This window comes from Xanthocytophaga flava (assembly GCF_030068545.1).
Taxonomy (GTDB): domain Bacteria; phylum Bacteroidota; class Bacteroidia; order Cytophagales; family 172606-1; genus Xanthocytophaga; species Xanthocytophaga flava.
The window spans coordinates 57,672-115,342 of sequence record NZ_JASJOR010000005.1; the positions used below are offsets into that span (position 1 = coordinate 57,672).

General features: G+C 38.7%; 49 protein-coding genes (2 of these 49 cut by a window edge). 25 read left to right on the forward strand and 24 right to left on the reverse strand.

The window, feature by feature from the left end:
- The 5 genes from QNI15_RS09320 to QNI15_RS09340 form a co-directional block, all read right to left on the reverse strand.
- On the reverse strand, positions 1 to 895 hold the 5' portion of the coding sequence (locus QNI15_RS09320; RefSeq protein WP_314031503.1) for a saccharopine dehydrogenase C-terminal domain-containing protein. It extends 164 nt beyond the left edge of the window; the window shows 895 of its 1,059 coding nt (coding positions 1-895); its start codon is at positions 893 to 895; the stop codon falls past the left edge of the window.
- 345 nt (positions 896 to 1,240) lie between these two features.
- A complete protein-coding gene (locus QNI15_RS09325; protein ID WP_314031504.1) occupies positions 1,241 to 3,007 on the reverse strand; it encodes a hypothetical protein in 1,767 nt (588 codons plus the stop codon).
- A gap of 87 nt (positions 3,008 to 3,094) precedes the next feature.
- The gene (locus QNI15_RS09330; RefSeq protein ID WP_314031505.1) at positions 3,095 to 5,320 is read right to left on the reverse strand and encodes a LysM peptidoglycan-binding domain-containing protein; all 2,226 of its coding nucleotides are present in this window, start codon (positions 5,318 to 5,320) and stop codon (positions 3,095 to 3,097) included.
- 180 nt (positions 5,321 to 5,500) lie between these two features.
- Positions 5,501 to 6,142 carry an O-methyltransferase gene (locus QNI15_RS09335; protein WP_314000360.1) on the reverse strand — a complete coding sequence of 214 codons (642 nt, stop codon included), beginning with the start codon at positions 6,140 to 6,142 and terminating at the stop codon, positions 5,501 to 5,503.
- A gap of 11 nt (positions 6,143 to 6,153) precedes the next feature.
- Positions 6,154 to 7,392: a M16 family metallopeptidase gene (locus tag QNI15_RS09340; RefSeq protein WP_314000363.1), complete on the reverse strand. Its 1,239-nt coding sequence runs from the start codon at positions 7,390 to 7,392 to the stop codon at positions 6,154 to 6,156.
- Between the two features lie 146 nt (positions 7,393 to 7,538).
- Here QNI15_RS09340 and QNI15_RS09345 point away from each other — a divergent pair, with 146 nt between their 5' ends.
- A complete protein-coding gene (locus tag QNI15_RS09345) occupies positions 7,539 to 8,543 on the forward strand; it encodes a glycosyltransferase family 9 protein (protein ID WP_314031507.1) in 1,005 nt (334 codons plus the stop codon).
- Between the two features lies 1 nt (position 8,544).
- Here the strand turns inward: QNI15_RS09345 and rnc are convergent, their stop codons facing one another.
- From rnc to QNI15_RS09360, 3 genes are all read right to left on the reverse strand, one after another.
- Positions 8,545 to 9,291 (reverse strand): ribonuclease III, encoded by a 747-nt coding sequence (rnc, locus tag QNI15_RS09350; RefSeq protein WP_314000367.1) that lies wholly within the window; start codon positions 9,289 to 9,291, stop codon positions 8,545 to 8,547.
- A 174-nt stretch (positions 9,292 to 9,465) separates the two neighbouring features.
- Complete coding sequence (gene fabF, locus QNI15_RS09355) at positions 9,466 to 10,713, reverse strand: beta-ketoacyl-ACP synthase II (RefSeq protein WP_314031508.1); 1,248 nt, start codon at positions 10,711 to 10,713, stop codon at positions 9,466 to 9,468.
- Positions 10,714 to 10,763: 50 nt separating this feature from the next.
- Positions 10,764 to 11,000, reverse strand: coding sequence for an acyl carrier protein (locus QNI15_RS09360; protein ID WP_313978668.1), 237 nt, complete (start codon positions 10,998 to 11,000; stop codon positions 10,764 to 10,766).
- Between the two features lie 445 nt (positions 11,001 to 11,445).
- Here QNI15_RS09360 and pyk point away from each other — a divergent pair, with 445 nt between their 5' ends.
- Complete coding sequence (pyk, locus tag QNI15_RS09365; protein WP_314000371.1) at positions 11,446 to 12,888, forward strand: pyruvate kinase; 1,443 nt, start codon at positions 11,446 to 11,448, stop codon at positions 12,886 to 12,888.
- A gap of 324 nt (positions 12,889 to 13,212) precedes the next feature.
- On the forward strand, positions 13,213 to 14,103 hold the full coding sequence (locus QNI15_RS09370) for a TIM barrel protein (RefSeq protein WP_314000373.1): 891 nt from the start codon (positions 13,213 to 13,215) through the stop codon (positions 14,101 to 14,103).
- Positions 14,104 to 14,142: 39 nt separating this feature from the next.
- Here the strand turns inward: QNI15_RS09370 and QNI15_RS09375 are convergent, their stop codons facing one another.
- Positions 14,143 to 14,667: a DUF5606 family protein gene (locus QNI15_RS09375; protein WP_314000375.1), complete on the reverse strand. Its 525-nt coding sequence runs from the start codon at positions 14,665 to 14,667 to the stop codon at positions 14,143 to 14,145.
- A gap of 471 nt (positions 14,668 to 15,138) precedes the next feature.
- Here QNI15_RS09375 and QNI15_RS09380 point away from each other — a divergent pair, with 471 nt between their 5' ends.
- Both QNI15_RS09380 and QNI15_RS09385 read left to right on the forward strand, forming a co-directional pair.
- On the forward strand, positions 15,139 to 15,711 hold the full coding sequence (locus QNI15_RS09380) for a DinB family protein (RefSeq protein ID WP_314000377.1): 573 nt from the start codon (positions 15,139 to 15,141) through the stop codon (positions 15,709 to 15,711).
- 60 nt (positions 15,712 to 15,771) lie between these two features.
- Positions 15,772 to 16,512: a YebC/PmpR family DNA-binding transcriptional regulator gene (locus QNI15_RS09385; RefSeq protein WP_314031510.1), complete on the forward strand. Its 741-nt coding sequence runs from the start codon at positions 15,772 to 15,774 to the stop codon at positions 16,510 to 16,512.
- Positions 16,513 to 16,564: 52 nt separating this feature from the next.
- Here QNI15_RS09385 and QNI15_RS09390 read toward each other — a convergent pair whose 3' ends face one another.
- Together QNI15_RS09390 and QNI15_RS09395 are read right to left on the reverse strand one after the other, a co-directional pair.
- Positions 16,565 to 17,287, reverse strand: coding sequence for a C40 family peptidase (locus tag QNI15_RS09390; protein WP_314000381.1), 723 nt, complete (start codon positions 17,285 to 17,287; stop codon positions 16,565 to 16,567).
- Between the two features lie 139 nt (positions 17,288 to 17,426).
- Entirely contained in the window at positions 17,427 to 17,999 is a 573-nt protein-coding gene (locus QNI15_RS09395; RefSeq protein WP_314000383.1) for an HD domain-containing protein, read from the reverse strand.
- Positions 18,000 to 18,127: 128 nt separating this feature from the next.
- Between QNI15_RS09395 and QNI15_RS09400 the strand changes: the two genes are divergently transcribed.
- Together QNI15_RS09400 and QNI15_RS09405 are read left to right on the forward strand one after the other, a co-directional pair.
- A complete protein-coding gene (locus tag QNI15_RS09400; RefSeq protein WP_314031511.1) occupies positions 18,128 to 19,108 on the forward strand; it encodes a Gfo/Idh/MocA family protein in 981 nt (326 codons plus the stop codon).
- Positions 19,109 to 19,141: 33 nt separating this feature from the next.
- Positions 19,142 to 20,119 (forward strand): ADP-ribosylglycohydrolase family protein, encoded by a 978-nt coding sequence (locus QNI15_RS09405; RefSeq protein ID WP_314031512.1) that lies wholly within the window; start codon positions 19,142 to 19,144, stop codon positions 20,117 to 20,119.
- 215 nt (positions 20,120 to 20,334) lie between these two features.
- On the opposite strand, the gene QNI15_RS09410 is transcribed toward QNI15_RS09405, so the two are convergent.
- Positions 20,335 to 21,561: an acyltransferase family protein gene (locus QNI15_RS09410; protein ID WP_314031513.1), complete on the reverse strand. Its 1,227-nt coding sequence runs from the start codon at positions 21,559 to 21,561 to the stop codon at positions 20,335 to 20,337.
- Positions 21,562 to 22,262: 701 nt separating this feature from the next.
- On the opposite strand from QNI15_RS09410, the gene QNI15_RS09415 reads away from it, so the two are divergent.
- The 3 genes from QNI15_RS09415 to QNI15_RS09425 all read left to right on the forward strand — a co-directional run bounded on the left by QNI15_RS09415 (position 22,263) and on the right by QNI15_RS09425 (position 23,622).
- Positions 22,263 to 22,682 (forward strand): VOC family protein, encoded by a 420-nt coding sequence (locus tag QNI15_RS09415; RefSeq protein ID WP_314000390.1) that lies wholly within the window; start codon positions 22,263 to 22,265, stop codon positions 22,680 to 22,682.
- 69 nt (positions 22,683 to 22,751) lie between these two features.
- Positions 22,752 to 23,171, forward strand: coding sequence for an SRPBCC family protein (locus QNI15_RS09420; RefSeq protein WP_314000392.1), 420 nt, complete (start codon positions 22,752 to 22,754; stop codon positions 23,169 to 23,171).
- A 1-nt stretch (position 23,172) separates the two neighbouring features.
- A complete protein-coding gene (locus tag QNI15_RS09425) occupies positions 23,173 to 23,622 on the forward strand; it encodes an EVE domain-containing protein (RefSeq protein WP_314031514.1) in 450 nt (149 codons plus the stop codon).
- A 182-nt stretch (positions 23,623 to 23,804) separates the two neighbouring features.
- Here QNI15_RS09425 and QNI15_RS09430 read toward each other — a convergent pair whose 3' ends face one another.
- Entirely contained in the window at positions 23,805 to 24,494 is a 690-nt protein-coding gene (locus QNI15_RS09430) for a hypothetical protein (RefSeq protein WP_314031515.1), read from the reverse strand.
- Positions 24,495 to 24,750: 256 nt separating this feature from the next.
- Positions 24,751 to 25,773 (reverse strand): methylmalonyl Co-A mutase-associated GTPase MeaB, encoded by a 1,023-nt coding sequence (meaB, locus tag QNI15_RS09435; protein WP_314031516.1) that lies wholly within the window; start codon positions 25,771 to 25,773, stop codon positions 24,751 to 24,753.
- Positions 25,774 to 26,655: 882 nt separating this feature from the next.
- Here meaB and QNI15_RS09440 point away from each other — a divergent pair.
- Both QNI15_RS09440 and QNI15_RS09445 read left to right on the forward strand, forming a co-directional pair.
- On the forward strand, positions 26,656 to 28,383 hold the full coding sequence (locus QNI15_RS09440; RefSeq protein ID WP_314031517.1) for an AAA family ATPase: 1,728 nt from the start codon (positions 26,656 to 26,658) through the stop codon (positions 28,381 to 28,383).
- A 202-nt stretch (positions 28,384 to 28,585) separates the two neighbouring features.
- On the forward strand, positions 28,586 to 29,860 hold the full coding sequence (locus tag QNI15_RS09445) for a sensor histidine kinase (RefSeq protein ID WP_314031518.1): 1,275 nt from the start codon (positions 28,586 to 28,588) through the stop codon (positions 29,858 to 29,860).
- Between the two features lie 81 nt (positions 29,861 to 29,941).
- Here QNI15_RS09445 and QNI15_RS09450 read toward each other — a convergent pair whose 3' ends face one another.
- A complete protein-coding gene (locus QNI15_RS09450) occupies positions 29,942 to 31,849 on the reverse strand; it encodes a CocE/NonD family hydrolase (RefSeq protein ID WP_314031520.1) in 1,908 nt (635 codons plus the stop codon).
- A 220-nt stretch (positions 31,850 to 32,069) separates the two neighbouring features.
- On the opposite strand from QNI15_RS09450, the gene tpiA reads away from it, so the two are divergent.
- On the forward strand, positions 32,070 to 32,831 hold the full coding sequence (tpiA, locus tag QNI15_RS09455) for a triose-phosphate isomerase (RefSeq protein ID WP_314031522.1): 762 nt from the start codon (positions 32,070 to 32,072) through the stop codon (positions 32,829 to 32,831).
- 91 nt (positions 32,832 to 32,922) lie between these two features.
- Here tpiA and QNI15_RS09460 read toward each other — a convergent pair whose 3' ends face one another.
- Positions 32,923 to 33,171 carry a YtxH domain-containing protein gene (locus QNI15_RS09460; protein ID WP_313978628.1) on the reverse strand — a complete coding sequence of 83 codons (249 nt, stop codon included), beginning with the start codon at positions 33,169 to 33,171 and terminating at the stop codon, positions 32,923 to 32,925.
- A 288-nt stretch (positions 33,172 to 33,459) separates the two neighbouring features.
- Between QNI15_RS09460 and QNI15_RS09465 the strand changes: the two genes are divergently transcribed.
- A complete protein-coding gene (locus QNI15_RS09465) occupies positions 33,460 to 34,542 on the forward strand; it encodes a phosphotransferase enzyme family protein (protein ID WP_314031523.1) in 1,083 nt (360 codons plus the stop codon).
- A gap of 458 nt (positions 34,543 to 35,000) precedes the next feature.
- Here QNI15_RS09465 and QNI15_RS09470 read toward each other — a convergent pair whose 3' ends face one another.
- Positions 35,001 to 37,085, reverse strand: a complete 2,085-nt coding sequence (locus tag QNI15_RS09470) for an OmpA family protein (RefSeq protein ID WP_314031524.1) — start codon at positions 37,083 to 37,085, stop codon at positions 35,001 to 35,003.
- A gap of 106 nt (positions 37,086 to 37,191) precedes the next feature.
- Positions 37,192 to 39,186, reverse strand: a complete 1,995-nt coding sequence (locus QNI15_RS09475) for an OmpA family protein (RefSeq protein ID WP_314031526.1) — start codon at positions 39,184 to 39,186, stop codon at positions 37,192 to 37,194.
- Positions 39,187 to 39,501: 315 nt separating this feature from the next.
- Here QNI15_RS09475 and yihA point away from each other — a divergent pair, with 315 nt between their 5' ends.
- The 4 genes from yihA (at position 39,502) to QNI15_RS09495 (ending at position 42,446) form a co-directional block, all read left to right on the forward strand.
- Positions 39,502 to 40,116, forward strand: coding sequence for a ribosome biogenesis GTP-binding protein YihA/YsxC (gene yihA, locus QNI15_RS09480; RefSeq protein WP_313978622.1), 615 nt, complete (start codon positions 39,502 to 39,504; stop codon positions 40,114 to 40,116).
- A gap of 292 nt (positions 40,117 to 40,408) precedes the next feature.
- On the forward strand, positions 40,409 to 40,777 hold the full coding sequence (locus QNI15_RS09485; RefSeq protein ID WP_313978621.1) for a TonB family protein: 369 nt from the start codon (positions 40,409 to 40,411) through the stop codon (positions 40,775 to 40,777).
- A 284-nt stretch (positions 40,778 to 41,061) separates the two neighbouring features.
- Positions 41,062 to 41,925 carry a helix-turn-helix domain-containing protein gene (locus tag QNI15_RS09490; protein ID WP_314031528.1) on the forward strand — a complete coding sequence of 288 codons (864 nt, stop codon included), beginning with the start codon at positions 41,062 to 41,064 and terminating at the stop codon, positions 41,923 to 41,925.
- Positions 41,926 to 41,993: 68 nt separating this feature from the next.
- Positions 41,994 to 42,446, forward strand: a complete 453-nt coding sequence (locus QNI15_RS09495; RefSeq protein ID WP_314000417.1) for an SRPBCC domain-containing protein — start codon at positions 41,994 to 41,996, stop codon at positions 42,444 to 42,446.
- 85 nt (positions 42,447 to 42,531) lie between these two features.
- Here the strand turns inward: QNI15_RS09495 and QNI15_RS09500 are convergent, their stop codons facing one another.
- The gene (locus QNI15_RS09500) at positions 42,532 to 43,944 is read right to left on the reverse strand and encodes a radical SAM protein (RefSeq protein WP_314000419.1); all 1,413 of its coding nucleotides are present in this window, start codon (positions 43,942 to 43,944) and stop codon (positions 42,532 to 42,534) included.
- Between the two features lie 252 nt (positions 43,945 to 44,196).
- Between QNI15_RS09500 and QNI15_RS09505 the strand changes: the two genes are divergently transcribed.
- Positions 44,197 to 45,027 (forward strand): hypothetical protein, encoded by an 831-nt coding sequence (locus QNI15_RS09505; RefSeq protein ID WP_314031530.1) that lies wholly within the window; start codon positions 44,197 to 44,199, stop codon positions 45,025 to 45,027.
- 63 nt (positions 45,028 to 45,090) lie between these two features.
- Here QNI15_RS09505 and QNI15_RS09510 read toward each other — a convergent pair whose 3' ends face one another.
- Complete coding sequence (locus tag QNI15_RS09510; protein ID WP_314031531.1) at positions 45,091 to 45,861, reverse strand: prolipoprotein diacylglyceryl transferase; 771 nt, start codon at positions 45,859 to 45,861, stop codon at positions 45,091 to 45,093.
- Between the two features lie 140 nt (positions 45,862 to 46,001).
- Here QNI15_RS09510 and QNI15_RS09515 point away from each other — a divergent pair, with 140 nt between their 5' ends.
- A complete protein-coding gene (locus QNI15_RS09515; RefSeq protein ID WP_314031532.1) occupies positions 46,002 to 47,255 on the forward strand; it encodes a M20/M25/M40 family metallo-hydrolase in 1,254 nt (417 codons plus the stop codon).
- 59 nt (positions 47,256 to 47,314) lie between these two features.
- Here the strand turns inward: QNI15_RS09515 and QNI15_RS09520 are convergent, their stop codons facing one another.
- The 3 genes from QNI15_RS09520 to QNI15_RS09530 all read right to left on the reverse strand — a co-directional run bounded on the left by QNI15_RS09520 (position 47,315) and on the right by QNI15_RS09530 (position 51,554).
- A complete protein-coding gene (locus tag QNI15_RS09520; RefSeq protein WP_314000426.1) occupies positions 47,315 to 48,493 on the reverse strand; it encodes an acetyl-CoA C-acyltransferase in 1,179 nt (392 codons plus the stop codon).
- 69 nt (positions 48,494 to 48,562) lie between these two features.
- Positions 48,563 to 51,016, reverse strand: coding sequence for a 3-hydroxyacyl-CoA dehydrogenase/enoyl-CoA hydratase family protein (locus QNI15_RS09525; RefSeq protein ID WP_314031534.1), 2,454 nt, complete (start codon positions 51,014 to 51,016; stop codon positions 48,563 to 48,565).
- 67 nt (positions 51,017 to 51,083) lie between these two features.
- Positions 51,084 to 51,554 carry a MarR family winged helix-turn-helix transcriptional regulator gene (locus tag QNI15_RS09530; RefSeq protein ID WP_314000430.1) on the reverse strand — a complete coding sequence of 157 codons (471 nt, stop codon included), beginning with the start codon at positions 51,552 to 51,554 and terminating at the stop codon, positions 51,084 to 51,086.
- Positions 51,555 to 51,890: 336 nt separating this feature from the next.
- Here QNI15_RS09530 and QNI15_RS09535 point away from each other — a divergent pair, with 336 nt between their 5' ends.
- A complete protein-coding gene (locus tag QNI15_RS09535; RefSeq protein ID WP_313978598.1) occupies positions 51,891 to 52,343 on the forward strand; it encodes a DUF2721 domain-containing protein in 453 nt (150 codons plus the stop codon).
- Positions 52,344 to 52,403: 60 nt separating this feature from the next.
- Here the strand turns inward: QNI15_RS09535 and QNI15_RS09540 are convergent, their stop codons facing one another.
- The gene (locus QNI15_RS09540; protein WP_314000432.1) at positions 52,404 to 53,381 is read right to left on the reverse strand and encodes a helix-turn-helix transcriptional regulator; all 978 of its coding nucleotides are present in this window, start codon (positions 53,379 to 53,381) and stop codon (positions 52,404 to 52,406) included.
- A gap of 258 nt (positions 53,382 to 53,639) precedes the next feature.
- Between QNI15_RS09540 and QNI15_RS09545 the strand changes: the two genes are divergently transcribed.
- The 4 genes from QNI15_RS09545 to QNI15_RS09560 form a co-directional block, all read left to right on the forward strand.
- The gene (locus QNI15_RS09545) at positions 53,640 to 54,020 is read left to right on the forward strand and encodes a PadR family transcriptional regulator (protein ID WP_313978594.1); all 381 of its coding nucleotides are present in this window, start codon (positions 53,640 to 53,642) and stop codon (positions 54,018 to 54,020) included.
- A 104-nt stretch (positions 54,021 to 54,124) separates the two neighbouring features.
- Entirely contained in the window at positions 54,125 to 56,563 is a 2,439-nt protein-coding gene (locus tag QNI15_RS09550; RefSeq protein ID WP_314031536.1) for a PspC domain-containing protein, read from the forward strand.
- A gap of 73 nt (positions 56,564 to 56,636) precedes the next feature.
- A complete protein-coding gene (locus QNI15_RS09555; protein ID WP_314031538.1) occupies positions 56,637 to 57,308 on the forward strand; it encodes a protein-L-isoaspartate(D-aspartate) O-methyltransferase in 672 nt (223 codons plus the stop codon).
- A gap of 63 nt (positions 57,309 to 57,371) precedes the next feature.
- Positions 57,372 to 57,671, forward strand: partial view of a DUF6089 family protein gene (locus tag QNI15_RS09560; protein WP_314000441.1) — the 5' portion only. It continues 654 nt past the right edge of the window; the window shows 300 of its 954 coding nt (coding positions 1-300); the start codon lies at positions 57,372 to 57,374; its stop codon lies off the right edge, out of view.

The following is a 57,671-nucleotide window of genomic DNA, read 5'->3' on the forward strand; positions in this document are numbered from 1 at the left end:
CTATTTGTTTTGGATAATAGGCTTGGTAGAACTCTTCACGCTCAATTTTATCCTCTTTCCATCCCTCTACTACTGTATACACATAGACCACATCTTCCTGTACAGGAGGCTTAGCATTGGTTAAAATGTTTTCGATCAGTTGCCGGTCGTCTTTCATAATCAGTTCATATAACATAAACTTCATGAGTTTAGCATGACCTGGATAGCGAATCGTTTTATAGTTTAGTGTATCGACTCTTCCTGCATAGGTTTCACACATGGTACCTAATCCTCCTGAAGTACTGAATGCTTCAAATTCCTGTCCCTCTATATTAATAACTTCTATGCCATCCAGAGAAGGAACCATTTTGCGAACACCGTTGTGTATCACTTCAGAATCATTAATATACTCGTTTATCACACCTGCCGGAGACCATGTAAATGAATAACCTAATAGGCCGTTAGGATAACGTGGCAGTGCCCCCACACGTAGTTCCATATCGCGAAGTTTGGTAAAGCGTTTTGCCAGATCTGCTCCAACTATTCCGATTAATCCAGGTGCCAACCCACATTGTGGAGCCATAATAGATTTAGATGTCTTTGCCATCTCCCGAATGCTATTTGTAGTAGGAACATCTTCGGTAAGATCAAAATAATGTATACTTAACTGGTGAGCAGTTTGTGCTATCGGCAGATTGAGATTATAGGGGAGACAGGATACAACTGCATCAAATCCTTTAAGGGTCTTCTGCAGAAATGTATGATCTGCAACATCACCTTGTAAGATATCAAAAGGGAGAGGATACGAATAATGAGGTTTATTTTTATCAAGGCCTGTAACACTGAATCGTTTACTCAAAAGTACACCGACTAGTGAGCCTACTTTGCCCATGCCGATTACCAGAACGTTTTTCATGGTTTTTGGGGATGTTAATTAGTAATTGAATAAATGATATAAAGCAATAATATACATATCAGCCCACTCAGAACAGAAATGGATATAGTATCTGTATAGTATGTTAGGTGTGCCCGAAAAGTGGATACGATTATCTAACCATGATTGATTTCATGGTAATTAGATATAATAAACTTTCAGCCTTTTATGGGAATAAAAGAACTAGCACTACGAAGATAGGACAAACGTGCCAGGTCAGACTGTAGTTCAGGATTCAAAAGGTTCGTAGATTTATTTCAGAGCAAATATAGCAAAGAAGAGAAATCTCGCAACTATTCTGAATGTCAATGTGCAAAATCAAGTATACTATTCCTTCTGCTGAGGAATCCGTTCGTATATCTTTGAACCTTCAAACTCTGTAATTAATCGATAAGATTGTAGAGAGAATGTATCTGGTAATTTATGCGATACCATATCTGGAGAAAATATGACAAAGTCATATACGATTTCCTTCCTTGGTAGATACATATCTATGTAGGGAGTTTCTAAGTGTCTCTTAATTTGTTGATTGTGTAAGTAAAACTGAAACCAGTGTTCATTGACAAATATTTTCTGAGGATTTTTTTGAAAGATGTAATCTACGGTCCTTTGTAATGACGTATAAAACTTCTGGGAAAAAGGTCCGTTCTGTGAGGTTAGATTCTGTTGATATGAATGGATACTTTGCAGACTAACACTGATTATCAGACATAAACTTAGCACTATAAATACATACTGCTTCTTTATCCAGACAGATAGCAAATAAAGTACTACCGATAAAGTTATCGGGTACCAGAATGTTAAATATGTCCATACCCGTAAAGGCGGTAATCGACGCAAAATCAACAGGATCAGAATAATTCCTACTACCTGAAAAAAAGTAAAAGCAACAAGTTGTCTGATAAAAACCAGATGGATAAACTTACGGAAAACAAAACCTATGAATAGCCCCAGAAAAAAGATGAGAATATATACCTTATGCCATACATCTGTGAGAAGACTTAATCCTTCAAGAAGTTGAACAAAAAACATCTTCAAAAAATAGGTTTGATTGCTTGCTATCCAACGGTTATCTATTAATGCCTTCCAGCCAGAGAAGGCAAGAATTGGAGAATATAGGAGCAATACAATACTTAGAATTAAGACATTTGTCCATAGGGCTGTTTTGATAAATTCAAGGTTCTGTGTTTTTATTATATAGAACATTTCCCATAGAAAGAGTCCCGTAAAACAATATAGAAAAGTACTGTGTGTATAAAATCCTGCAATACTGCTGGCTATATAACTCAATAGATAAATCTTCCGAGAGCTTCGTTTCCATTCTATAAAAGAGAGAATTGCTAATATAGCCCACATACTCATAAGCATGTATCCTCTGCCCTGAGTTGCATAGATACTGGTAGGAAAACTGATAATACAACAGATTGTGGCAACCAGCGCCACTCTGAAGTTTACCCTTACCAAAAGATAAATAAATATAATAGTAAGAAGACACAGATTTGCTAGTAGAGAAGGCAGACGCATTGTCCAACAACCATCATGTATAAACAAATCAAAGACCGATGCGAACAGGTTAAAAAGAATATGGTTATTAGGCTCAGGGTAATAAAATAATGGTACAAGAGGAGATTGATGGACAAAATAGTTGTAGGCAAAAACTTCATCAACATTGAAAGGAATTTCTATACAATAATAAATGTGATGTACCAGTGCTCCACTATATAGTGCCAGAATAGCTATCTTTTGATAAGTTGTCAGGACGTGATATTGTTTTCGCAGATTTTCACAAAGAAGTATACTCTCACTCTTGACTACTGATAAATATAGAACTACTTGAGTGTATTTATGCCAGAGACACAACACTACTATCCAATACAATAATGTGATAAGGGTCGCCCACTGCCAAAACAGGGTATATTGGAATTGGGTAAAATAATCCTGATCTATGCTGGCAATATTATAAGCTGTATCGAAATGTTCTTTAATCCATGCAATTGTATTAGCATAGGGATAGCTGTAACAAAGGAATAAATAATATAGTAAAAGTATTCCTGTTCCGGCTACTAAAAGAAAGAAAACAGATTTGCGATACATCCTATAAATAGAATAATGGGTAAAGAATGAAATTGATACATCCTTTACCCATTATGTTAGATATCTTCAAAATCAATTGACAAAATCTTATTTTTTAATTTTCAGCTTCTCTCCAATTGAAACGCTAGGAGTTGTTTTGTTATTCCATTCCAACAATTTTTCTACAGTTACACCATGGGCTTTGGCAATCTTGTAAAGTGTATCACCAGGCTTAACCTCATATTCTATAACAGATACACCGGATGTTGGTTGAGTTTTGGTTGTATCTACAGTAGTTTTAGTGGTTGACTGTGACCGAATAGATAATGTTTGACCAATTTGTACGCCATCTGTGTCTGCCAGATTATTCCATTGACGAATCTCAGCAACAGAAACACCATAACGACGACTGATAGAATACAACGTTTCTCCTGCCTGCACAGTATGTGTGGTAGTAGTTGAGGCTGCTGGCTTGGAAACCGTTGCTGGTTTGTTTACTACAGGAGCCGATGTATTGGTTGTGATAGGTGTTTCATCTCCTACGATAAGCCGTTGTCCAATAGATAGACTAGCTGTTTCAGTAAGGTTGTTCCATTGACGTAGCTGTGCTACACTTACTTTATACTGACGTGCAATAGAATACAGTGTTTCCCCAGGCTGCACATTGTGTGAGTTCACCAGAACCACTTCTTCAGTTTTAGGCTGTGTTACAACAATTGGCTCTTGTCTTACAGGTTCCGTTTTTACAGGTTCCGTTTTGGGAGGAGTTACTACTACAGGTGCAGAAGTCTCTTGTTTAGGTGGTGTCGGTTTAGTAACAACAGGTTGAGTCACTACAGGAGTTGTATTCTGTGGCTCAGTCTGAGGACGAGTAGCAACTGGCTGCTTTTCTTCTGGTGTGTTAACTGGTGTTGTTGGAGTTACAGCAGGTTGTTTCACTACCGGAGTGGTTGTCTTAGCCGGTTCTTTAACAACAGGAGTAGTTGATACTTTAGGAGTAGGTCTTGGTATATTACGAACCTCCACTGGCTTACTGGACGGTCTGCGGAAACGTAACCAGAGAATACGACCATGTTCCAGCTTTTCGTTGTCTCCCAAACGGTTCTTGGTCTTCAGGGACTTTTCACGAATACCATATTTTTGAGAGATCTCCCATAGCGTTTCTCCCTCAATTACAGTGTGAAAATGTAATTTGGCCTTATTACGTTTTTTCTTCAGGTAATACACTTTTCCTGCTACTATGGCATCATTAGATTTTAAATCATTATAGGTCATGAATTTTTCAATAGAAAGATGCCCTTTTTCTGCCAGAGTCATGATATTATCATTGTTAGCTGCCATAATACCTGATCTCCCATTGATTTCATAAAATATAGTTTCTTTCTTTTTTAACACAGGAAACTTAGAGCTTTGACGAAAATCAGCTTCTACTTCATGACTATACTCATAATTAAAGATAGACGTTTTAGTTGTTGTAGGACTAGTAGCTGGAGCAGGTTTATTGGTAGATGCAATAACATCTGCCTGGCTGGCAGGTACAGGAACAAGAATGGTATAAGGTTTATCTTCGGGTACTCTGCGTGAGCTTAACCATTTATTATAAAGAGCCAGTTCTTCTTCCTGTACATTAAATGTACTGGCAATATCTGATAGCTTTTGCCCACCTGTACAAGGGTATTCTGCTAATACCAGAGACGATGAGCTTATAGCGGCTGATTTTTCAAATGCGATCTGATGTGCCAGAAATTTGAGGATATACCAATGGGTATCTTTGTCTATTTCCATACGGGTAGCTCCTTTATCTCCTTCTCCTACAAGATTTTTTGCCCCTGTCAATCCTGTATTATAAGCCATAAGAGCATACAACCAGTTGTCAAAGAAGAAGTTATTGCGTTTTAGATAACGTGCCGCTGCCCGGGTAGATGCCACAATATGTTTGCGTTCATCTACATCATTGTTCACTGCTAAACCCATTTCAAGAGCGGTTTCGCGTTTAAACTGCCAGAACCCTACTGCATTGGATGTTGAGACAGCATCTGCTATGAGATCACTTTCCTGAATAACAAGGTATTTGAAATTATTGGGAAGTCCTTCCTCTGCTAATACTTTTTCAATCAAAGGAAAATACATCCGGATACGTTCCAGTTTAGCTTCTGCATGTTTACCGGGCTTGGTAAGGCGATCCACATCTGTACTGATCTTGTCACGAATGTTATCCTTTATTTTCAACCGTATACCTGCAAAGTCAAGTTGTTCAGGTATGTCCGCTGCATGAAGATTGATGAATAAAGAGGAAAGAAAGGAAAGAAGAACTAATGGAAAGTATTTATTCATGTTGAAATGTGGTTGCATTGTCATGAAGTGGAATGTTTTGCTCGAATTAAGCTCAGAACTATAAACACCTGTATTGAGCAGGTCTTGATTAGTTAACGGCAAAGATACGGTCATTCTGATAAAAATATACCACAACTTTTGGGTTGTGGTATATTTCAATAATTATTTATTCCCGGATAATTAACGTTTTCTGGCAACAGACAATCCGTCTCTGATCGGGAAAAGAACATTTTCGACCCGAGGGTCATTTTGAATCATTGTATTAAAAGCAAGCATATTTTCCAGGTCTTTGTCCTTCTTGGCTGTGGGGTCTGCTACTTTACCACTCCATAACACATTGTCAGAGATAATAAAACCACCTTGCCTCACTTTTGGCAAAACCAGTTCGTAATACGTATGGTAATTCAGTTTATCGGCATCAATGAATACCAGATCCCAGGTTTCTGTCAGTGTGGGAATAATATCCACTGCATTACCAATCTGATAGTTGATTTTATTTTCAAGCCCTGCTGCTAAGAAATACCCACGTACTCTGGTTTCAAGTTCCTCGTTGATATCCAGTGTATATAATAAACCATCTTCTGTAAGTCCTTCCGCCAGACAGATTGCAGAATAACCGGTATAGGTACCAATTTCCAGGATACGCTTAGGCCGAATCATATGTGAGAACATAGACAATACGCGGCCTTGCAGATGTCCTGATAGCATGCGTGGCATGAGTACACGAGCATGTGTCTCACGATTGATGCGTTGTAATAATTCTGATTCAGGTGCACTGTGTGCCTCAACGTATTCGGAAATGGCTTCAGGTAAAAAGTCCATAAAAGTAATGATTAATCTTCTTCTGGTAAATACAATAACTTACTCCATTCATTTTCATTTAGCATTTCATTTGCCAAATCCTGAAGCTGTTCTGCAGAAATAGTACGTATTTGTGAAAAAATTTCTGGTAGAGAATCAATGCGTTCTGTATCCAGCAAACTTTTCGCCATCATGAGCATAAAGTTTAGATTGCTTTCCTCAGACATAGCTAACTGCCCCATCAATTGTTCCTTAGCAGTATGAAATTGTAGTGTTCCCATCTTTTTGTCCCGCAACAGCTTTAGCTCCTTACTAATCAATGATAAGCTTTTCTGTAATTGCTTGGGTTCTGTACCAAAGTAAATAGCCATCAAGCCTGTTTCCAGAAAAGGAGAGTAGCTGGCTTCAACAGAATAGACAAACCCATGCTTTTCGCGTAATGCCAGATTCAGACGTGAATTCATGCCAGGTCCGCCCAATATGTTTACCAGCATATAAAATGGCAAACGGTTGGAATGATTTATTGGATAGGAAGTCCTTCCAAGAGCACATTGCGCCTGAGTAACTGCCCGTGTTTTGGTAATTTGCTGAGGTGTAAAGTGTAGAAATGGCTCGCGTTGACGCTGAGATGTATAGGTTGGAATAGGTGCCAGATACTTGTCGGCCAGTTTTTTTATTTTACTAAATGGAATATTACCAATAGAAGAAAATATAACTCTGGATGTATTTAAGTTTTCTGCAATAAATTTCTTGAAGTCGTCCCGATGAAAGGAGCGTACGCTTTCAGTAGTGCCAAGAATATTAAATCCCAGTGAGTGATTTTCAAAAACAATAGCATCAAATTCATCCTGAATAGAATCCTCAGGAGAATCGTAGTACATCGCCATTTCTTCCAGAATCACATTTCGTTCCCGTTCTATCTGCTTTTCTGGAAAGATGGAGTCAAAGGTTATATCTGTCAGTAGCTCAAATGCTTTCTCATAATGATTATCCAGTACAGATGCGTGAAAAGAGATCTTTTCCTTCGTAGTAAAAGCATTTAATTCGCCTCCTACTGCTTCTAGTCTGTTAAGTATGTGAAAGGATTTTCGCTTTTTGGTCCCTTTGAAGGCCATATGTTCCCAGAAGTGGGCAATCCCTTGTTGATGGGGTTTTTCATCACGACTACCAATGTCCAGTGTAAAACCACAGTGGGCTATCTTGGTATGTGTGACTTGTTTGTGTACTACCCTAATGCCATTAGGCAGGGTATAAATATCATATTCTTCCATGTATTGCTACTCTCTTTGCAAAGATAAGACTTTCTGTGTCTTATTGATCTTCTTTTCAAGAACGTAATCACTAAAGGAAAAGTTTTCTCCGAAAATAGTACCTTTGAATACTTATATGGTATTATACAGGACACGAATATAGTTTCATGGCGGCTTCATTTCTTATTATTCAAACGGCATTTATTGGAGATGTTATTCTGGCGACAGGTGTAATAGAAAAACTAAAAAAACACTATCCGGATGCTCAGATTGACTTCATGGTTCGCAAGGGAAACGAAGGCATTGTCAAAGATCATCCTTACCTGAATACTATATATATATGGGATAAGAAAGGGGGTAAGTATAAGAACTTGTGGAAGATTCTGAAACAAGTGCGCCATCAAAAATATAGTTATGTAATTAACCTGCAACGATATGCGACCACAGGTTGGTTTACACTACTCTCAGGTGCAAATACTACAATAGGCTTTGATAAGAATCCTCTTTCCCGTTTTTTTGATAAAGTAGTTCCTCATGTGTTTGATGGCAAGCATGAGATAGAACGCAATCATACCCTAATACGGGATTTGACAGATACTATCCCTGGACAGCCTCGGTTATATCCATCCGCAGCCGACTTTGAAATTGTAGTTCCCTATAAAAAGCAGCCCTATATCTGTATTGCACCAACCTCCGTATGGTTTACCAAGCAATTTCCTGCAGATAAGTGGATAGAATTGATCCATCAGCTCTCCAATATATATTCTGTATATTTAGTGGGTGCTCCCACTGACTGGGATATCTGCGAAAACATTCGGGTTAGTAGTCAGCAGGGAAATGTCTATAATCTGGCAGGAAAGTTATCTTTGCTGGTGTCGGCAGCACTGATGCAGGATGCTGTTATGAATTATGTAAATGATTCTGCTCCTATGCATTTATCATCAGCGATGAACGCCCCTGTTTGTGCTGTGTATTGTTCCACAATACCAGCGTTTGGTTATGGACCGCTATCAGATCAGTCATTTGTTGTAGAGGTAGAAGAAAAGTTGGCTTGCCGACCTTGTGGGTTACATGGACACAAAGCTTGTCCGGAGGGACATTTTAAGTGTGCCAGAAATATTGGGGTTAGCCAGTTGAAAGTAGGAAAGGTAGAGATGACTGTACTGAATTGAATTACTTTAATTCCAGTAGTTCACAGGACTTTTCTGCGGCAGCTTGTTCTGCTTTCTTTTTGCTGTAGCCGCTTCCGGTCGCAAATGGTTCACCATCTACAACCACTTGAGCTATAAATTCCTTGTTGTGAACAGCTCCGCGTTCTTCTACTATTTCAAAATGAACTTTCTTATTGGCGCGCTGTGCCCATTCGATCATGATACTCTTATAGTTGTGATTATTCTGAACTATATTTTCCAGATCAAAGTGAGGTTTGATTAAACGTTTGATGATAAATTTGCGGGAGAACTCAAACCCTTTATCAAGATAAATTGCACCCACCAACGCTTCCAATGCATCTCCATACATGGATTTATGAGTCAGGGCAGTACGTTTGTGACCATCAAATACAATCAGCTTATTGAGTCCGATCTTTTTGGCTACATTATTAAGTGATTCCCGATTTACAATACGGGAGCGTATTTCTGTAAGGAAGCCTTCTTCTTTAAAGGGAAATTTTTTGAACAGGAAATCTGCAATAACAGCTCCCAGAATAGCATCTCCCAGGTATTCCAGGCGTTCGTTGGACTCTCTGAATCCGTCGGAGTTTATTTCTTTTGCAGCAGAAGTATGTTGAAGTGCGAGTTTGTATAGATACAGATTTTTCGGGCTGCTACCAGTAATCTGTTTGATAGCCTTTACAAGTTGTTTGTCTTTAAGAGAGGAAAATTTGAATAACTCAGAAACAAAACCTAAAACGGAAGGCACAGGCTACGCTTTATTAAGTACGAATAATCACGAAACTATGCTCATGTATATATTCATGCATAAGCACTCAGACAAAGATAAATAAGTTTATGAAAAAAAATAATATAAATGCAGCAATAATGTTATTGCTGCGCCTGGAGAATATGAAATTTTATTTGGTACTCGGTAACTAACTCAGATTTTTTTGAAAATGATAGAGCAGTTATGGCCTCCAAAACCAAATGTATTGCTTAATACAATATCAATCTTCCGTTGTTGCGCTTTATTAAATGTGAAGTTTAATCCAGAATCCAGACCTTCATCATCTGTAAAGTGATTGATCGTTGGAGGGACAGTCTGATGCTGAATTGCCAGTACTGAAGCTACTGCTTCCACTGCTCCTGCAGCTCCCAGCAAATGTCCTGTCATCGATTTAGTAGAACTGATATTAATTTTATACGCATGCTCTCCAAACATTTTCTGAATAGCAAGTATTTCCTGAGGATCTCCTAATGGAGTAGATGTACCATGTGTATTGATGTAGTCTATATCTTCTGGTTTAAGACCTGCATCACTTAGAGCATTACGCATCACATTGTGTGCGCCTAGTCCTTCCGGATGGGGAGCTGTAATATGATAGGCATCTGAACTCATTCCACCACCTACCAGCTCGGCATAAATCTTTGCTCCACGTGCCTTGGCATGTTCATATTCTTCCAGAATCAGACATCCTGCACCTTCTCCCAATACAAAGCCATCTCTGTCTTTGTCATAAGGGCGTGAAGCTGTTTCGGGAGAGTCATTACGTTCTGAAAGAGCTTTCATGGCATTGAATCCTCCGATACCTGCTTCTGTTACAGCTGCTTCCGAACCCCCGGTGATGGCGATGTCCATTTTCCCCATGCGGATGTAGTTAAACGAATCTACAATGGCATTGGTAGCTGAAGCACAAGCCGATACCGTAACATAACTCGGACCACGGAAACCATAGCGGATAGAAATATATCCTGCACTAAGGTCCGCAATCATTTTGGTAATAAAGAATGGACTGAAACGAGGGGTTCCGTCACCTACGGCAAATCCGGAGACTTCATCCTGAAACGAGCGAAGTCCGCCGATACCAGATCCCCAGATGACACCAGCTCTATCAACATCGATAGTGGCAAGATCCATACCTGAATCCTGTATAGCTTCTTCGGCTACCACCATAGCATATTGGGTGAAGGGGTCCATCCTGCGGGCTTCTTTGCGGTCTAGGAACTGCTCCGGATCGAAGTTTTTCACTTCACAGGCAAACTTTGTGCGGAATTTTGTCGCATCGAACTTGGTAATAGGTGCAGCACCACTTACTCCGTTAGCTAATCCGTTCCAGAATTCGGAAACAGTATTACCAATCGGAGTAAGTGCACCTAAACCCGTAATGACTACTCGTCTCAATTGCATAGAGTTGGTAAATCCGCAAAAGCGAATCGGGATTCAATAGAGGGGTAAAATTATTTTACGTTGGCTTCCAGGTACGTTACCGCCTGGCCAACAGTGGAAATGTTTTCGGCTTGGTCGTCAGGAATGGAAATACCAAATTCTTTTTCGAATTCCATGATCAGTTCGACTGTGTCCAGAGAGTCAGCGCCAAGGTCGTTTGTAAAACTGGCATCAGTTGTCACTTCAGACTCTTCCACACCCAACTTCTCAATGATGATTTTTTTTACTTTTTCTGCTATTTCTGACATTTTTTTGAATTTTAATAGTGAAAACTTGCTGCAAAGAAATGCATTTCAAACTATATTGTCAAACAATTTTTTATTGGTCAGACAATCTTATGACAATAAAAATAGCTTAACCTATGGGTTTTTCAGGGTTTTGCTCTTTATTACCATCCTATCAGTTTGTTCATTATTGGCTACAAAAGTACAAGAGCGAAGTATTTTTTATGTTTTTCCTGCTTTTTTCAAAAAAACTGAGCAGTTTTGCAGGCCCACTGAAAAAGCCCTAAGTTATTTGGTAATCAGATGTAATTTGCCAAATAATCATACATGACTTAGGTTTTTGAACGCAAAAAGATATTATTTTGCTGGTCATTTGCTTTTCTATCGGGCTTGGGATTTCCATATAAAAAACATTACTCAAAAAAATCCTGTACTACATACTAAATAAATAACGACTAATTGATAAATCATGAACATTCCATTTAACAAAACAAAAGTTATTGCCACTGTTGGCCCGGCATCCAATACCAAAGAAAAATTATTGCAGTTGATTCAGGCTGGTGTTGATGTGTTCCGGCTTAACTTTTCGCATGGAAGCCACGAAGATCATTTGAAGGTGGTTCAGTTTGTTAGAGAATTGAATCAGGAGCACAAACTAAATATAGGATTGCTACAGGATTTGCAAGGTCCTAAAATTCGTACCCGTGAAGTTGAGAACAATGGAGTAGAACTGCGGGCAGGCAACAAACTGGTTATTACTACTGAAAAAATCATAGGAACCAGTGAACGCATCAGTACTACCTATGTGGAAATGGCAGATGATGTAAATATTGGAGAGAGAATTTTGTTGGATGATGGAAAGCTGGAATTACGTGTAACAGATATTAATAAGAGTGGCGAGTATAAGGAGGTTATTACAGAGGTAGTATACGGTGGTATCCTGAAGTCTAAGAAAGGTATTAACCTACCAAACACCAATGTATCTATTCCTGCACTAACAGAGAAAGATCGTGAAGATCTTATATTTGGATTGGAGCATAACCTGGACTGGATCGCTTTATCTTTTGTACGTACTGCCGAAGAAGTACTGGAGATGAAAGAAATCATCAAGTCAAAAGGAAGAACAAGTCGTGTTGTATCTAAAATTGAAAAGCCGGAAGCCATTGTAAATATCGATGCAATCATTGCTGCCAGTGATGCTATCATGATTGCACGTGGTGACCTGGGTGTAGAGGTTCCTGCGGAGGAAGTTCCTATGATCCAGAAAATGATTGCGGACAAGTGTAATAAATCTGCTAAACCGGTAATTGTTGCAACACAGATGCTGGAAAGTATGATTACTAGTCCTCGTCCAACCCGTGCAGAGACCAGTGACATTGCCAATGCGGTTATTGATGGTGCGGATACCGTTATGCTAAGTGCGGAAACTGCTTCAGGTATGTATCCTGTAGAAGCGGTACGCTCTATGACCGAAACTATCCGTCAGGTAGAGGAAAGAGCTAATATCTATTATAAAAACCATGCGTATGCACAACAGGTACATGACCAGAACTTTTACAGCAATAATGTAGTGGTAAGTGCTTGCCGTTTGGCCCGTGATACAGATGCTCAGGCTATTGTTGGCTTAACAATGTCTGGTTATACGGCATTACGTATCTCCAGCCATCGTCCAAAATCACAGATATTCGTATTTACATTTGATGAAACATTGTTAAATACGCTAAGTCTGGTTTGGGGTATCCGTGCATACTACTATGATAACTCCAAGAGTACAGATGAGATCTTTGAAGATATCAAGGACATTCTGGTAAGAGACGGACATGTAAAAACTGGTGATGTGATTATCAACACAGGCAGCATCCCTGTAAGTCGTAACCGGCATACAAACATGCTGAAACTAAGCATTGTATAAATACTTTATATTTCGAATCAGAATTATATAGTGATGTATGTATATACTTGCTATATAATTCTGATTTTCTATTTTAAGACTGGCAGCTTTTTTGCTATAAGGTGGTATAGGCTAATTTTTAAATGAGCGAAATGTATAGTTTTTAGAGTGAGACGAGCTATATGGCTATAAATCAGCCACAATATAGCAAAAGCTATGGATAGGAGAATAGGTGAAGGCACAGGCTAGAAGATACCTTTGCAGCTTTATGAAATTAGGCTATACTACTTCTACCAAAAAATAGTACTTTAGTGATGTTTTTTATCATAATTAATACGTAATACAATGACACTTAACCGTAGAGATTTTCTTAAAATATCCGGAGCTGCTGCTCTGTCTGCCTGGGCAATGCCTTATGCACAAGCCACACCAATCAAAAATATTGGAATTCAATTGTATACCCTTCGGGATGTAATTGGAAAGGATACAAAAAATGTACTTACTCAATTAGCAAAAGACGGTTATAAGGAATTGGAGGCGTATGGTATTGATAGTGGCAAGTTCTTTAATTTGTCAGGTGCTGAATTCAAGAAGATAGTAACAGATCTGGGAATGAAAACAATCGGATCGCATGCGTCTCCTGATGTAAAGTTTGACAAAGATGTGAAAGCAGGTTTGGATGCTGTAGCGCCAAACTGGAAGAAAGCAGTAGAAACAGCTAAAGAAGGTGGGTTAACCTACATTACATGCCCATGGTGGAAAGAAGAACATCGCAAGTCTGCGGATGATTACAAAAAATCGGCTGCAATCATTAACCTGCTGGCTGAATATGCTGTAAAACAGGGATTGAAATTTACCTATCACAACCATGATTTTGAATTTAAGAAATTTGGAAATACAGATTTCTATGATGTATTGCTGGCACAAACTAATCCGAAAGCAGTTAACTTTGAGATGGATTTGTATTGGGTGGTAGCTGCTGGAAAAAATCCGGATGATTATTTTACTAAGTATCCAGGACGGTTCCATCAGGTACACGTAAAGGATATGAGTAAAGCTGATAAAACAAAAAATACAGAAGTAGGAAAAGGCTCTATCGACTTTGCTAAGATTCTGAAACTGGCGCCTAAGGCAGGTATCAAACATTTCTTTGTAGAACAGGAAAATAACTATTCACCTGATTCTCTTGCCAGTGCAAAACTATGTGCTGATTATCTGAAGAAATTCAACTACTAATACAAAAAATGCCCTGATGCTAGTCAGGGCATTTTCTTTTTATGCTTCACTTTTTTGTTTCTTTTTAGTGGTCTTCTTAGGTGCTGGTGTTTCTTCTGTTTCTGCACTTGCCTTTTCTTCAGATGCTTCCGCTTTCTCTTCGGCTACAGCAGCTGTTGCTTCCTGTTTTTTCAGAATCTCAGGAGCATACTCAAGCAGGATACCGTACCAGGTAACCAGCTTTTTGATATCTGAAGCATATACCCGGTCTCTATCATAATCAGGAACAGCTGTTCCCATAAAAGATGCCAGTTCTTCAGGACTTGATTTACCACTTACAGGCAAACCTTTGTCGCCATAATTATCACCCAGGTTGTATAATACATCCTGTAATGGAGTACTTCCTTCGGAGGTATTTGTATAAACAGAAATCTCTGATAATAAAGACAAACGATGTTGAGGTCCTACAATAAAGCGAGTTTTTTGTTTATCCATTGATTCCAGAATCATACCTGTCCGGGTTGGCTTTACCACTTTGAACAAGCCCCCTTTGCCCGAAACTGTAACAATCTCTTTTAATTCCATGATAATCAGATACGTACTTAAAGATTAAGAAAATAGTAAAATAAATTTAACTAATTCGATGATTTGTGATAAACGGATCCTACTGCAATTCGGACTGCAAAGATGTAAAAAATATGGTTTGAAACATAATCAGATTCAGGAAAGAAGTAAGGATATTTCTATATATAGAATATATAACCTCCTAATTATCTGCATGTTTGATGACATGTTTCTCCTCCGTGAATATAAATTAATGCTCTTTAATTGGTTCTTGTGAGAAGATGAAAATAGTTGATAAGCGACTCACACATGAAATATTTAATGACAACTATATAACACAGACCGATTACAGTAAGATTTTACAACGCTGATAACCTGCAAAATCCTTACCAATTTTCTTTGAATTAGTGAAGAACTAGAAAAACCGTCTGCTTTGTATTGGAGCTTGTATACAAACATTTGTAATTTTGTGGCTCTTTGAAAGAAACGACTATGAAAATTCATGACTTAATTCAGGAAATAAGAGATACACTGATAGGTGTACAGAATGGTGTATTGGTGTGGTTTGATAAACCATTAAAAACAAGGCAATACGTACCACACAACGGTGGGTGGTCAATGGATCAGATTCTGGAACATATTACATTGACAAGTCACTTTCTGCTGATTCTTATTGATAAGGGCACTAGAAAGGCACTTGAGAATGTACAGAAGCAGGACTTACAAGTTGCACTGGAACACTATGTATTTGAACGCAAAAAGCTGGATGAGATAGGAGTGTATCAGTCTTTTGAGTGGATTCGGCCAGAACACATGGAGCCAACCGGACAGAAATCAGAAGAAGAAATACGATCACTCTTTATTGAGCAAATACAACGTTGTCTGACATACCTGGACCAGATGCCTGATGGGGAAGGCGTTTTGTACAAGACAACCATGACAGTGAATAATCTGGGCAAAATAAATGTCTACGAATATATTTATTTCCTGGCAAAACATGCAGAACGCCACATTGGTCAGATGGAACGTAATGAAAGGGAATATGAGGCTACTGTAGTGCACTGATCTTGACTAAAATTCCGGAGGAAGAAGTTTTTTACTAAATCTATTAAAATAGAGTTATATATGGCTGGTCATAGTAAATGGGCAAATATTAAACATCGCAAAGGGACTACTGATGCTCGTCGAGGCAAATTATTTACAAGACTAAGTAAGGAAATTATTGTTGCTGCACGTTTGGGTGGTGGTGACCCTTCGGGTAATCCTCGTTTGCGTATTGCTATTCAGAATGCCAAAACGGCTAATATTCCAAAAGACAATATCGAACGGGCAATCAAGAAAGGAACAGGAGCAGAAGTTGAGAACTATCAGGAAGTGACTTATGAAGGAAACTTTGGGCCTGTTGGAATCTTTATAGAAGCTACAACTGATAATACCACCCGTACAGTAGCCAACATTCGTTCCTATTATAATAAAATAGGAGGTAGCTTGGGTACTAACGGATCTCTGGCGTTTATATTCAACCGCAAAGGAGTATTCAATTTTACATTGCCTTCTACTATAAGTCCAGATGAACTGGAACTGGATTTAATTGATGCAGGGGCAGAGGAAGTAAACATAGAAGATAATCTGGTAACAGTGATCACTTCTTTTGAAGATTATGGGGCCATGCAAAAGAAGCTGGAAGATATGCAGATTGAGATCTCAGAAGCTGCTTTGCAACGTATTCCTAATGTGCTGGTCACACTGGATAATGACACATTCCAGAAGGCAATGAAACTGATTGACTTATTTGAAGATGACGACGATATCCAGAAAGTTTACCACAACATTGATATAACAGAAGAACAAATGGAACTGATTTAAAAAGTATAAACCGCCTTAGCAGAAATAATTCTTAGCTAAGGCGGTTTTTGTATCAGCGAGTAGACTCTTCTTCCAGAAAATCTCGATTTACCCTGCCACTACTAAAGTAACAGTCTGAATAATAAGGATTGGTAAGGGAATCAATAGTTACTCCACGCGAAGTGGATGCATGGGCAAATCGTCCGTTCTGCAGGTAAATACCCACATGCGAAATACCAGAACCGAATGTATCAAAAAAGATGAGGTCTCCTTCGTGTAATTCTTCTTTCTCGATAGGATCTACATCCTGTTCATACATCTTAAGAGCATTGCGGTTAAGATTTAAACCATAGGCTTCCTGATATACATTTCGTACAAAGCCAGAACAATCCGTTCCGGTACGACTATCACTATTGTCTCTGTATGGAACTCCTATCCATTCTGTAATACTCTGTGTTAATGCTTTGTTCGACTCCGGCAAGGGTGGTTGTCCTGTTAACTGAATATGTCGCTGCTGAAAATCAGAATCTGAGATCAGTACAGTAGGAATGTGTGTAACCACAATAGGCTTTTCCTGTTGCTGCTGTACATGTCGGTACATAGCCCATACAGACCATACCGTTGCCAATGCAATAATTACCCAAGGTGTAGCTCGGTGAGTAGCAATTTGTTTACGATGGGCATATAGATATTTTCCTGCGCGAGCCAGCAGAAAAGCTATTTCACAGACAATTATCCAGAAAAGTTTGGCGATTTCCTGTAATACAATCCAGAACTGATTCGCTATGCGTTGCATGTTGCAGAGTTAAAATAGTGAATCGTAAAAAGTTGTTCATAGAATAAATACAGGCTCTAAAATTTAAGGTAAGCTATTGATAGTTTATTTAAGTATCTATACGAAAAATAGACGAATAAGTTGCGTTAGTTTTATGAAGTTATATGTTCTCAATGTGTAAGAACGTAAGATATTGACTGATTCTTTCTTTTAACCGAATTGCCAGCAACTCCTCTGCGGTATGTAGTGAATCATAGATAAGCTGACCTTCCTGCTGATAGGCTTTAATCTTTTCATTATTCCAGTAATGAGGAGGGGGAGCCAGGTTAGTAATCCGGTCTGCCATCTTAACCATCCATACTTCCTTAGGCTGCTGTTGTATACGACGGAGGCTATCCTGCATTTGTTCTATTTTAGTGGGAAATTGTGTGTTTTTGGTAAGGGCCATTACTCCGTCTGCTACATCTGTACCAAATTCTTCCTTAACCTGTTCATAGGTTACAGTTGTATCTTCAATTACATCATGCAAAAGGGCACACTGGATTGCCAGATCCGCATTGTACGTTTGGGTGCTATGCTGGAGTGTCCAGAGTATTTCCATCGTAACTGCACCAATGTGATTGATATAGTCAACACGCATACCCGGTGTACGGCCACCAAAAGTTTGGCCTGAATGGTGAAGTGTGGCAAAGTCCCATGCCTTATTATACAAATCTCTATCCCAGTTGTTCATTGGTATTTTTTAGTTTAACTAGTTGGGAAGTAACTAAATATTTAGCAGGATATAAAACTAACAGTTGGTAAAAGAGAAACGAACTACCTATATTTTGGCTCCATTACAACATTATTACTGATTTTACTATGCAGACAATTCATTGGGGCATCATTGGATGTGGAGATGTAACAGAACTTAAAAGTGGCCCTGCTTTTGCTAAAGTGGCTGATTCCAGGCTGGTTGCCGTCATGCGGCGTGATGGGGTGAAGGCGCAGGATTATGCCAGAAGACACAACGTACCTAAGTGGTACAATGATGCCAGCAAGCTTATTCAGGACCCGGAAGTAAACGCAATTTATATTGCTACGCCGCCTGATAGTCATGAGCACTATGCGTTGGCTGCCATGGAAGCAGGCAAACCTGCCTACATAGAGAAGCCAATGACTACCACTCATGCTCAAGCAGTGAATCTGGTAAAGGCTTCCCATGATACAAATATAAAAATGGTAGTAGCTCACTATCGGAGAGCACAACCTTACTTTAAAAAGATTAAATCTTTGCTGGACGAAGGTGCTATTGGTGAAGTACGTTTTGCCAGACTTTCCTTTTTTGACAAACCTTTATCCCAAGAGGCTTTACAGACTGAAAAGATAGCTTGGCGAGTCGATCCTGCCATTTCCGGTGGAGGATTATTTCATGACCTGGCTCCCCATCAATTAGATCTGGCCTATTACTTCTTTGGAGATGTAGTGACTATACAGGGAATGGCTACTAATCAGTCAAAACAGTATGGTGCAGATGATATAGTTAGTGGAAGCATGCTCTTTCAATCAGGTGTACTCTTTGAGGGCTTATGGTGCTTTACTGTAGATGAATCCGAAACAAAGGACAGCTTTGAAATCATTGGCTCTGAAGGAAAGATTACTTTTTCTGTTTTTGGAAAACAAATCATTTATCTGACTAGAAATGGAAAGGAGTCAGTATTACCTTTTGAAGCACCCACACATGTGCAACAACCCATGATTGAAGAAGTAGTAAGCTATTTTCTGGGAAAAGGCCCAAACCCATGCACTGCTTCCGAAGGAGCAAGAATAATGGAGATGATAGATAAGATGACACAGAAATAAATAAAATAAAAAACTGCTTTTATAATTAACTGAATGAATCAACGAAATTTTGCCAAAGATATATTGTTTGGAGTTGCCGTAGGTGATGCACTGGGTGTACCTGTTGAGTTCAAAGACAGAAGCTACCTGAAACAGTTTCCTGTGACGGATATGATAGGATATGGAACCTACAATCAGCCACCTGGAACCTGGTCAGATGATAGTTCACTTACATTCTGTCTGGCAGAAAGCTTATGTAAAGGGTATGATCTCACTGACCTAAGCCGACGATTTATAACCTGGCGGGAGTATAACCATTGGACACCACATGGTCATGTATTTGATATCGGTATTGCCACATCTGATGCAATTAGTAGACTAAGAAAAGGAGTAAGTCCGGCATTAGCGGGAGGCAAGGATGAGCAATCCAACGGCAATGGTTCATTGATGCGGATTCTGCCACTTGCTTTGTATCTGATAGATAAAGACATCCAAACCCGATTTGAAAAGACCAAAGAGGTATCGACTATCACACATGCGCATATTCGATCTATATTAGCTTGTTTTATTTATCTGGAATATGCACTGTGCTTGATCAAAGGATTGGATAAATGGAAAGCTTTTGAACAGATGCGAGTTACTGTGAATCAATTTCTGGATGAAAACGCGGTTTGTTCAGACGATGAAAGACGAAAGTTTTACCGGATATTGGGGCATCCATCTACAGAGTTTGGTATGGAGCCAATTCATACCTATGAAGAAGTACAGGTATATTCTTCTGGATATGTATTACATAGCCTGGAGGCAAGTTTCTGGTGTTTGCTAAACAGCAATTCATATAGTGAAACAGTACTAAAAGCAGTAAATCTGGGTAAAGACACTGATACAACAGCTGCCATTGCAGGTGGATTGGCTGGATTAGTTTATCAGTTTGAGCAGATACCTGATAAATGGGTTAATGCCTTAGCACGTGTTGGGGATATTCATGCATTGGCAGATAAGCTTGCTCTCAGGTATGCAGATGTAGTATAAACACAGATGATTCCCAATTTTTAGGAGATAATGTTTCCTGTAAAGAAAAATAGAGGATTATACCAAAGAAGAAGTTACAAGTACAATCGTAAAGAACAAAGCTGGCAAACAGTCAAAAGTAAAACAGATCCTACTTTTTCGAAAAGAGTGTAGGATCTGTTTTTTTAGATATCAGATTAATTAAAGCTTTGAGATAACGTATGTTGGTTTATAAATCATGAATTGACCAGAACACGTGAAGGTTTCTGCTGATAGGAAAACAGCTTTCCTATTGGATTTACAAAATACATTTGTAGAAAATAACTTACTGTAACCAACACACCTAATCCTATCAGAAAAGAAGTAAAAGATACATCAGTAGGTTGGTTTTTTAACTGAATCAATTTGTTTAAAAATATGCGGACTTCGAATAGTTCCCTCCAATGTAAAGAAGAGAAAAAACGGAATGCCTGATCTACTCTTCCCCACCACCCCAGGATAAAATAATGTGCGATAAAAATGGTCAGGCTGGCATTGCTGACTTTAAGTATAAATGGATGTGATAGAAAACGGGTTGTTAGGTCTCTATCTGCAGCCAGAGAAAGAATGAGAACTAATTGTATCGGAAGAAACAATCCATTGTGTAATAATGCATAGGGAATAAAAACCGGAAAAATAGCGTAGGCCAATATCGCCACTATCAACATAAGGCTTGGTGATAAACGCATGTAAAATGGCGTATTTATTAGTTGATCATTTTGTTGATTGATCTGATAAATTCGGCAAACCAGCATACCTATTAAAAACTCTGGCAAACGTAAAAGAGGATTGTGGTGCAATAGTCCCTCGAAAATAGGATGCTGGCTATCCAGATCAAAAAAAATATAACAAATAGGATAAATCAGATAGATAGCCCATAAGGTGAGAGTTTTTTTCTGAAGTTGGCTAACTGTGTCATTTTTGATGATTCGACAGAAGTATGGGAACAAAAGATAAAAAAAGAATAATGCTGATATTGACCAGGCAGGTCCATTAACAGATAAAGAAACCGGATTCCATGCATCCAATAAAAATACCTGTGAAAAGAAAGATCCAATAATATAGGGTTTGGTAATAGTAATGTCTGTTCCAGGTATTAAACTGCCTTCCATAGAAAAAAAGCGTGGAGCCATTATAACTATGAACAATAGATGAATGGGATAAATCTTGGAAAGACGGGAATGCAGAAAACGTTTAACAGGAATTCTTATTCCCCTCTCATCATCAAAGTAAACATAGGTCAGGATGAACCCGGAAAGAATGAAAAAAAAACTTGTGCTAAAATAATAATTAGTAAATAATCCCTGCTGCCATTGAGGGAGATGCGAAATATAACTTTCTATAAAGTGGCCTGCTGCTATGGATAATATCAGGAATATTCGAATGCCAGAGAGGGCATTAATGCGGTTTTTTACTTTTAACATTTTAAAATACTTGTAAGGTTATATCGAGGTTTATTGTAGTACTAAAAAGATATTTTGAATGATACCAGCAACTTTTTAGACTAAAGGATATAGTCCAATATGAGAAATGTTTAATTATTGTTGCAGTGATTTTTTCCTTTTTAGTATAAGTGTAAAACTTACTTTGTAAGTAAAGGTCGAATATTGTGGTCAATAAAAATAATTATTTTTTCATCTATTTTGTAGTGGATTGATTACTAATGTATTTACTAAGTAATTATTTTTTACTGATTTTTGTCAATTTTTGCTATTAAATGTATAAGTGATACAAAATATTTGAAATGTTTAGTTTTGTTAAAAATATTACATTGGTAAATATGTATTACTTTTTTGTGGAATGAAACTAATTTGGATATATCCTTTAGTACATAAGAATTATACTAGTGAAGAGAGAGGTCTGTCATCAATTTGAATAATAACATCTAGACTCAAAGACATTTTATTTGTATTCATCCACTTCTAATAATAACTCAATTGCAGTAAAGGAATAGAAAATGCCAAAAGTAGATTTGTGGTTATCTGATCATCTCTTTCATAAGGTTATATGTAGAGATAGACCTTTAAAGCTTATCACTCAAATAAAGAAATGCTAACGCTACTGACATAAGGTTGTCAGTAGAGCCATTTTACTTTGTATCATTCAAACCAAAATGATACATTTTATGAATCTTTCTTCAGTTCGGGTTATTACCACAGATGTTAAACGCCTGGTTGATTTTTATACACAAGTCACCGGGATGACACTCACACAATACACTGACGATTTTGCTGAACTACGTACGTCCCAGGCTACACTAGCTATTGGAAGTACACGTACATTAGCCTTATTTGGAGGGAATAATATAGCAGAAGCCGCTGCTAATCGCTCAGCAATTATTGAATTTAAGGTAGATGATGTTGACGATACATATCAGCAACTAGCTGACTTTCTTGGCAACACTGTTGTACAAGTTCCAACCACGATGCCTTGGGGCAACCGTTCACTGTTGTTCAGAGATCCGGATGGCAACCTGGTGAATTTTTTTACACCTCTCACAAAAGAAGCAAAGGAAAGAGCTACTCAACAGACTACCATTGTTTGATTCTATTCTGGATAGTCTGCTTTTCATCGTAATTCAAAAAATAGAAACCACCTCAAAACCAAAAAAAATATGTGGATACGATCACATTCTGTCACAACACAGGAAGTAACAAAAGAACAACTCTGGCAACTCTTTGCAGATGTAGATAACTGGGCTGCATGGGATGAAGGGGTGGAATATGCAAAGCTTGAAGGTAAATTTGAGAAAGGGGCTTTTTTTACTCTCAAGCCCAAAGGAGGTCCCAAAGTAAAAATACAGCTTATGGAAACCACTAAGAACAAGTCTTTTACCGATATGACCCGATTTCCTATGGGCCGCATGTATGGTGAGCATACTTTCGAAGAAACTACAGAAGGTTTACGCATCACCACGACTATGAAGGTTGAAGGCTTATTGGGGTTTTTCTGGCGTAAAGTTGTCGCACAATCTATTGTAGATGCTTTACCTACTGAAATGCTTCATCAAATACAGGTAGCTAAAAAACTCTGATATGAAACAACGATATTTTATTGCAGTTGTATCAAAAGAACATACACAACGAGGTGTGAATGGAGGATTTATGCAGGTTTGTCATGGGAAGGAAGGACCTCTTAAGCGTATGTCGGTCAAGGACTGGCTAATTGTATATAGTCCGGCAGAAAAAATGAAAGGATCTGCAAAATGCATGGCTTTCACTGCTATCGGACAGGCTTCAGATGATCTGGTCTACGTACATAAAATGAGTGAAGACTTTATCCCTTTTCGCCGTAACATAAGTTTTTACAACTGTCAACAGACCTCTATTTTACCTCTGATTGATCAACTGAATTTTATTCAAAATAAAGTGCAATGGGGATATCCATTTCGGTTTGGTTTTCTGGAAATCCAGGAAAACGATTTTAGACTGATTGCCTCACAAATGTTAGGAGAAAATGGCTCAAAAGATTTCTTACACTACTAATTCCCATTAATATAGACTCTGCAACTATGAAAAAACATGCAAAATTGGTTCGGACATTTGTTCGAACCTTTTTGAAGGTTAGATCTCTTCGTTGCAAAGACTGAACATGCAAATAACTATCCGTCCTCTATCTGTTGATAGAAGTTGTTTTGTCTGTAAGAAAGAAATATGCTATAGCTTAATTACTCCTGCATCACATTATATACTTGTACCTTAGTTGAGATAGGTTGATACAGGGAAGGCTGCTGAGGGCGGGATACATACAAAACTGAGCTGGTGCGTGGCCATTTTTTTACTATATCCACTGGTTGTTTTGTAGAGGTACATCCTGTTTTTGAAGCAGTAGTAGATGTAATTTGGATAGTTGTTGACTGTATTTGCTTAACTGTTTTCAGCGCCTGAAACATCTCAAAGTCCATAAAGTCTTCTTGCTGCTCTTTTTCTAACTTCTTCCAGATAGCATAGGCTGTTTTAATGCGAATGCGTACCTGATCACGCTTCATTTCTTTCAACACATACTTAGCTGCATTGGCTTTGTCCTTTTTCTTTTCCAGCACAGCCAGATGATACTCATTGCGTTTGTGTTTCGCATTGACTTCTTTATACTCTTTTTCCGCTTTCTTCAACTGCTTATCACGTTCTTTGGAGGCAGGTTGAGCTTCCAGTTGTTCCTTTTGCTGTGTTGCGTGTGCCACCAGTTTAGTCAGAAGGGTTTGATCGGCAAGAGATTGTGCTTCATCTTTCTGAATAGCTTTGATACATTGTGCCATCCGGAATAGTTCATGATTCAGACGGGCTTCATAGACCATTAGCCCATAATAGTCAGATTTATATTTGCGAATAGCAGTTGTATTGGTGTGATAACGAGGCATATAGCTTGTAAATATAAAGTGGTTAATTTCATAGTTTTGTTACTTTAAATATACAAAAAAATATGCATGTATTTTTGAGTTTTAGTAAATAAAGAGTACTTAATTAATGTGTTGATATACAATGGATTGAGTGTTTTGTTTTATATGTTTGTAGTCTGGGAGTAGATATTGGTTTTATACTAAAAATATTTGTATAGATAGAAGCCTGTTTTGTATAATGATCGGCTACAGAACTATTTTCAGACTTCTATCTTATCTATGAATCACCATCTGAGCTACGATGGGAAGTAGAGTAATGGGTAAAGTACGTTTGAAGAAGTTTTTGGGCGCCCGATAGTGCTGTAATCTCTCCAGAAGATATGCTTTGCTCAATGTGGGGTATTTGTTGTTTAGTGGAAGGATTTTGATAAAAGGCTGTTTCCAGTTCCTGCCGTATGGTTTCGTGCAACCAGTTTAAGTTCTGATCCTGTCGTTTCTTATGTAAAAATCTATTTTGGTTACTAAGGTTTACATATTTCTCCAGCATTTGCCATAACTCTTTGATTCCGTCTCCTGTAAGGGCTGAACATGTATGTACAGGCGGAATCCAGCCTGACTCTGTCGGAGGCATCAGGTGTAGTGCATTCTGGTAGCTGGCACGAGCCTGACGGGCAGCCATGATATTTGATCCATCAGCTTTGGTAATAGCAATGGCATCAGCCATCTCCATGATACCTCTTTTGATGCCCTGAAGTTCATCGCCAGCACCGGCCAGCATAAGCAGCAGAAAGAAGTCAACCATGCCATGAACAGTAGTTTCTGATTGACCCACCCCAACGGTTTCAATAAAGATGACTTCATAGCCTGCTGCTTCACAAAGAAGTATCGACTGGCGGGTGCTACGGGCTACACCTCCCAGAGACGAGCCAGATGGGGAAGGACGAACATAGGCTAGTGGCTGGTTTACCAGTGTTTCCATACGGGTTTTGTCTCCCAGAATACTTCCATGCGACCGCTGACTGCTCGGGTCAATTGTCAGCACTGCCAGCTTTTTGCCCAATGAAGTGATATGATTGCCAAAGGCCTCAATAAAGGTGCTTTTGCCTACGCCTGGTACACCTGTAATTCCTATCCGCAATGAGTTGCCTGTATAGGGCAATATCCCCTGTATGACTTCTGATGCAATAGCCTGGTCTTTTGGTAAATTGCTTTCAATCAGCGTAATGGCACGGCTCAGAATGATTCGATCTCCCTGGCGGATGCCCTGGATATATATGTCAGGAGAAAGGCGAGGAGGCATGATAAGTATAACACATGAGTTAAAAGTGATGTACCACAGGCAAAAATAGTATTCTTTTTAGAATGATGAGGAATATTGTTTCAGAGAATAGTCTAAAGGTATATATATCATTGTGCTTCCTATGAAGATTGGTTGGTTTATCCACGATTCTTATCTCACTCTGATTTCTTGGTTATTTCAGATTTTCTTTCGTTGTTCTTCCACCATTTTCTTCATTTTTTGCTTTCTTGTATCCAAAGTTGGTTTAAAGTCCAGAACATTTCTCTTCCTATCACCTTGTCACTTTTTTGCTTGCCCAAAAAAGTAACCAAAAAAGGGCAAAAAATTCCAAAGCTTCGCCCCGCAAGGCCAACGCTAGGCCCGCGGAATTTTTATCCCTACGCACCTTCACCACCTTACACGATTGAAGTTACCATTATTCTCTTTGTATCATGTGCTGTTTGAGTATAGAGGTCAGCACAAATAGTCAAGATCATCTTTTGATACGAAGAGAGTTTTGTTCCCTTTAAACGCGAACGTTCGTATCTGTGCGTTAGCCCTCTTTCTGCCGCGAGGAAAGCCCCTGGCTTTGCGGGCAGGAGGTTCGGCAGAAAGTGCCCTTTTTTGGTTACTTTTTTGGGCAAGCAAAAAAGTGACAAGGTGATAGGAAGAGAAATGTTCTGGACTTTAAACCAACTTTGGATACAAGAAAGCAAAAAATGAAGAAAATGGTGGAAGAATCGAGAACGGGACACTAAACCAAGCTAGGGAAAGACATGCAGAAATGAAGAAACTGGTGAAATCGCAATCTTTAAATGGTGAATGGAAAACAATTCTATTGATAAAATAACACTATACCCTGTTTTTCTTCATAAAAAAATGCATTTTTGAACCAACCAAACTTTGAATTTATTATTTTTTGAGATGGGCATTCGGCACGAAAAACTCTGGCAACCTTTAGAAGAATATTTGACCATATATCCAAAGACAAAGATTCTGTTATACTTTAAAACCTCTGAAGGAGACTATAAAGGATTGCCACTGGTATTTCGTGATGGAGAACCTCGTTTACAGACTGAAGCAGGAATTACAGCTGCAATGGCTTTGTCTGAACCTGCCAAAACAGAGTTTATGAAACGCTATCGTCAGGATAAACTCTTCTCTCTGGCATCTGTGTGTAAATATTATTTTGGTCCGTTGTATCGGGGAAACAGAGAAACACATGTATATGACCCAATGCATGAATTGCAGGTGAGCAAGGATGAAATACTAGATATATTTCCTGATCTATCTGAAAAAGCTTCCTATGGAAACTACATTCGGCTGGAGAAGTTATCGTCATTGGTAACCCGTGTTGAATTACAACGACAAACAGATAGTGTAGAAGAAAAAGAAGCTACCTATACAAAACCTGTTCAGCTATTTCCTTTAAATCAGATATTATACGGCCCTCCAGGTACTGGAAAAACTTACCAGACAATAAACTATGCTGTGGCTATTATCGAAAGCAAACCGATAGAAGCTATACAGGCAGAAGATCGTGCAGAAGTTCAGAAACGATATGAATATTATCAGGAGCAGGAACAGATTGAGTTTATCACCTTTCACCAAAGTTATTCTTATGAAGAGTTTGTGCAGGGATTACGGCCTGACACCCATCGTCACACAGATAATCTGCACTTTCGACTGACTGACGGAGTATTTAAACGGATTGCTGACCGTGCAAAAGCGAACTATGAAGCGTATCGACGTACTATTAACAAACCCAAGCTGCCTTTTGAATCTCTGCTGGATCAGATGCTGATGGAGAGTATGAACCGTGAAACTGAAGAGGTAGAGATTCCATTACAGAATCCGGGAGGGCAGTTTCGGAGTATGATTATCTATGAGGTAGGAGATACTTATCTTTTGTATAAGCGTCGTGCTACACGCGGTGACAATGTCAAAGAAGAAGTACGACAGCTATATCTACATAAGTTGCGGGAAAGCTTTTATGGAAAAGAGATTCGGGAAGCTATTAATCGACCCTATTACGAAGCAGTAGTATATGCACTCCGGAAGTTTGAGAAAAATCTCAAACATGCCAAGTCTGAAGATCGGTTAAAAAACTATGTATTGATCATTGATGAAATAAACCGGGCAAATATTTCACGGGTATTCGGAGAGTTGATTACATTATTGGAAGAAGACAAACGTTTAGGCAAAGAGCATCCCCTTACTGTAACATTACCCTCAGGTGAAAGCTTTGCCGTGCCTTGCAATTTATCGATTGTAGGTACAATGAACACCGCAGACAAATCCATATCCTTGTTGGATGCTGCCTTACGCAGACGGTTTGTGTTTGTTCCTATGTATCCTCAGTATGATTTGATACCTGAAGCAGCCTCTGTATTGCAATCATTGAATGAACAGATACGGGAACGTAAAGGAGTAGATTTTATGATTGGACACTCTTTCTTTATCAATAAGTCAGTCAGTGAATTTCCTGAAATCTTTAATCAGAAGATTATTCCGTTATTATATGAGTATTTTAACACACGTATCGAACCTATCCGGGATATACTTCAGAAAAGTGGAATAGTACTGACTGAAGAAAATTATCAGCTTAAAGTAACAGGTATAGTAGGGTAAATAGTTAGTATACATTCAGATAGATCAATCAGGTCTTTGTCTTGAATTTGGATTTTTTTAGTAGGGCATTCTTTCTAGACTATATGTGTTTTTACTCAAAAACCTACCTGTGATATACAAATGAAATTTGGTACTTGCCTCATAGATAGAATACAGAGTAAATTTGTTAATATAGGGTTATGGTCCATCCTATATTAAGGCCATGGAGTTCTTTTTAGAAGGGCAATACAAGACGACACGGAAGGAGAGGAGAAAGCAGTTTATTAATACTGTTTCATGGGTATGCTTTAGCATACTTCTATTTTCTGTTATTCCAGCGGTTTATGTTGGAATATGGAAAGTAGCGGTGTTGATGGCAGCCATGACTATCTGTTTTGGGGTAGGTATCTATATAAATCTTCGTGGATATGTTACCACAGCAGGTAACTTTATTCTGTTTTCTATCAGCGTTCTGTTATTTTTATATTCACTCTTACTGGGTTCTCCTGCTTTTTCTTTTCTGTATTTTTTTCCGCTCATATTTGCCGTTCCCTTCTTCATCAATTACCGAAATACCTTACAGCTTGTTATCCACATTATACATCCAACAGTTTTTGTATTGATTCTTACATTCGTAGATACAGACTTTGTTACACCTATTATTCTTCCTGGAGATCAGATGGTTTTTCGGGCTATCAGTTTGGTATTGGTTATTACTTTGTGTCAATTCTTTGTTTACGAGATCGTTGTATCAAACCTGAACAGTGAAAGGCAATTGCAAAAGTCAGAGGCACAACAACGTGTTATCAATGGCGATCTGTTACGGATTAATCAGGAACTGGACCGGTTTGTATATAGCATCAGCCATGATTTGAAAGCTCCGGTTGCTTCTGCATTGGGACTGGTAGAATTGATGAAGGATGAAGAAGATATGAATGAGATGAGAGACTACAACCAGATCATGGAACGAAATCTGTTACGTCTGGATGCTTTTATCGGAGATATTCTGGATTATTCACGCAATGCCCAGTTCGAAATAAAGAAAGATATTATTTTTCTGGAAGAAGAAATTAATGATGCGATTCAGCAATATCAGTTTATGGATGGGGCTACCCGGATAGATGTTTCCAATGCAATCGTTCAGCATTCAGACTTTATAACTGACCGTTACAGACTGCGGGTTATTCTTAATAATATAATTTCCAATGCGTTTCGCTACAGAAATCCACAGGAATCTTCTCCCTGGATTAATATAACGTGCAATGTCTCTTCTGATCAGGCGATCATTAAAGTAAAAGACAATGGCATTGGCATTGCGAAAGAGCATCTTACTCATATTTTCGATATGTTTTACCGGGCTAGCCATTCGCTGCCAGGATCAGGATTAGGGTTATATATTGCCAGAGAATCCGCTATCCGAATGGGTGGGGATATCCGTGTATCATCTGTACCCGGACATTTTACAGAGTTTATCGTAGAGATTCCCAACGGAAAATAAATGTATAAACAAACATCCCTGTCACTGTAGCTTTCATTGCCATACAGAGACAGGGATGCAGTAATTCAAGATAATTTATTCTCAGTTCAGAACATCTGCCTCAATCACACTGGCATTGCCTTTCTGATGATATACTCGCTGAGTAGCTTTTATAAAATCTTCCTCATTGGCTTTATAGATATTTTCCACATATTTCTGAGGGTTCCGGTCAAATACAGGGAAACATGAACTCTGTACCTGAATCATAATACGATGTCCCTTTTTGAAAGTGTGCAATACATCCTGTAACCGGAAGTTTACTTCCGTAACCTGACCTGGAGTCAGAGGTTCTGGTTTAGAGAAGCTATTTCGGAAACGTGCCCGCATAATTTCGCTGCGTACCATTTGCTGGTAGCTGGCAAGCATTACATTTTTGTTGGGCATGTACTTATGATTGGGTTCGTTGTCAGGATATACATCAACCAGCTTTACAAAGAAGTCCGCATCTGAACCTGTAGTGCTAATCTTAAGCTTCGCCATAATTTCTCCTCCCAGTGTTATATCCTGATCCAGCACATCCGTCTGGAAGACAAGCACATCTGGACGGGAAGCTGCAAAACGCTGATCTCCGGACATGTATTTGAATGGAGTAAACCCAAACATTTCAGCTTCTTCTTCACTGGATGGAACAGGTTTCATTGGATCTGAGATATATTCTGAAAAAGATTGGCTTTCACCAGGCTCAGACGTAGCAAGTTTGCCATTGGCCTGGAAATAAAAGGTTGTTTTCTTTGCTGCAGGCGAAGGATATCTATCAAACTTCTTATATTCTTTAGTACCTGTGTCAAAAAGCCATGCTTCAGGCAAATCAACCTTTCCATCTTCTTTGTCTTTCAGAAAGTGGTGGAAGAACTTACCTTCGATTTCTCGTTGATAAAAGGTAGCCACGCTATCTCCAAAATAGATATCACCATGCAAGGTATGCCCAGTCTCACGTGACCAGCGACCATGCCCAAACGGTCCCATTGTAATCACGTTGAAGATTCCCGGATTGTTTTTCTCCAGTGTTTTATAGATTGTCAGAGGGCCATACAGATCTTCTGCATCAAACCAGCCACCTACCGTTAATACGGCATGTTTTACGTTCTTGAGGTGAGGTACAATACTCCGTTTTTGCCAGAACTCATCGTAGTTGGGATGCTCTACTGTTTCCTGCCAGAAGAAGTTGTCTGCATAATATTTGTTTCCGTTTTTGAGTGGGCCTAGTTTCATATAGTAATCATATCCATCACGGGCACCAATAGGCGCAATCATTTTATCCGCAAACCAGTCTTTAGAAGTAGGAGCAGGATGCTGAATGCCAAACAGCGGGTATGTCAGGAAGTATTCTTCTGTGAAGGCACCATTGTGATGAAAGTCATCAAAATAAAAGTCCGATACCGGAGCCTGAGGAGAGGAAGCCTTTAGAGCAGGGTGCTGAGACAAGGCACCTGCGATGGTATAAAATCCCGGATAGGAAATCCCCCACTGACCTACACGACCATTGTTGTATTTGACATTTTTCAGTAGCCAGTCAATGGTGTCATAGGTATCCGATGCTTCATCAATGGATTTATCCTTCTTAGGATCTTTCTTTTCATGATGAGGTGTCATATTGGTCCAGGTGCCTTCACTCATATAGCGTCCGCGTACATCCTGATACACAACAATGTATTTCTCCCTCATCATGACATCAGACGGACTGATATGTCGCGAGTAGGCATTAGGGCCGTAAGGTGCTACTGAATAGCAGGTCCGCTGCATAATCATTGGATACTTGTTTTTATTAGATGCATCTTTGGGGACATATACAATGGTAAATAACTTGATACCATCCCGCATGGGTATCTGATATTCATACTTCTGGTAATTGTTGCGAACAAAGGCAGTATCGGCAGTTTGCGCAAAAGTGTCTGTGAAAAACAGACCTAAAAAAACGAAAAAGAGAAATGCATACAGCTTTTTCTTCATGGATTGCAAGATTTAGTTTGTTTGAATGTTTTGAAACAGGTTATTGATTTTACTGTAAAGTGTAAAGAGGCTTTAAACGATAAGCTGGATAGGGTAACTATCAGGAGAACAAAAATAGTATCTTTTTCCAACCAAAGACTTTTCAGTTGGATAAGATTTGGGAAAAGCATTTATATTTGTCCAACTTAATTTTATCGTTCACTCATTCAGAATTAAAAATATGCGACAAAAGATTGTAGCTGGAAACTGGAAAATGAATAAAACCCGTGATGAGGCGTTGGCTCTTACATCCGAAATAGTAAACATGGTTCGTGATGAAGTAAGAGGTGATGTACAGGTGGTAGTATGTGTACCATTTGTATACCTGACGTCTGTAGGGAAGCTTCTGGAAACTCAGTCTAATATCTCTTTAGGCGCTCAAAATTGTCATCAGAAAGCTTCTGGCGCATTTACAGGAGAAATTTCAGCTGCTATGTTGCAATCTGTGGGTACACAATATGTTATTTTGGGACATAGCGAAAGAAGACAATATTTTGGAGAATCAAACGAATTACTTAAGGACAAAGTAAATATTGTCTTGGAAAACGGAATGAAGCCAATCTTCTGTTGTGGGGAAACGCTGGAGCAACGTGAGCAGGGAATTCATTTTGATTTAGTATGCAATCAATTAACAGAAAGTCTGTTCCATCTGACACCTGAGCAGTTTGCGAACGTAGTAATCGCCTATGAACCTATCTGGGCTATTGGAACAGGTAAGACTGCTACTTCTGACCAGGCTCAGGAAATGCATGCCAAACTACGTGCACATATTGCCTCAAAGTATGGTGCAGCTGTCGCAGATGCAACTTCTATACTGTATGGGGGCAGTGCCAATCCAGGTAATGCACGCGAATTATTCGGACAGTCTGATGTTGATGGTGGCCTTATTGGAGGTGCTTCCTTAAAATCACGTGATTTTCTCGATATTATCAAATCATTTTAGTTGATCTGGTATCAGAGATAAAAAAGGTCCTCTTAGCAAAAAGAGGACCTTTTTTATAGGGTGACTAATCACCGGAAAAGCAGAAAGAAAGTTAATTACTAGATACTTTCTCGCCTTTAGCATTTTTAATGTTAGATAAGGTAGTTTCTGTAAAGCTGGATAGTTTGCTCATTGCATCATCAAACTCGCTACCAAATTTATCGGAAAGATCTTTTGCAGAGTCTGCAATTTTCTTGCGGGTTTCTTTACCACTGGAAGGTGCCAGTAAAAGGCCAGCAACCACTCCTGCTGCTGCTCCGATCAGAAATCCCTGAAGCACTTTTTTTGTGTTATCTTTCATAGCTTACAAAAATAGTTAGTTTAAAAATAGGTTAAAGTAACGAAAAAAATGAAAACCTGATACCCAATCAGGACCATTGACTAGCTTCTACGAATTTTGTTGGTAAAAGTATAAGATTTATAATAAAAAAATATTTTTTTGTCTAAAAATACATGTTTATTGCTTTCTATCATTGTTTCTGCTAATCAGTGACTCTTTATGTAATTATACTGCATAACGGAAGGTGACAACAGAAGATTGCAGGCAGTGTAAAAAAAATCTTTGTTCATACATTAACTATCCTATCCATTGTTAACTCCGTCACAAATTACAGAGATTGCTGCACAGTTTCAGTTTGCTACAGATGGCATTTCCTTTCGTACTCTCCATTCCGGACATATTCATGATACTTACCTGCTTGAATGTGGTTCTTCGCAGTATGTATTACAACGCGTAAATCATCTGGTTTTTAAAAGTCCGGAAACGGTGATGGAAAATATCCGGAAGGCAACTGCTTTTCAGTTGGAGTATTTTCGTTCTCAGCGAATTAATGCAGTTATTCCTGAATTGGTTACGACTCGTTCCGGAAGTTCATTCTTAAAAGATGAAATGGGTAATTACTGGCGGGCTTTTACCTATATTCCGGACACTGTTTCTTTTGAAGAAGTACAAACACCTGAACAGGCCTATGAAGCAGCCCGTATGTTTGGTTTTTTTGTGCGGTCTTTACAAGACCTATCTGCAGAGGAACTACAGGAGACAATTCCTGCCTTTCATAATGCTGTTTCACGTCGGAATGCCTTTTCACAGGCGATTTCAACAGGTTTGCCTGATAGAATTAAAGCAGCTGCTACAGAAATCACTTTCTTTGAGTCCAGAGGGCATATTGCTGATAAAATAGATTTACTATTACGTCAGAAAGAGGTTCCATTACGCATTGTTCACAATGATACCAAGATCAGTAATGTGCTTATGGGGGCATCAACCGGAAAGGGAGTATGTGCCATTGACCTGGATACAGTGATGCCAGGAACTCTGTTATATGACTTTGGGGATATGATGCGTACATTCTTAAGTCCTGCTGCCGAAGATGAAACAGATTTAGATAAAGTGCAGATTCGTATGGATGTCTTTGAATCTCTTGCCAAAGGATATTGGTCTGAGGTAGGAGAGTGGATAACCAAAGCAGAGAGAGATAATCTGGTATTTGGAGGAATGCTTATGACCTATATTATGGGTATCCGTTTTCTAACAGACTTTCTACAGGGAGACGTATATTATAAAATACATAGGCCTACACATAATCTGGATCGAAGTCGTACACAAATGCGCTTGTTGTCCTTAATGGAAACCCACAGAGAGGAAATGGAATCAATTATTGCAGGGCTTTGACATGAGTGATCCCGAATTTTGGATATGAATAAAACTAAGCCTATATTTTTGAAATTGTGGGCTTGGGTTAATTTTTGAGAATCACTCTCCCTTTTCTCTTTCTTGTATCCAAGGTTGGTTTATAGTCCAAAACATATCTCTTCCTACCACCTGTTACTTTCTTTGCTTGCCCAAAGAAAGGGGCACCAAATGAGAATTTGGTGAGCCAGATTTGTGTGTTTGTAAAGAAAAGGTACTTTTTCCCGATCCTTCTGCCCGCAAGGCCAAAGGCCAACCTCGCGGAGAAAAGATTCCCAACGCACCTATACGGCCATTCCCTATTTAAGTCGTCTTTGCTTTCTTTATAACGTTTGTTATTACTTTCTCAGCAACATTCTTCTTCAAAATTCGGGATGATTCATATTGCAGGACTTTAAAACAAAAGGTGCCGTTGTTAAACGGCACCTTTTGTTTTACTATCAGAACTCTGTATTTGTTGTGTTTGTAGCTGGATTAGGTGTTGGTGATTTACCTTCACTTATAATCTTGAACTCCGTTCGTCGGTTAAATTCTCTTCCTTCTCTTTCATCGTCATTAGATGCCATAGGTTGGGTTTCTCCATACCCTTGTGCTACTAAACGGCTTGCATCCACACGACGGCTAATAAGATAATTTACTACAGCCACAGCTCTTCTGTGAGACAACTGCTGATTATAATCATTCGAGCCTACATTATCTGTGTGACCTGCAATCTCCACCCGATACGATGGATTTTCCTTCAATAACCGGGCAAGTTTGTTTAACTCTTTATAAGAATCTATTTTGAAAGATGTTTTGTTAAAGTCAAAATAGATATTGTGAAGAACGGTTACAAATCCCACTTTCAGCTTCTGTAGTTTTACATCGCGTCTGACTAGCTGTTCCATCTCTGACATGGCCGGAACCGTTACCTCGAGGTTTTCAAACATATATCCATTTTGTTCAACAGATACTATATAGTCCTGAGGAGAGCTGTTTTGGAATGTACACTGGTATATACCGTTTGCTACTTTTTTGATTCCGATAACTACACCATCATTTTTGCCTTTTACAATAATACTTCCTACATCAAGTGATTTCTTGCCATCTGCCAGAACCCGGATCTGAAGTTTAACCACCTGCATCTCTTTGGCTTCAATAGGCACATCTTTTGAAATATCCTTAACAACCTGATTCGTATCTTTCTTAATCGGTTTATTTTTCAGTTGTTCATACGTACGACGATCTTCAGGAAGGAGTACCTTATAAATATCTTTTTCTCCCATACCATCATCTTTTACAGAGGCATAGTACCCGTATTTGCTGTCCCCGGATTTTACGAAATAGATGTCATTATCCGGCGTACTGATCGGATAACCTATGTTAACAGGTTCTTTCCATTTTTTTGAGGCACTATCAAATTCTGAAACAAACACATCGTATCCCCCCATTCCTTCATGGGCATTCGAACTGAAATACAATGTCTTACCGTCATAATCGATAAAAGGACCATCTTCATTATTAGGTGTATTAACTGGTGCTCCCATGTTTTCTGGTTTACCCCAGCGTCCTCTTTTATCTTTTTTACACATCCAGATGTCAATACCGCCTAATCCACCAGGTCTGTCACTTGTAAAGAACATGGTTAATCCGTCAGCAGAGATAGAGATAGAGTTTTCGTTGTATTTTGAGTTTACCTGCTGATCAATTGGGTGGGGGTCTGTCCATGTGCTATCTTCATTCATTTCAGATACATAGATATCACCACCATTCTCATCTTTGTATAGATATAGGGTTTTACCATCAGGAGACAAACCTATACTGGCATCATGGTATTCGGTATTGATCGGAGATCCAATGTTTTTAGCAGGTTGCCATTTTCCATCTTTGAAATAGGAAATATAAATATCTTCATAAAACTGAAGGTCTGTATCCACGTTTCCAATACCTGTTGACCCATCCCGACGGGATGTAAATACCATCATCGTTTCATCTTTATTTACAGCAACGCCATATTCAGGATGGATAGAGTTTACCCCATCACCTGCGTTGGTACTTTGGTATGCATTAGGTTCTGCTGTAAACTTACGGGCATTTTCGCATTCTTTGACACGCTTTTCTGTTTTAGCCAGTGAGTTTTTCGCTTCTGTTGTCTTCAACCCTCCCGCTTTCAATTCAGTAGTATATTTCTGATAATAGTCGATCGCCTCATCAAATTTAAAACCCAGGTGATACGATTCTGCAATCAGGAAAAGTATGTCTTTACTTACTTTGGGGTCAAGTTCATACGCCTTCTGAAGATATTTACTGGCACGGCCCTTGTCAATTGTTTCCAGAATACATTTCCCTGCCATAAAGTTGGCGCGGACATTGTTTGGGTTTGCTTTTAATGCTAGTTCATAGGTCTCCAATGCCAGCATCTTACCACCAATGTTGTAGGCCGCGTCACCTTCTGCTACCAGATCTGCATCGGCCGATTGAGCAATCAGGTGCCCACTTGCCAGAGACAATCCAATCCATAAAAGGTATGTATAAAACTTTTTCATAAACTTAACTTGGGTTTCATTTCCTAGCTGGGAGTCTTACTATGCAAATTCTATCAAGATGTATAGTGAATAAATCAGAATGATTATATATGAATTAATGTTACGTTTACTTGCCAATGATTTCAAATTCTGTTCTACGATTTAGCTGACGTCCTTCATCTGTGTCATTAGCAGCTATAGGACGTTCTTTTCCATATCCTGCTGAACGCATCCGCTCTGCTGGAATACCTTTGCTGATCAGATAATCAACAACTGCCTTTGCACGCTTTCCAGAAAGTGTTTTATTGTAGTCTGCGCTACCTTTGTTGTCTGTATGTCCGGAGATTTCGATTTTCAGTTTAGGCATCTCCTGCATAATTTCCAGGAGGTTTTCCAGTTCGGCAGTAGATTCTTTGCGTAGTGTTGCCTTGTCAAAATCAAAGAAGATGTTACGTAATACAATTTTAGACCCCACATTTATCTTCTTCAGCTCTACAATCAGGTCAAATTGCTGGAAACCTTTCGCCTCAGGAATGTCAAAGTTTTCAGAGTGAAACAGATATCCTTCTTTTTGAACAGAGAAGTTATAATTTTTTCCGGATGGCATAAATGTGCTGAATGCTCCTTCTGTATCTGTCTTATGTTCTTCCAGTTGTGTCGCTGTTAAATTATCTACTAAGACAACATCTGCTACTAAAGGTTCTTTGGTCTCTGCATCAATTACTTTTCCTTTCACAATAGTTGCATTGGAATTGATCTCAATAGGCTCCTGCATTTTCATCTCTACCGTTTTCACAGTAGGTGCAGCTGTTTTAACCTGTATGGTTTTGATCTGTGACGCAACCTCTACTGTTTTACGAGGAGGCATTGAGATGATATAGATATCTTTTTCTCCAACACCACCCTCTTTTGCAGAGGCATAGTATCCATGTTTATTATCTGCTGAGAGTACAAAGTAGATATCCTCATTGGCTGTGTTGATTGGATAGCCAAGGTTTTCAGGTGCTGTCCAGGTGCCATCTTCATTGTGCTCGCTTCTGTAAATATCGTAGCCTCCCATACCTGCCAATCCTCGTGAACTGAAATATAATGTAGTTCCATCTGCATGGATAAAGGGGGCATCTTCATCATAAGGTGTATTGATAGAAGGACCCAGGTTAACAGCTTCTCCCCATTTCCCCTCAGGTGTTTTGCGGCTCATATAAATATCAAGTCCACCTGATCCACCAGGACGATTACTGGAGAAATAAATAGTTTGACCATCCGATGTCATGGAAATAGATGTCTCATAGTATTTTGTATTGATATTATCTCCCAAACTCTGAGGTTTAGACCAAATATTATTAATAGCGTCAAAATCTGAATAATACAGATCACCACCTTGTTTATCTTTGTAAATGAACAGTTGCTTACCATCTGACGATAAGGCTACACAGGCATCATGTTGATCGGTATTAATCTCTTTCAGGTTACGGGGTGTTGACCATTTTCCATTTGCTTTATAGGAAATATACATGTCCTCATAAAACTGGTTGTCTTCAGGAGATAATTCTTCACCTGTAGATCCCTCTCTGCGTGACGTAAATACCAGGACTGTTTCGTCTGATGAGATTACAGGAGCAAAGTCAGCATATTTTGAGTTAATGACAGAACCAATATTGGTAATGGTTGCTTTTGCCGGATCTTTCATATAACGAATACCGTTATTACACTCAAACATCTTTCTATTGATATAAGAAGCTACCGGGTCATCCTTGTCCATTGTATTCAGAAATGCCTGGTATTGTTTGAGTGCTTCTGAAAACTGATGATTATATTGATATGCTTCACCCAGGAAAACCAGTAATTGCTTATGTATATCGGGTTTTACCTGCTGCGTTTTTTTCAGATAAGGCAAAGATTTTTCTTTGTAGGCTGTTTCCAGGTAACAAAGACCTGTGTTAAAGTTTGCCTTCGGATTTTCCGGATCAAGCTTTAAACCTGTCAGGTATAGTTCCAGTGCCTGACTATACATTTTCTCTTCGAAGTATCCCTCTGCCTCCTTAAAAAGTTTTTTTGCTGACTGGGCCTGTGCAGTCAGAGCTATGAGTAAAACCCAACAAAAAAATGCTATCTTTTTCATAAACAAACAGATGCTATATGTGATGGTTACCTGATGAAATACATTCAGCACCAAACAAATGTATAGAATTACCAGACAAGAGCATTCTGTAATAAGTCTCCACTCAGAAGAGAGAATGTAAGTTTGCCGAAATAACTCACGCAAAAGGGAAGGGATTTTTCTAATTTTACAGAAAATTACCAGTTGAATGGTTTACTGGTGAAATAGACACATTTACATTCACAACTGGCGGTAAATAAAGGGTACAAGTAATCTCTTTGTAGTTTGTGAAAGCCGATACTGTGAATGTATACAAAACAGCAATCAGATTCAGATATGAAAATTCAGACAGCAGTTTTTAAACAGAGTAATACCGATTATAAAAAGTGTCCGGCTCCAACTATGCCAGAGTATGCTTTTATTGGAAGATCTAATGTTGGTAAATCCTCTCTGATCAATATGATTACAGGCAAGCCGACATTGGCCAAAACATCTCAAACACCCGGAAAAACACAGTTGATTAACCATTTTTCCATCAATGATCAATGGTATCTTGTGGATTTGCCAGGGTATGGATATGCCAAAGCAAGCCAAAAAGAGCGGGAGAAGTGGGATAAAATGATAAAGGAGTATTTAAAGAATCGGACAAACCTCCATTGTATATTTGTATTAATAGATTCACGTCACTCTGCCCAAAAGATAGATATGGAGTTTATGCAATGGTTAGGAGAAAATGAATTGCCATTTGCCATTATTTTTACGAAGACAGACAAACAATCCAAAACCAAAACACAGGCATTGCTCAATGAATATGCCACCAAAATGCTTGATTACTGGGAAGAAATGCCAGTTTCTTTCTCTACTTCTTCCTTAACAAAAACAGGAAAAGATGAGATCTTAAAATTTATTGATGAATTGAATCAGGATTGGCAACCTGTACCTCAAGACTAACGTATAGCACAAGTGTTTTATGAGTAGGTAGGTTTACTAAATACAAATTGCTGTGAATGTGTATACTAACAAAGAGACTTTTGTAGGATTTCGGGTATTCACAATGCAAAAATCAATGTAATAGCCTTACTTCTAAGGCTTGTAATAATTTGAGGCATTTTTGCCATCAGAATGCAATCACAAAAATCATAGAAAGCGTATTTACGTATACCAAAGAAGATACCACTGGTAATTTATTTGTTTTAACTTCTCTTAAAGTTTTACCTGTTTTTTTGAATTATTTTTTATGAAAATGAAAATCAAGGTTTTAGTATTATTTCTAATTGCATTTGGAGTAATGAGTCTGACTGCTCAGGCACAGAACAAGCGTATTATTCCTGTTGCTGAATATTATGAAGGTGGTCAGGAAAAACTTCTTGCTGATATACAGCAAATGATTCAGTACCCTCCAACGGCAAAGCGGAATCGTATTCAGGGAGAATGCCTGATAAATTTTGTACTGGAAGCTGATGGAAAAACCTCTTCATTTAAACTGGTAAAAGAGATTGGTGGAGGATGTGGAGCAGAAGCTATGCGCATTGCCGGACTGCTTAAATTTAAAGCTCCTGGTTACCGGATGGATGTGGGCGTACCTATTAAGTTTGTTTTACCCAAACCGTAATCTTGAAAATACACTCTGCAGCAATTAAATAGTTAAGTGATGAAGGCAAGTCGATGGTGACTTGCCTTTTCTATTTGAAGCGGTCTAAACAAATTATAAATGAGATCAGCTATCAGATTTTAGAGTGAACCAAGACTATTTTGACTGGCACAACCTCACGAGATCTACTCAAAAGATGCCTTTGTAGCTTTTATAAATAAGTTCAGATAGCCTCTGATGATAATTTTTATAGTATTTTGTGACTTATAGAGAATAAACAGGAAATTATCTATGAAAATGGAAGAATGACAGCCACCAGATGGGATTGCGATGGGATAAAGATGGGACATGCCATTTCTCAATTCGCTACAGGTGTAAGTCATACTGCTAGTAGCCCAACAGATGTTGTTCGGCTACATTTTGGTCTAAAAGGAGATTATCGATTTGTCTATAAACAACTCAATCAGTCTTTTGATCTTATAGGGAGTCACCACAATATTATGTATTCAAAGGGATTTGATATCATAGTTGAAAATAAGACGCCTGAAATTGAGACGTTTGGAGTGCAGTTTCCGAAGAATTTATTTATTCAATACACACAAAATGCAAATGAACCTTTAAAGCAATTTGCTGAAGATATTTTAAGCGAAAAAAACGTAATTCTGTCACAGCAGTGGGTTCCGATTGACCTTCCAACGCAAAATGTTATTCAACAGATTATACATTGTCCTTATACCGGAGATTTGCAGAAGTTATTTTTACTTTCAAAGAGTATTGAGTTGTTGGTTTTGTCTGCAGATGCTTATCAGACTTTGTTGCAGAGGAAGAGTACTTTTATCCGAAGTCAGATTGATAAAGAGAAGATTATTGCTGTGCGAGACTTACTAAATGAACGGCTACAGTCACCTCCCAACCTCTCTGAAATTGCACGAATGGTTGGATTAAACGAATACAAACTTAAACGTGGTTTTAAAGAGATATTTGATACTACAGTGTTTGGATATCTGGCTGAGCAACGTATGCAACTGGCATATACATATTTGCGGGATACAGAGAAAACTGCTGCTGAAGTTTCTGTTGATCTGGGTTTTGCTACTCCTCAATATTTTAACAATGCATTTAAAAAAAGATTTGGTATCACTCCTTTTTTTGTTAGAAATAATCCGTAAAGTTGTAATTAGTCTGATCGTTAAACTCTCTACTATTGTAGTATAACTATCAAAATATAGCAATCACTATGAATCAACTTATTGTAGAGAATAGCATCTGTATTGATGCTCCTGTTGCCAAGGTTTGGAATCTTCTAACCAATCCTGAACAAACAAAGAAATATATGCACGGTTGTGAAGCTATTTCTGATTGGAAGGTTGGTAGTTCATTGATCTGGAAAGGTGTTTTTAATGGGCAGGAATTAGTTGCTGTTACAGGACATATTGTTGAAATCAAACCAGAAAACGTTCTGTCTTATACCACATTTGATCCCAATAATACTAAACTGGAAGATAAGCCGGAGAACTATCTCACTGTTTCATATATACTACATAGTGAAGAGGACAAAACGAACCTGGTTGTGACTCAAGGTGATTTTGCTCAGGTTGCTGAAGGTGAAAGTCGCTACAGTGATGCTATTAACAGTGGTGGGTGGGGGCCTATTTTACAAGAGATAAAGAAACTGGCAGAAACAGAATAAGACCCTTATTTAAGGGTATCTACACTATTTTTAGAAAATCAGATCATCGAGCTCTTATAAAAATAGTGTAGACGACCTCTTAGCATCATACCATACTTTTGTCTTCCCGTTCAAGACGTAGTGTTTCCAGATATTTTGCCTTATCATCCCGATAAAACAGATTCATTGTCTCAAATGGAACAATCTTCCCATCTTTGTTGACTATGTGCACACATGATTTCTTAATAGACCGTACATCAAAGTTATAGGCGTCAATAAACTGCATGATAATAATGCGAAATAGGTTTTGATAAGTTAATCCAGGTGCCTGAACAGATGGCAGACAACATAATAAAGAATTGAGTTCATCTGTCGCACACTCTACGGATTTTGCTGTGCTGAACAGATTTACCATATGGTCCTTGAGACGGTCATCCTGTTCATAGACAATCGTATTCTTGGAATTATTGAGTAGATCATCCGGGTTGATAAACCGTGTAAGTGGAAATACCTGATTTTCCAGTTTCAAAGCATAGCCCATTACCAAAGCATCTGGGTTGCAGGGAACAGGTAATAAATCGTTTTCCTGAAAAATCGAAGTCTGACTGAGGATATCCTGACGGACTTCGGTTAGTGTATACCGATCTTTGGCAGGATCAAAGTTTTCGAGTCGGCCTGCAACCTGAGTAGGTTGGAAAGTGACACCCCGCACACAGGGTTGTTGCAATGCATATTCAATGATACTCCCAATCTCATCTGTATTTAATCCTTTCTGCAAAGTCACCACCAATGTTGTAGATACATTGTATTTGTTGAGATTCTCCAATGCTTTTTTACGTACATCCCGTAAATCTTTTCCCCGCATTTGTTCCAGTACTTCCTTCCGAAAAGAATCAAACTGTAGGTAAATCTCAAAATCAGGCATATAAGATGCCAATTTTTCTACAAAAGATTCATCTTGTGCAATCCGAATACCATTAGTATTCACCATTAAGTGTTTGATAGGCTTTTGTTTCGCCAGATCCAGTATTTCAAAAAACTGAGGGTGCACAGTAGGTTCGCCTCCACTAAGCTGAATTACATCCGGTTCTCCTTCGTTGGCCACTATAATATCCATCATTCGGTTAATTTCTTCCAGGGTGCGGTGTCTGCCATGAGTAGGAGAGGATTCAGCATAACAGGTTGGACAGGTGAGGTTACATCTGTCTGTAACTTCAATAAGTGTAAGACAGGAATGTTGCTCGTGATCTGTACACAAACCACAATCATAAGGACAACCATAATGAGTTGCCATATTAAATTTGAGAGGCATCTCACTGGCCTTGTTGTAGTTTCGTATATTTTTATAATAAGGTATATCTGTTGCTATCAGAACTTTCTCCCGTCCATGTTCAGGACAATTTTTCAGCATAAAAACTTTATCGTTCTCAAACACAATTTTGGCCTCAATACGACGCAGACAGGTAGAACAAAGACTTAATGTAAAGTCGTAATAGGTGTAAGGACGTTGTTTTGACATATAATTTGTGGTTGGTTTCTTACAAGATGTTATATAGCAAGATAGAAAAATATAGTATCATATTTGATGATAAATCTGTAATCATAGATGAACCTAACTATTTATAGAAATTAGTGAAAGTGTTAACTAAAGTTTTTATTACATCTATAATTCTGTGTATTACAGAGGCAGAAGTTTACGTTTAAAAAGAATCCAGTATTTAATACTGTAAAATTTACACACTCACCGTTAAAAAGATACAATAACGACCTTATGCGTAAGAACCCTTTTATTTACCGCATTTTCACCCTGTTACTTGTTGTGACATTTTTAGCAAGCTGTAAGAAAGATGATGAAGTTAAGCCTGCAAAAGAAGAAGATTTTGCATCTGCTCAAGCTACGATCTCTTTGACAAACGAAGTGAATGATATTGGGAATATGGCAATAGATTTTTCTGGTAAGATTTCCTCAGATACAAAACTTGCTAATATAAAAAATGTCCGAACTGCAATAGAAGAAGGAACATGTGGGGTAATAGATTTCAATTGGAGTGAAGCTTCTGGTAATATTATCGTTACAGTTGATTATGGAACAGGTACAACCTGTAATGGAATTGTCTATAAAGGAAAACTTGTATTCACCTATACATATACTACAAATGGACTTAATGCCACTATAAATTTTGTTGATTATGAAGCTGATGGGAAAAAACTGAGAGGAGATTATATAATGGATATGAGTTATGTTAAAACTGAAGCAAAAGCAGGTCTTAAATATGATTGGAAATTCCAAAATGCTGTGTTTACCTATGCTGATGGTTCAACTGTGAAATGGAACAGTGCTTATTCCATTAGTATCTCTGGTGCTACTTACAATACAACAGGAGGTATTTCCGGAACAGGTAAAGATGGTAAGAACTTTTCTGCCACAATTACCAGTCCCTTGTCTATTAGTGAAGGTTGTCAATATGGTCTAGTAAGCGGAACTTATCTGATCAAAGGAGATGGACATCCAGATGCTACATACGATTTTGGTGATGGTACCTGCGATAATAAGGCTACACTTACTATTAATGGTACTACTCAAACATTCACTTTCGAGTAATAGAACGGTTACTTGTTAGGAATATAAACCACCGGAGCCCCAGCCCTTCGGTGGTTTTCTGTTTTATGTATTCGATATCTTTTTTCTTGTATCAACTAAGTTAGCAGGATAGAGAAAAACTTTATAATAATAGATCAACCCAGCCAGGCAGGCTAGTTGTATAGTGGATAAGCCAAAGCTGAATCGATAGACAGGTTTGATAAACTCAATGAAGAAGCGAAAAATAAGATAAGATGCTAACAGGATTTTAAATCGACTGCCATTCGTTAATACATACTGTTGTTCAAGGAAAAAGATAAATGTTCCTACTATAAGTAAGAACAGAATCTCGTATAAGGCAGCCGGGTGGCGTGGAATTCCGTCTCCCAGATTCATACACCAGGGCAATGAGCAGGGACTACCATGTGTACCATCTGTTATGCCTGCCAGAAAACAACCAATACGTCCCAGAACCATTCCCAATATAATAGGATAAACCATCAGATCTCCTGATGAAGTAGTGACACCCAACTGTTTTTTTGTTAGTTCAACTCCAATCAATCCTCCCAGTAGACCTCCTACAATAGTTTTGCTTTGCAAGTAAACTATCCAGTTTCCAGAGGTCTGTATGAATATATTCGGGTTTTCAAGTATACCGATCAGCCGAGAACCAATTAACCCTCCAGCCGCAGTTCCGATAAATATCCAGAGACGATCTGAGTTGCTGATAGGGTCATGTGTATGACGACGTAGCCATAAGTAATACTGAAAACCAATGGAGTACGATAATATCTCAAATACTAAATGAGAATTGATGGTAAATCCGGCTATGTGAAAGTTTACAGGAAAGGTCACAGATAAGAAAATTGAATAGATTCCTGGAAAGATAGTTAATCTTCCAATAGTCAAAACTGAAAAAGAAGTTTTAAGTTTGAAGATATCGATGAAGATGACCTATAGCTACAAGTACATGAATTTTTCAAAAAATACAAACCATGATGACTTCAAATACCATGAAGAGAAATGCACTTATTGGAATCACCTTATCTCTGCTGAGCATTTATAATGCTGGGGCACAAACTATTTCTACAGCAGAACTAAAAAAGCATATTACTATACTGGCCAGTGATAAGATGGAAGGGCGTGGATCAGGCAAAAAAGGAGGTGAGTTAGCCGCTGACTATATTGCCAGCCAGTTCAAGGTCTTGAAGCTGGTATCTAAAGGGGAGACGAAAGATTACTTCCAACGTTTTGAACTAAGAAATTCCGGTACACATGGCGCTGTAGACACCACTACACGAACTACGAAAAATGTAATAGGGTATCTGGATAATGGCGCAAGAGAGACAATTATTATAGGAGCCCACTATGACCATTTAGGTATGGGGCATGATGGTGGCTCACTGGATACTTCACCTTTAGGGAAAATTCATAATGGAGCAGATGACAATGCTAGTGGAGTGGCTGGCGTATTGGAGCTAGCGAAGTATTATAGTCAGAATAAAGAAAAAGAGAAGGTTAACTTTTTGTTTATATGTTTCTCTGGCGAAGAAATGGGGTTGCTGGGATCTAAATATTTCACAGACCATCCTACCATTGATCTTTCAAAGATAGACTGTATGTTGAATATGGATATGATAGGTAGACTTCCTGAAAACAAGACACTCATTGTAAGTGGAATAGGGACTAGTCCATCATGGGGAAATATACTTCGTAAATACGAGTCAGATAAGTTGAAAGCCTCATTCGATTCTTCCGGAATAGGAGCTTCTGATCATACATCTTTTTACCTGAAGAATATTCCGGTATTACATTTTTTTACAGGATCTCATAGCGATTATCATAAACCTGGTGATGATGCAGATAAGATTAATTACGTAGGAGAGCAGATTGTTTTACAGTATATCATTCAGGTTATTTCAGACATAGCTGTACTGCCTCATCTGGCTTTTACTCCTACTAAAACCAACAGTAATCAAAGTGCTTCTGTTTCTATGAAGGTTACTATGGGAATCATGCCAAGTTATGCTTCCGATGGAAATGGGTTGAAAGTAGACGCAGTCTCTGAGAATAAACCCGCTAAAAAAGCAGGTGTGTTGGCAGGAGATGTGATTGTGGCTATTGATGAGCATAAGGTTACTGATATCCATACATATATGGAAGCCCTAAACTTTTATGAAAAAGGAGCATCCGCTCAGGTTAAGATCCGCAGAGGAACTGAAACCGTTACACTTACAGTACAATTCTAATCGAAACAAAAAGAGGCAGGTTTTTGGCCTGCCTCTTTCACTGTATCAGATACACTAAATTAGTTTAAAAACTCATAGATCCCTGCTACTCCTTGTCCACCACCCACACAGGCTGTCACCATACCATATTTCTGATTCTGTCGGCGCATTTCATTAAATAACTGAATAGACAATCTGGCACCAGTTGAACCCAAGGCATGGCCTAATGCAATAGCACCACCATTAGGGTTTACGATATCAGGATTGATACCAAGTGTTTTGATTACTGCCAGTGCCTGAGCTGCAAATGCTTCATTTAATTCAATCTGTTGAATATCATCCAGCTTCATACCAGCTTGTTTTAAAGCTTGTGGGATAGCGGCCACAGGACCAATACCCATGATGCGAGGTTCTACACCCATAGCTGCATAAGTAATCATACGGGCAATCGGTTTCAGATTTAACTCATTTACCATCCGTTCAGACATAACCAACACAAAGCCTGCTCCATCAGATGTTTGAGAAGAGTTACCTGCCGTTACACTTCCGCCTGCTGCAAATACAGGTTTTAGCTTTCCCAAAGCATCCAGGTTGGTATCTGCCCGTGGACCTTCGTCTGTATCTACTACATATTCGCGGGTTTTCTTTTTGCCACTATCTGCATCAAAATAAGTTTCCTTTACAGTGATAGGAACAATCTGCTCCTTGAAATATCCACTCTTGATTGCATTAAGTGCTTTTTGATGAGATTTGAACGCAAATTCGTCCTGCTCCTGACGAGTGATGTGGTACTGATCTGCCACCTGCTCGGCAGTAAGTCCCATACCCAGGTAATAGTCAGGATGAGGAAGAGTTAATTCATAATTGGGTGCCAGTTTCCAGCCTGTAGTAGGTACAAGCGACATAGATTCTGTTCCTCCGGCAATCATACAATCCGCCATCCCTGCATGGATTTTAGCCGAAGCAATAGCAATAGCTTCTACTCCTGACCCACAGTAACGGTTGATAACCATTCCTGGAACACTTATAGGCATAGAAAGTAATGAAATCATCCGTCCCATCTGCATGCCTTGTTCTGCTTCAGGTACTGCGTTCCCTACAATAATATCGTCTACACGAGCAGGGTCTAATGCTGGCACAGAGGCTACCAGTTTTTTAATTACTTCTGCTGCCAGATCATCTGGACGGGTAAACCGAAACCCTCCACGAGGCGCTTTACCTACAGCAGTTCTATATCCGGCTACTATATATGCATTCATATTGTCAGATTTTTTAAATGAAAGTATTCTGTAATGAAAACGAAATAGTGACTGAAATCATTCAGGTAATTAGTTTCTGAGAGGTTTGCCTCCATTCAGCAGACTTTGGATTCTCTCAAGGGTCTTACGTTCACCACATAATGACAAGAAAGCTTCTCTTTCCAGATCCAGCAAGTATTGTTCTGTCACCATCTGTGGATAGGATAGATCCCCACCACACATTACATAAGCTAACTTCTCTGCAATTTTCTGATCGTGTTCACTGATATATTTGCCATAACGCATAGCAGCTATACCTGCTTTGAATAACGCTATACCTGTACGTCCCTGTACCTTTACATCTTTACGTTGTTTGGCTTGGGTATATCCGGCATCTGCCAGTTCCAGTACAGATTCTTTTGCATCAGCAATCAAGCGACTACGATTTAAGGTTACTTTATCACCACGACGAAGATATTTCATGTCGAATGCTTCATAGGCTGAAGTAGATACTTTTGCCATTGCCACATTCATAAAGGCATTCTGGAGTGAGTTCAGTTCAATGTCTCCTGCTTCATAAGCATCTGATAGGCGAAGAGCCATTTCTTTACAACCACCACCACCTGGAATCAGACCGACACCCACTTCTACCAAACCGATATAACTTTCAGCTGCAGCTTGTACACGATCTGCATGCAGAGTCATCTCACATCCACCTCCCAGTGTAAGTCCTGCCGGAGCTACAACAACCGGAATCGCAGAGTAACGTACCCGCATCATCGTGTTTTGAAACTGACGGATCATCAGGTCTACTTCGTCATATTCCTGTTCAACAGCAAACATAAACAGCATACCCAGATTAGCTCCTGCTGAGAAGTTTTCACCTTCATTGGCAATTACCAAACCTCTGAAGTCTTTTTCTGCAATAGAGATTGCCTTGTTAATACCTTCAATTACTTCTGGGCCTAAGGTATTCATTTTGGTATGAGCTTCTAGGTTCAACACTCCATCACCAATATCAAATAGTGTGGCCCCTTTGTTTTCCCAAACTACTTTATTGCCTCTTAAGGTATCCAGCAGAATAAATTCTTCTGTTCCAGGTACTGCTTTATATCCTTTAGCCTGTAGATCATAGTATTTTCGGATACCACCTTCTACTTTATAGAAAGTATCATGACCATTGGCTAGCATTTCATATACCCAGGCTGCTGGTTTTTTACCTGCAGCTTCCATTTTGGTAATCGTTGCCTGAACTCCCAGTGCATCCCACGTTTCGAATGGACCAATCTGCCAGCCAAAACCTGCACAAATAGCCTGATCTATACGGTATAACTCGTCTGATATTTCAGGGATACGATGAGTGACATAACTGAAAAGATCATAGGTAGTAGCACGCATGAAGTCACCTTCTTTTCCTTTGGCATTAATCAGAATCTGAAGGCGTTTTTTCAGGTCATCTACTCCTTTCGTTAGTTCGAATACAGACAGACGTGCCTTTTGTTGAGGGCGGTATTCCAATGTTTTCAGATCAAGTGAAAGGATTTCGGACTGACCTGCTGCATTTTTAATCTTTTTATAAAATCCCTGGCCTGTTTTATCTCCCAGCCATTTATTTTCACTCAGTTTTTGAACAATAGCAGGAAGCTTGAATGTTTCTTTGGATTCATCGTTTGGAAGGTTGTTATATAAGCCATTGGCAACATTTACAGTAGTATCCAAACCTACAACATCTGATAAACGGAAAGTACCAGATTTAGGCTTTCCTGAAATATCACCTGTCAGTTTATCTATCTCCTCTATAGTCAGTCCAAATTCTTCAGTTGCTTTTATTACACTCATCATGGCATAAACACCTACACGATTAGCGATAAATGCAGGAGTATCTTTACATAATACGGTTGTTTTACCCAGATATCGATCTCCATACTGCATCACAAAGTCAATAACTTCCGGATTGGTTTTAGGTCCAGGAATTACTTCCAGTAGACGTAAATAGCGTGGAGGATTAAAGAAATGTGTACCACAGAAATGTTTCTGGAAATCTTCACTCCGACCTTCAGACATCAGGTGAATAGGAATACCTGAAGTATTGGATGTAATTAAGGTGCCAGGCTTTCTATATTTTTCAACTTGTTCGTAAATAAGTTTTTTGATATCCAGTCTTTCAACAACAACCTCTATCACCCAATCTGAAGTAGCAATATCTTTCATATTGTCTTCAAAGTTCCCTAGTGAGATACGGTTGGTAAAGGAAGTATTGTATAGAGGCGCAGGGCTAGCTTTGATGGCCGTCTGAAACAGATCATTGACAATTCTGTTTCGTACGTTTTTATTATCCAGTGTTAAACCTTTTGCTTTTTCGGCATCATTCAGGTCTTTAGGCACCATATCCAACAACAGGACATCCACACCGATATTTGCGAAATGACAAGCAATTCGCGAACCCATAATACCTGCACCCAGTACCGTTACTCGTCTGATCGGGCGATTGCGGTGAGTTTTTTGTCCTGTAGTCTGTATTTTCTCGGCAACTAATGTTTCCATAATTCAGAAAAGGAATTAAGAATGAAAAAGATATATAATAGATTAGTGATGAAGAGTATGACTAAAATTATTCCGGAAGATCTGTTTCCATCAATGCAGATGATTGTAAGGTACGCCGTTGTTCTACCAGTTTAGTAATTTGCTGAACTACATCAAAGAAGATATCCAGTTTTTCAGAAGGAACATTATTTCGGATCATGAAGTTAAATTCACGCACTGTACGACGTGCTATTTCACGTTTTTCTTTCCCACTTTCTGTCAGAAAAACATTTACGAAGCGTTTATCTCTTGCGTTTGTTTCACGATAGATCAGGCCATCTTCTTCCAGTGTTCGCAACATACGGGTGAGACTGCGACTCTCGAGACCTACCAGTGGTCCTATGTGAGTGGCTGGTGTTCCTTTTTCTGCATCAATAGTAAGCAATACATGCCCAATAGCCATTGTGAAATCATGTTGCGCTGCTTCTCCATTATACATACGCGAAATGGCATGCCAACAAGCTTTTATTTGATAATCAACGGTTTCTTCGCGTTTCATAAATTGATAATGCCAATTGGAAGTATTATAAATAGACGTAAGCAGGTCTGTGAACAAAACTTTTGCCTACCTGATTTTATTGTTTTTATCTCTTTTTCTTTAAATTACTTCTCCAAAAATAACAAAATATTGTTATGCATGCATACGGATATAATTATTTTTTCATATTTTTTATCGAATAAAGGAAAAACAATTGAATGATACTTTTAATTCTAAGTGAATAACTATAGTAACCAAGCTTGTTGTTAACGGAAGTGATAATATACCCAAGGCATTGACATTTAAGCTGGGAATGTAGTATATTTCAAAAGTTAATAATGAGCATCGGTCTGTTTTATGGAGTTATCAGTTAATGTACCTGCATTTATTTTTCCTACAATATCATTACTTATGTTGGCCTATACGAATCGTTTTATGGCAACTGCCAGCCTGATTCGTAATCTTCATGCTTTGTACCAGGATAGTCATGATCCTAAGCTGATTGCACAGATTCGTAATCTGCGACAACGTATTAATTTGATTCGAAACATGCAGGTAGTAGGGGTAATGAGCTTATTTTTAAGTGTAGTAAGTATGTTTCTTATTTTTAATGGGAAGATGGAGTTGGCTACTTATGCATTTGGAGCTTCTCTGGTAACGCTGATGATCTCATTAAGTATTTCAGTAGCGGAGATTTATAAATCAACGAAAGCATTGAATATCCAATTAAGTGATATGGAGGAAAGTCTGCCTTCTGAATTTGGGATAGAATTGCCAGATAAAATAAACTTCAAAAAGAAACACAAATGACAGAAAATTATATGTAGTTTCTGCCATTTTGAATGGATTGAGTTGTATCTATATGAAAGCTTACTCGTTTGCTATGATTGGTTGAGATTCTGCAAAGTAGTGCCCCTGTAACTCTATGACCAGTTTTTGGACAGCTTCTTTCAAGCCGAAGGGCGATTCGATAGTTACAGCATTCGTATACATAAGTAGCCAGTGTGCCATACCCATAGTAGAGCCTACTAAAAAACGCATACGTACCTGATTCCCTAGATCTTCTTCTGATACAAATCCATACCCATATCTTTGTGGAGCTGCATAACGCAGTATCTCTTTATCAAAGATGATAACTGCTTCTTCCAGATGTTCAGTTCTTGCAAGATTATCCAGGTAATTTTGGAGAGTATCTGAAGAACGGCTTTTAAAAGTTTTGGAGAACTTCAGACTTTTAATTCGATCTACACGAAAGTCCCGATAATCATTACGAAGCAGACAATAAGCAATCATATGCCAGTCGGAGTTATAATAGAGCAATCCTACAGGCTCTACTGTACGTTCAGTCAATTTAGTGTTATATGAGGAGAAATATTCGATGGTTAATGTTTGATGCTGAGCTAATGCTTGTTGAATATCAGAAAGGAAATGACTATCAAATGTTTGAGGGGCAGTGCGTGTACTGGAAACTACTTTTATGCGCTGATCCAGATCCTCCAGACTGTCTTTGGAATTTGTTTTTAATACAGACTTGATCTTATATAACGCGGATTGGAATGCTGTATCAACAGATTGATCCGCCATATTCTCTATTAATTTGGCACCTAATAATAGTGCATGGGCTTCTGTATTTGAAAACATTACAGGCGGCAGATGATATCCTTCCATTAGGTAATAACCTATACCCGCTTCTGCTCCAATGGGAACCCCTCCTTCTTCCAAGGCCCGGATATCGCGATATACAGTGCGCAAACTAATCTCGAATCGGTCTGCAATCTCCTGTGCTTTCACAATTCGTTTGCTTTGTAACTGAGTCAGGATAGCTTGTAAGCGGTCTATACGGTTCATAGTTATTTCTGATAAAAGGTTACAAATACAAAAATAACAGGATTTTAGCAGCATACACTTTTTATAGGCTCTGACTTTATTACCACTCATCCATATTTTTCTCCTTTTAACCTATGAAGGATAAATATCTTATAAAGTACCTTGTTTTACATAGTACCTTCTTTTACCTTTGTAGTGTTCAATAAATAAAACAACGAGTGAATAACACTATGGCAGTTTGATTCATCAATGCTTTTATCATTCAATTAGTGAGAAAATATGAACGTCGAAAATACACAAGTGCAGATGCGTAAAGGGATTCTGGAGTTCTGCATACTTCATATCATATCCCGTGGGGAGGTTTACGCATCCGATATGTTGGAGGAGTTGACTGCTGCCAAGATTATGGTGGTAGAAGGGACACTCTATCCTTTACTAACACGCTTAAAAAATGCAGGACTAGTAGAATACAAATGGGTTGAATCCGTTTCTGGGCCTCCTCGCAAATATTATACACTCACTGACACTGGTAAACAGTTTCTGATAGAGTTACAGAAAACATGGGAGGAGTTGGTATCTTCTACACAACAGATAATACAGCACAAAAATGGGAATGCTTCAGAGGGAAATTCATTTACAGAAGAAGAATATGCTCCTTAGAGAAAATAGTCAGGTTACCAGCTGTTACGATATTCATAAATAATTGATAATCAAACTTAGTATAGATCAGAATCTATTGCAGTCGGCTTCCAAACTTTATACATATGAAAAAGACAATCAGTATTAATATAAGTGGTATGATCTTCTACATTGAAGAAGACGGGTATGAGAAACTGAAGAGTTATTTGTCCGGAGTACAACGCTATTTTTCCAATTATGAGGACGGAGTAGAGATTATATCAGATATTGAAAACAGAATCGCTGAAATATTTTCCGGTAAGCTAAATGCCGGCAAACAGGTAATTACATCTGAAGATGTAGATAATTTGATCGCCACAATGGGTAATATTCCTGATTTTGAGGCGATCGCTGACGAAGAACTTGCTACTACAACTACGAAAACTAAACAGAACAACAACGCTTACAATGAGGCTGCTAGCTTGAACAATGCCAAACCCAAACGATTATTTCGGGATCTCGACAGAAAGGTGCTGGGAGGTGTTTGTTCAGGCATAGCTGCTTATTTTGAAATTGACCCTGTCTGGATACGCCTTTTATTTGTTGGAACATTACTGGATTTATTCTTCTTACCAGGTTCTTTCTCTGGTACTGCATTCGTTGCCTATGTTGTACTTTGGATTGTAGTTCCTGGTTCGAGAAGTCTGGAAGAGAGCCAGCCTTTTAAGAAATTATATCGTAATCCTGATAATCGTACTCTAGGTGGAGTATGTAGTGGGCTTGCTGCTTATTTTAATACTGATGTGACCATTATCCGGTTGTTATTTGTGTTGGCAGTATTATTATTTGGAACAGGTATCCTTCTATACATTGTATTATGGATTAGTATGCCAGAGGCAAAATCTCTTACAGAAAAGATGGAGATGCAAGGGGAGCCTGTGACATTAACCAATATAGAGGCCAATGTAAAAAAAAACATTCAAGGTGATGTAAATGCTCCTGAGAATACAGCCACTAAAATCATCCTGTTTCCGTTTCGTGCCATAGCTGCAGTGTTTGAAGCATTAGGAAAAGTGTTAGGCCCTTTGGCTGTTTTTCTGGTAGAAGCTGCACGAATATTTGCAGGGTTAATGGTGGTGATCATAGCTGTATCCTTGTTGTTTGCTGCTCTTATATTTCTAGGTATAGGAATTGGATGGGATGCTCCTGATTCAATTGTTATGGGTAGTATGCCGGTAGCCATGTTTCATAATACATTCCCGTTCTTTGGCTGGCTGGCTGCCTTTGCTGCCATGGGAATTCCTGCCATATTTTTGGGAGTGATTGGCCTGAGTTTATTGTCAAAACGTGTTGTATTGAATCAACCTGTTGGTTGGACACTATTTAGCCTCTGGATATTGGCACTTTTGGGAGTTGCGTTTACAGTTCCTAGAGTAATAAATGAATTCAGACGAGAGGCTACCTTTGAAAAAACTACAGAATACACGATTGGTGACAAAGGTTTATTTATTGATCTGAATGATGTTGGTGATGACTGGAATCAACGTGCCAGACTGGAGATTGAAGGGTTTAGTGGGAACGAACCTAAACTGGAACAGAAATTTGAAGCAAGAGGATCTTCAAGAGAAGATGCCCAGGAAAATGCTCAGATGATAGACTATAATGTAGTGCAAAGAGATACAACACTGATCTTTGATTCTCATTTTGAATATAAGAAAGGGGCAAAATTCCGTAATCAGGAATTACACATGAAGTTATATGTTCCTTATGGAAAGAAATTCCGGATGGACCCTGAATTGGAGAATATTCTTGAGAATACATTATATCGGAATGGATATAATACCTCACAAATGAACGGAAATATTTTCCAGTTTACGGAGAGAGAAGGATTGGTTTGTATTACATGTAACCAGGGGAAAGAGTTTGATAATGAGGAGTTTTATAGCAATAGTACCAGACGTGATTACAGAGATTTTAAACACTTACGTATTAGAGGACCTTTTCAGGTGATTGTTGAGCAGGACGATAGATATCGGGTAGCTATAGAAGGTAATGATGACGACATTGATGATGTTGAATTTGATAAGAATGGAGATGAGCTGGAAATTACTTGGAGAAAGCCTTTGTTTAAATGGGAAGAGTGGAACCGGGAGGAAGGGCCACGTTTAACAATACATATTACTATGCCTGATGCAGAAGGATTCGATTTCTCAGGTGCAACTTCATTTGAGGTACATAATTTTGATGATTTACATGACCTGGATATTGATATCTCAGCAGGAGCAAGAGGTGAAATTGATGTAGATGCTGATGAATTAAAGGTAGATGTAAGTTCTGCCGGACAATTAACTTTACGTGGAAATACAAAAGATCTGAATGTTGACGCGACCAGCGCCGCTCAGCTATCAGCATTTGACCTGGAAGCCGAGAATGCTGATGTGAATGCAAACAGCGGCGCTTCTGTTGAACTTAATGTCAATCAACAGTTGGAGGCGAATGCCAATAGTGGTGGTCATATACGCTACCGTGGCGATGCTCGCGTAAATGGTAAGGCAAACAGTGGTGGATCTATTGATAAAGAATAAATTTAACTCTGTTTGTTACAAAAAAAGCAAGCCAAACAACCGTTTGGCTTGCTTTTTTTGTAACTTGTTTAGTATGAGAGGGGAACGATATAATATATCTGATTCAGAAGGATATAAAACTTTGCGAAAAGAGTTAGTAAATAACTTGACAGAGAAAGGAATTTCATCTTCAGAGGTGTTGGGAGCAATAGAGAAAGTGCCACGGCATTTTTTTGTACCCATAAACACAGCGCCTGAAGAAGCCTATGCTGATCATGCACTGCAAATCGGCGAGGGGCAAACCATTTCTCAACCTTATACAGTAGCTTATCAGACACAGTTACTGGATATTAAGGAAGGGAATAAAATTTTAGAGATAGGTACAGGGTCTGGGTATCAGGCTGCAGTATTGTACCAATGGCCAATAGAACTATATACAATAGAACTTAATCAAACTCTTTATCAAAGGACCAGAAAGTTATTTGAACAATTAAATTATTCTATTCACACATTTTTGGGCGATGGATCGTTGGGATTGCCAACTTATGCGCCATTTGATCGTATACTGGTTACAGCGGGTGCGCCTTCTGTTCCTGAGGATTTATTGCATCAATTGAGTCCTGGTGGCAAACTAGTGATACCTGTAGGGCAACCTAAAACCCAGAAGATGTATCGAATAACATGTAATGTTTTTCAACAGTTTGATACAGAAATATTTGACTTATTTAGTTTTGTGCCTCTTTTGGGTAAATACGGTTGGAAATAATTTTTGATTTTTTTGATATTCCGTTATTTTTGTTCGCAATTACGCTGTGCTAACCATTTTTTTATGAGAAAAGATATTTTACACTTTACATGTGGATTCGTTTTATTGGCATTTTTTCTGGCTACAAATGTAGCTGAAGCCCAGAGATCCCGCCAACGGGGGCCTTTGCGAAATTCTCGCTTGTATAGTGGGCTTAGCAACTATGGAGTAATGAAACTTTCTGTTGGAGTAGGAAGCGCAACTTATTTTGGTGATTTGTGTGAAACTGGAGATTGTATAAGTGTGAGACCTTACTTTAATCTGGGATTTGATTATCGTTTTGGTGGGCGGGTTCGTGCACGTATGGAAGGGGCCTATTTTCGC

Bases quoted from the DNA above. Each gene is read 5' to 3' on its own strand.
- QNI15_RS09325 (WP_314031504.1), bottom strand. From the start codon at position 3,007: ATGTATCGCAAATCTGTTTTCTTTCTTTTAGTAGCCGGAACAGGAATA.
- QNI15_RS09330 (WP_314031505.1), bottom strand. From the start codon at position 5,320: ATGAATAAATACTTTCCATTAGTTCTTCTTTCCTTTCTTTCCTCTTTA.
- QNI15_RS09335 (WP_314000360.1), bottom strand. From the start codon at position 6,142: ATGGACTTTTTACCTGAAGCCATTTCCGAATACGTTGAGGCACACAGT.
- QNI15_RS09340 (WP_314000363.1), bottom strand. From the start codon at position 7,392: ATGGAAGAATATGATATTTATACCCTGCCTAATGGCATTAGGGTAGTA.
- QNI15_RS09345 (WP_314031507.1), top strand. From the start codon at position 7,539: ATGGCGGCTTCATTTCTTATTATTCAAACGGCATTTATTGGAGATGTT.
- fabF (WP_314031508.1), bottom strand. From the start codon at position 10,713: ATGCAATTGAGACGAGTAGTCATTACGGGTTTAGGTGCACTTACTCCG.
- QNI15_RS09360 (WP_313978668.1), bottom strand. From the start codon at position 11,000: ATGTCAGAAATAGCAGAAAAAGTAAAAAAAATCATCATTGAGAAGTTG.
- pyk (WP_314000371.1), top strand. From the start codon at position 11,446: ATGAACATTCCATTTAACAAAACAAAAGTTATTGCCACTGTTGGCCCG.
- QNI15_RS09370 (WP_314000373.1), top strand. From the start codon at position 13,213: ATGACACTTAACCGTAGAGATTTTCTTAAAATATCCGGAGCTGCTGCT.
- QNI15_RS09375 (WP_314000375.1), bottom strand. From the start codon at position 14,667: ATGGAATTAAAAGAGATTGTTACAGTTTCGGGCAAAGGGGGCTTGTTC.
- QNI15_RS09380 (WP_314000377.1), top strand. From the start codon at position 15,139: ATGAAAATTCATGACTTAATTCAGGAAATAAGAGATACACTGATAGGT.
- QNI15_RS09385 (WP_314031510.1), top strand. From the start codon at position 15,772: ATGGCTGGTCATAGTAAATGGGCAAATATTAAACATCGCAAAGGGACT.
- QNI15_RS09390 (WP_314000381.1), bottom strand. From the start codon at position 17,287: ATGCAACGCATAGCGAATCAGTTCTGGATTGTATTACAGGAAATCGCC.
- QNI15_RS09395 (WP_314000383.1), bottom strand. From the start codon at position 17,999: ATGAACAACTGGGATAGAGATTTGTATAATAAGGCATGGGACTTTGCC.
- QNI15_RS09400 (WP_314031511.1), top strand. From the start codon at position 18,128: ATGCAGACAATTCATTGGGGCATCATTGGATGTGGAGATGTAACAGAA.
- QNI15_RS09405 (WP_314031512.1), top strand. From the start codon at position 19,142: ATGAATCAACGAAATTTTGCCAAAGATATATTGTTTGGAGTTGCCGTA.
- QNI15_RS09410 (WP_314031513.1), bottom strand. From the start codon at position 21,561: ATGTTAAAAGTAAAAAACCGCATTAATGCCCTCTCTGGCATTCGAATA.
- QNI15_RS09415 (WP_314000390.1), top strand. From the start codon at position 22,263: ATGAATCTTTCTTCAGTTCGGGTTATTACCACAGATGTTAAACGCCTG.
- QNI15_RS09420 (WP_314000392.1), top strand. From the start codon at position 22,752: ATGTGGATACGATCACATTCTGTCACAACACAGGAAGTAACAAAAGAA.
- QNI15_RS09425 (WP_314031514.1), top strand. From the start codon at position 23,173: ATGAAACAACGATATTTTATTGCAGTTGTATCAAAAGAACATACACAA.
- QNI15_RS09430 (WP_314031515.1), bottom strand. From the start codon at position 24,494: ATGCCTCGTTATCACACCAATACAACTGCTATTCGCAAATATAAATCT.
- meaB (WP_314031516.1), bottom strand. From the start codon at position 25,773: ATGCCTCCTCGCCTTTCTCCTGACATATATATCCAGGGCATCCGCCAG.
- QNI15_RS09445 (WP_314031518.1), top strand. From the start codon at position 28,586: ATGGAGTTCTTTTTAGAAGGGCAATACAAGACGACACGGAAGGAGAGG.
- QNI15_RS09450 (WP_314031520.1), bottom strand. From the start codon at position 31,849: ATGAAGAAAAAGCTGTATGCATTTCTCTTTTTCGTTTTTTTAGGTCTG.
- tpiA (WP_314031522.1), top strand. From the start codon at position 32,070: ATGCGACAAAAGATTGTAGCTGGAAACTGGAAAATGAATAAAACCCGT.
- QNI15_RS09460 (WP_313978628.1), bottom strand. From the start codon at position 33,171: ATGAAAGATAACACAAAAAAAGTGCTTCAGGGATTTCTGATCGGAGCA.
- QNI15_RS09470 (WP_314031524.1), bottom strand. From the start codon at position 37,085: ATGAAAAAGTTTTATACATACCTTTTATGGATTGGATTGTCTCTGGCA.
- QNI15_RS09475 (WP_314031526.1), bottom strand. From the start codon at position 39,186: ATGAAAAAGATAGCATTTTTTTGTTGGGTTTTACTCATAGCTCTGACT.
- yihA (WP_313978622.1), top strand. From the start codon at position 39,502: ATGAAAATTCAGACAGCAGTTTTTAAACAGAGTAATACCGATTATAAA.
- QNI15_RS09485 (WP_313978621.1), top strand. From the start codon at position 40,409: ATGAAAATCAAGGTTTTAGTATTATTTCTAATTGCATTTGGAGTAATG.
- QNI15_RS09490 (WP_314031528.1), top strand. From the start codon at position 41,062: ATGACAGCCACCAGATGGGATTGCGATGGGATAAAGATGGGACATGCC.
- QNI15_RS09495 (WP_314000417.1), top strand. From the start codon at position 41,994: ATGAATCAACTTATTGTAGAGAATAGCATCTGTATTGATGCTCCTGTT.
- QNI15_RS09500 (WP_314000419.1), bottom strand. From the start codon at position 43,944: ATGTCAAAACAACGTCCTTACACCTATTACGACTTTACATTAAGTCTT.
- QNI15_RS09505 (WP_314031530.1), top strand. From the start codon at position 44,197: ATGCGTAAGAACCCTTTTATTTACCGCATTTTCACCCTGTTACTTGTT.
- QNI15_RS09515 (WP_314031532.1), top strand. From the start codon at position 46,002: ATGATGACTTCAAATACCATGAAGAGAAATGCACTTATTGGAATCACC.
- QNI15_RS09520 (WP_314000426.1), bottom strand. From the start codon at position 48,493: ATGAATGCATATATAGTAGCCGGATATAGAACTGCTGTAGGTAAAGCG.
- QNI15_RS09525 (WP_314031534.1), bottom strand. From the start codon at position 51,016: ATGGAAACATTAGTTGCCGAGAAAATACAGACTACAGGACAAAAAACT.
- QNI15_RS09530 (WP_314000430.1), bottom strand. From the start codon at position 51,554: ATGAAACGCGAAGAAACCGTTGATTATCAAATAAAAGCTTGTTGGCAT.
- QNI15_RS09535 (WP_313978598.1), top strand. From the start codon at position 51,891: ATGGAGTTATCAGTTAATGTACCTGCATTTATTTTTCCTACAATATCA.
- QNI15_RS09540 (WP_314000432.1), bottom strand. From the start codon at position 53,381: ATGAACCGTATAGACCGCTTACAAGCTATCCTGACTCAGTTACAAAGC.
- QNI15_RS09545 (WP_313978594.1), top strand. From the start codon at position 53,640: ATGAACGTCGAAAATACACAAGTGCAGATGCGTAAAGGGATTCTGGAG.
- QNI15_RS09550 (WP_314031536.1), top strand. From the start codon at position 54,125: ATGAAAAAGACAATCAGTATTAATATAAGTGGTATGATCTTCTACATT.
- QNI15_RS09555 (WP_314031538.1), top strand. From the start codon at position 56,637: ATGAGAGGGGAACGATATAATATATCTGATTCAGAAGGATATAAAACT.